The organism is Nocardia carnea NBRC 14403 (assembly GCF_000308515.1).
Classification (GTDB): domain Bacteria; phylum Actinomycetota; class Actinomycetes; order Mycobacteriales; family Mycobacteriaceae; genus Nocardia; species Nocardia carnea.
Genome location: NZ_BAFV01000018.1, coordinates 168,719 through 226,389, shown reverse-complemented (window position 1 = coordinate 226,389; position 57,671 = coordinate 168,719). Strand labels below are relative to the sequence as shown.

45 protein-coding genes and 4 tRNA genes (2 of these 49 running past the window's edge) are annotated in these 57,671 nt (G+C 66.9%); 22 read left to right on the top strand and 27 right to left on the bottom strand.

Annotation, left to right across the window (positions count from 1 at the left end; translation table 11 throughout):
• Positions 1 to 305, bottom strand: partial view of a bifunctional copper resistance protein CopD/cytochrome c oxidase assembly protein gene (locus ON22_RS06405; RefSeq protein WP_033246020.1) — the start only. It extends 1,735 nt beyond the left edge of the window; only the first 305 of its 2,040 coding nucleotides appear in the window; its start codon is at positions 303 to 305; its stop codon lies off the left edge, out of view.
• Positions 306 to 441: 136 nt separating this feature from the next.
• Between ON22_RS06405 and ON22_RS06400 the strand changes: the two genes are divergently transcribed.
• A tRNA-Arg gene (locus ON22_RS06400) sits at positions 442 to 515 on the top strand.
• A 103-nt stretch (positions 516 to 618) separates the two neighbouring features.
• Here ON22_RS06400 and ON22_RS06395 read toward each other — a convergent pair.
• Positions 619 to 1,716: a hypothetical protein gene (locus tag ON22_RS06395; protein WP_156052375.1), complete on the bottom strand. Its 1,098-nt coding sequence runs from the start codon at positions 1,714 to 1,716 to the stop codon at positions 619 to 621.
• Between the two features lie 269 nt (positions 1,717 to 1,985).
• Between ON22_RS06395 and cmrA the strand changes: the two genes are divergently transcribed.
• The 3 genes from cmrA to ON22_RS06380 all read left to right on the top strand — a co-directional run bounded on the left by cmrA (position 1,986) and on the right by ON22_RS06380 (position 3,675).
• On the top strand, positions 1,986 to 2,789 hold the full coding sequence (cmrA, locus tag ON22_RS06390; protein WP_033246018.1) for a mycolate reductase: 804 nt from the start codon (positions 1,986 to 1,988) through the stop codon (positions 2,787 to 2,789).
• An 84-nt stretch (positions 2,790 to 2,873) separates the two neighbouring features.
• Complete coding sequence (gene orn / locus ON22_RS06385) at positions 2,874 to 3,515, top strand: oligoribonuclease (RefSeq protein WP_033246017.1); 642 nt, start codon at positions 2,874 to 2,876, stop codon at positions 3,513 to 3,515.
• Between the two features lie 87 nt (positions 3,516 to 3,602).
• Positions 3,603 to 3,675: transfer RNA gene (locus ON22_RS06380), tRNA-His, on the top strand.
• Between the two features lie 55 nt (positions 3,676 to 3,730).
• Here ON22_RS06380 and ON22_RS06375 read toward each other — a convergent pair.
• The 6 genes from ON22_RS06375 to ON22_RS06350 form a co-directional block, all read right to left on the bottom strand.
• A complete protein-coding gene (locus ON22_RS06375; RefSeq protein WP_033246016.1) occupies positions 3,731 to 4,429 on the bottom strand; it encodes a DUF4389 domain-containing protein in 699 nt (232 codons plus the stop codon).
• Positions 4,430 to 4,595: 166 nt separating this feature from the next.
• Positions 4,596 to 5,663 carry a mechanosensitive ion channel family protein gene (locus ON22_RS06370; protein ID WP_231508697.1) on the bottom strand — a complete coding sequence of 356 codons (1,068 nt, stop codon included), beginning with the start codon at positions 5,661 to 5,663 and terminating at the stop codon, positions 4,596 to 4,598.
• Between the two features lie 91 nt (positions 5,664 to 5,754).
• Positions 5,755 to 6,075: a hypothetical protein gene (locus ON22_RS06365; protein ID WP_033246015.1), complete on the bottom strand. Its 321-nt coding sequence runs from the start codon at positions 6,073 to 6,075 to the stop codon at positions 5,755 to 5,757.
• A 69-nt stretch (positions 6,076 to 6,144) separates the two neighbouring features.
• The gene (locus ON22_RS06360) at positions 6,145 to 6,495 is read right to left on the bottom strand and encodes a hypothetical protein (RefSeq protein ID WP_033246014.1); all 351 of its coding nucleotides are present in this window, start codon (positions 6,493 to 6,495) and stop codon (positions 6,145 to 6,147) included.
• Positions 6,495 to 7,679 (bottom strand): fatty acid desaturase family protein, encoded by a 1,185-nt coding sequence (locus ON22_RS06355; RefSeq protein ID WP_033246013.1) that lies wholly within the window; start codon positions 7,677 to 7,679, stop codon positions 6,495 to 6,497. Before ON22_RS06355 ends, ON22_RS06360 begins: the two co-directional genes overlap by 1 nt.
• Positions 7,680 to 7,739: 60 nt before the next feature.
• Positions 7,740 to 8,795 (bottom strand): ferredoxin reductase, encoded by a 1,056-nt coding sequence (locus ON22_RS06350; RefSeq protein WP_033246012.1) that lies wholly within the window; start codon positions 8,793 to 8,795, stop codon positions 7,740 to 7,742.
• 177 nt (positions 8,796 to 8,972) lie between these two features.
• Here ON22_RS06350 and ON22_RS06345 point away from each other — a divergent pair, with 177 nt between their 5' ends.
• Positions 8,973 to 9,581 (top strand): TetR family transcriptional regulator, encoded by a 609-nt coding sequence (locus tag ON22_RS06345; RefSeq protein ID WP_231508696.1) that lies wholly within the window; start codon positions 8,973 to 8,975, stop codon positions 9,579 to 9,581.
• Between the two features lie 11 nt (positions 9,582 to 9,592).
• Here ON22_RS06345 and ON22_RS06340 read toward each other — a convergent pair whose 3' ends face one another.
• The gene (locus ON22_RS06340) at positions 9,593 to 10,924 is read right to left on the bottom strand and encodes an MFS transporter (RefSeq protein ID WP_033246010.1); all 1,332 of its coding nucleotides are present in this window, start codon (positions 10,922 to 10,924) and stop codon (positions 9,593 to 9,595) included.
• A 431-nt stretch (positions 10,925 to 11,355) separates the two neighbouring features.
• Positions 11,356 to 11,431: transfer RNA gene (locus ON22_RS06335), tRNA-Lys, on the bottom strand.
• Positions 11,432 to 11,738: 307 nt separating this feature from the next.
• Here ON22_RS06335 and ON22_RS06330 point away from each other — a divergent pair.
• On the top strand, positions 11,739 to 12,944 hold the full coding sequence (locus tag ON22_RS06330; RefSeq protein WP_033246009.1) for a L,D-transpeptidase: 1,206 nt from the start codon (positions 11,739 to 11,741) through the stop codon (positions 12,942 to 12,944).
• Positions 12,945 to 13,049: 105 nt separating this feature from the next.
• On the opposite strand, the gene ON22_RS06325 is transcribed toward ON22_RS06330, so the two are convergent.
• The 4 genes from ON22_RS06325 to ON22_RS06310 form a co-directional block, all read right to left on the bottom strand.
• The gene (locus ON22_RS06325) at positions 13,050 to 14,030 is read right to left on the bottom strand and encodes an ABC transporter ATP-binding protein (protein WP_033246008.1); all 981 of its coding nucleotides are present in this window, start codon (positions 14,028 to 14,030) and stop codon (positions 13,050 to 13,052) included.
• A 15-nt stretch (positions 14,031 to 14,045) separates the two neighbouring features.
• Positions 14,046 to 14,894 (bottom strand): ABC transporter permease, encoded by an 849-nt coding sequence (locus ON22_RS06320; protein ID WP_231508695.1) that lies wholly within the window; start codon positions 14,892 to 14,894, stop codon positions 14,046 to 14,048.
• Positions 14,887 to 15,714 (bottom strand): ABC transporter permease, encoded by an 828-nt coding sequence (locus ON22_RS06315; protein ID WP_051157210.1) that lies wholly within the window; start codon positions 15,712 to 15,714, stop codon positions 14,887 to 14,889. Before ON22_RS06315 ends, ON22_RS06320 begins: the two co-directional genes overlap by 8 nt.
• A gap of 104 nt (positions 15,715 to 15,818) precedes the next feature.
• Entirely contained in the window at positions 15,819 to 17,858 is a 2,040-nt protein-coding gene (locus ON22_RS06310; RefSeq protein ID WP_033246007.1) for an NADPH-dependent 2,4-dienoyl-CoA reductase, read from the bottom strand.
• Positions 17,859 to 18,591: 733 nt separating this feature from the next.
• On the opposite strand from ON22_RS06310, the gene ON22_RS06305 reads away from it, so the two are divergent.
• Entirely contained in the window at positions 18,592 to 19,224 is a 633-nt protein-coding gene (locus ON22_RS06305; RefSeq protein ID WP_033246006.1) for a transglycosylase SLT domain-containing protein, read from the top strand.
• 538 nt (positions 19,225 to 19,762) lie between these two features.
• Positions 19,763 to 20,074 carry a hypothetical protein gene (locus ON22_RS06300; protein WP_033246005.1) on the top strand — a complete coding sequence of 104 codons (312 nt, stop codon included), beginning with the start codon at positions 19,763 to 19,765 and terminating at the stop codon, positions 20,072 to 20,074.
• A gap of 120 nt (positions 20,075 to 20,194) precedes the next feature.
• Here ON22_RS06300 and ON22_RS06295 read toward each other — a convergent pair whose 3' ends face one another.
• Positions 20,195 to 22,312: an acyltransferase family protein gene (locus ON22_RS06295; RefSeq protein WP_033246083.1), complete on the bottom strand. Its 2,118-nt coding sequence runs from the start codon at positions 22,310 to 22,312 to the stop codon at positions 20,195 to 20,197.
• Between the two features lie 323 nt (positions 22,313 to 22,635).
• Between ON22_RS06295 and ON22_RS06290 the strand changes: the two genes are divergently transcribed.
• Positions 22,636 to 22,941 carry an excalibur calcium-binding domain-containing protein gene (locus tag ON22_RS06290; RefSeq protein WP_033246004.1) on the top strand — a complete coding sequence of 102 codons (306 nt, stop codon included), beginning with the start codon at positions 22,636 to 22,638 and terminating at the stop codon, positions 22,939 to 22,941.
• A gap of 69 nt (positions 22,942 to 23,010) precedes the next feature.
• Here the strand turns inward: ON22_RS06290 and ON22_RS06285 are convergent, their stop codons facing one another.
• On the bottom strand, positions 23,011 to 23,232 hold the full coding sequence (locus ON22_RS06285; RefSeq protein WP_033246082.1) for a DUF3618 domain-containing protein: 222 nt from the start codon (positions 23,230 to 23,232) through the stop codon (positions 23,011 to 23,013).
• 186 nt (positions 23,233 to 23,418) lie between these two features.
• On the opposite strand from ON22_RS06285, the gene bcp reads away from it, so the two are divergent.
• Positions 23,419 to 23,892 carry a thioredoxin-dependent thiol peroxidase gene (bcp, locus tag ON22_RS06280; RefSeq protein ID WP_033246003.1) on the top strand — a complete coding sequence of 158 codons (474 nt, stop codon included), beginning with the start codon at positions 23,419 to 23,421 and terminating at the stop codon, positions 23,890 to 23,892.
• A gap of 244 nt (positions 23,893 to 24,136) precedes the next feature.
• Here the strand turns inward: bcp and ON22_RS06275 are convergent, their stop codons facing one another.
• Positions 24,137 to 24,919 (bottom strand): TetR/AcrR family transcriptional regulator, encoded by a 783-nt coding sequence (locus tag ON22_RS06275; protein WP_231508694.1) that lies wholly within the window; start codon positions 24,917 to 24,919, stop codon positions 24,137 to 24,139.
• 208 nt (positions 24,920 to 25,127) lie between these two features.
• On the opposite strand from ON22_RS06275, the gene ON22_RS06270 reads away from it, so the two are divergent.
• From ON22_RS06270 to ON22_RS06260, 3 genes are all read left to right on the top strand, one after another.
• Positions 25,128 to 26,075 (top strand): daunorubicin resistance protein DrrA family ABC transporter ATP-binding protein, encoded by a 948-nt coding sequence (locus ON22_RS06270; RefSeq protein ID WP_033246002.1) that lies wholly within the window; start codon positions 25,128 to 25,130, stop codon positions 26,073 to 26,075.
• A 77-nt stretch (positions 26,076 to 26,152) separates the two neighbouring features.
• Positions 26,153 to 26,881, top strand: coding sequence for an ABC transporter permease (locus tag ON22_RS06265; RefSeq protein WP_033246080.1), 729 nt, complete (start codon positions 26,153 to 26,155; stop codon positions 26,879 to 26,881).
• Between the two features lie 228 nt (positions 26,882 to 27,109).
• Positions 27,110 to 27,730 (top strand): TetR/AcrR family transcriptional regulator, encoded by a 621-nt coding sequence (locus ON22_RS06260; RefSeq protein ID WP_081595377.1) that lies wholly within the window; start codon positions 27,110 to 27,112, stop codon positions 27,728 to 27,730.
• Between the two features lie 121 nt (positions 27,731 to 27,851).
• On the opposite strand, the gene acpS is transcribed toward ON22_RS06260, so the two are convergent.
• Together acpS and ON22_RS06250 are read right to left on the bottom strand one after the other, a co-directional pair.
• Positions 27,852 to 28,289 (bottom strand): holo-ACP synthase AcpS, encoded by a 438-nt coding sequence (acpS, locus tag ON22_RS06255; RefSeq protein WP_033246001.1) that lies wholly within the window; start codon positions 28,287 to 28,289, stop codon positions 27,852 to 27,854.
• Between the two features lie 11 nt (positions 28,290 to 28,300).
• Positions 28,301 to 37,642: a type I polyketide synthase gene (locus tag ON22_RS06250; protein ID WP_033246000.1), complete on the bottom strand. Its 9,342-nt coding sequence runs from the start codon at positions 37,640 to 37,642 to the stop codon at positions 28,301 to 28,303.
• Between the two features lie 388 nt (positions 37,643 to 38,030).
• Here ON22_RS06250 and ON22_RS06245 point away from each other — a divergent pair.
• A tRNA-Leu gene (locus ON22_RS06245) sits at positions 38,031 to 38,115 on the top strand.
• A 668-nt stretch (positions 38,116 to 38,783) separates the two neighbouring features.
• On the opposite strand, the gene ON22_RS06240 is transcribed toward ON22_RS06245, so the two are convergent.
• On the bottom strand, positions 38,784 to 39,209 hold the full coding sequence (locus tag ON22_RS06240; RefSeq protein WP_156052374.1) for a hypothetical protein: 426 nt from the start codon (positions 39,207 to 39,209) through the stop codon (positions 38,784 to 38,786).
• Between the two features lie 393 nt (positions 39,210 to 39,602).
• The gene (locus ON22_RS06235) at positions 39,603 to 40,415 is read right to left on the bottom strand and encodes an MBL fold metallo-hydrolase (protein ID WP_033245998.1); all 813 of its coding nucleotides are present in this window, start codon (positions 40,413 to 40,415) and stop codon (positions 39,603 to 39,605) included.
• A 93-nt stretch (positions 40,416 to 40,508) separates the two neighbouring features.
• On the opposite strand from ON22_RS06235, the gene ON22_RS06230 reads away from it, so the two are divergent.
• Entirely contained in the window at positions 40,509 to 41,111 is a 603-nt protein-coding gene (locus ON22_RS06230) for a TetR/AcrR family transcriptional regulator (RefSeq protein ID WP_033245997.1), read from the top strand.
• Positions 41,112 to 41,521: 410 nt separating this feature from the next.
• Here the strand turns inward: ON22_RS06230 and ON22_RS06225 are convergent, their stop codons facing one another.
• Entirely contained in the window at positions 41,522 to 42,319 is a 798-nt protein-coding gene (locus tag ON22_RS06225) for an AraC family transcriptional regulator (RefSeq protein WP_051157208.1), read from the bottom strand.
• Between the two features lie 146 nt (positions 42,320 to 42,465).
• On the opposite strand from ON22_RS06225, the gene ON22_RS06220 reads away from it, so the two are divergent.
• Positions 42,466 to 43,950, top strand: coding sequence for an MFS transporter (locus ON22_RS06220; RefSeq protein WP_081595369.1), 1,485 nt, complete (start codon positions 42,466 to 42,468; stop codon positions 43,948 to 43,950).
• 61 nt (positions 43,951 to 44,011) lie between these two features.
• On the opposite strand, the gene ON22_RS06215 is transcribed toward ON22_RS06220, so the two are convergent.
• Entirely contained in the window at positions 44,012 to 44,905 is an 894-nt protein-coding gene (locus tag ON22_RS06215) for an alpha/beta fold hydrolase (RefSeq protein WP_033246076.1), read from the bottom strand.
• A gap of 308 nt (positions 44,906 to 45,213) precedes the next feature.
• Here ON22_RS06215 and ON22_RS06210 point away from each other — a divergent pair, with 308 nt between their 5' ends.
• Positions 45,214 to 48,111, top strand: a complete 2,898-nt coding sequence (locus ON22_RS06210) for a UPF0182 family protein (RefSeq protein WP_033246075.1) — start codon at positions 45,214 to 45,216, stop codon at positions 48,109 to 48,111.
• Positions 48,112 to 48,256: 145 nt separating this feature from the next.
• Entirely contained in the window at positions 48,257 to 49,168 is a 912-nt protein-coding gene (locus ON22_RS06205) for an alpha/beta fold hydrolase (RefSeq protein ID WP_081595368.1), read from the top strand.
• A 49-nt stretch (positions 49,169 to 49,217) separates the two neighbouring features.
• Here the strand turns inward: ON22_RS06205 and ON22_RS06200 are convergent, their stop codons facing one another.
• Complete coding sequence (locus tag ON22_RS06200) at positions 49,218 to 49,706, bottom strand: GbsR/MarR family transcriptional regulator (RefSeq protein ID WP_051157207.1); 489 nt, start codon at positions 49,704 to 49,706, stop codon at positions 49,218 to 49,220.
• A gap of 91 nt (positions 49,707 to 49,797) precedes the next feature.
• On the opposite strand from ON22_RS06200, the gene ON22_RS06195 reads away from it, so the two are divergent.
• The gene (locus ON22_RS06195; RefSeq protein WP_033245996.1) at positions 49,798 to 50,712 is read left to right on the top strand and encodes an ABC transporter ATP-binding protein; all 915 of its coding nucleotides are present in this window, start codon (positions 49,798 to 49,800) and stop codon (positions 50,710 to 50,712) included.
• Positions 50,709 to 52,379, top strand: coding sequence for an ABC transporter permease (locus ON22_RS06190; protein ID WP_231508692.1), 1,671 nt, complete (start codon positions 50,709 to 50,711; stop codon positions 52,377 to 52,379). Before ON22_RS06195 ends, ON22_RS06190 begins: the two co-directional genes overlap by 4 nt.
• Positions 52,380 to 52,481: 102 nt before the next feature.
• Here the strand turns inward: ON22_RS06190 and ON22_RS06185 are convergent, their stop codons facing one another.
• From ON22_RS06185 to ON22_RS06175, 3 genes are all read right to left on the bottom strand, one after another.
• Complete coding sequence (locus tag ON22_RS06185) at positions 52,482 to 53,924, bottom strand: sodium/glutamate symporter (protein ID WP_033246071.1); 1,443 nt, start codon at positions 53,922 to 53,924, stop codon at positions 52,482 to 52,484.
• A gap of 280 nt (positions 53,925 to 54,204) precedes the next feature.
• Entirely contained in the window at positions 54,205 to 54,999 is a 795-nt protein-coding gene (locus tag ON22_RS06180) for a DUF2705 family protein (protein ID WP_033245995.1), read from the bottom strand.
• Positions 54,989 to 55,888: an ABC transporter ATP-binding protein gene (locus ON22_RS06175; protein WP_033245994.1), complete on the bottom strand. Its 900-nt coding sequence runs from the start codon at positions 55,886 to 55,888 to the stop codon at positions 54,989 to 54,991. Before ON22_RS06175 ends, ON22_RS06180 begins: the two co-directional genes overlap by 11 nt.
• Before the next feature lie 73 nt (positions 55,889 to 55,961).
• Between ON22_RS06175 and ON22_RS06170 the strand changes: the two genes are divergently transcribed.
• Positions 55,962 to 56,441 carry a GbsR/MarR family transcriptional regulator gene (locus ON22_RS06170; RefSeq protein ID WP_033245993.1) on the top strand — a complete coding sequence of 160 codons (480 nt, stop codon included), beginning with the start codon at positions 55,962 to 55,964 and terminating at the stop codon, positions 56,439 to 56,441.
• A 153-nt stretch (positions 56,442 to 56,594) separates the two neighbouring features.
• Positions 56,595 to 57,671 carry the 5' portion of an NADH:flavin oxidoreductase gene (locus ON22_RS06165; RefSeq protein WP_231508691.1) on the top strand. Its footprint extends 102 nt past the window's final position, so the window shows 1,077 of its 1,179 coding nt (coding positions 1-1,077); its start codon is at positions 56,595 to 56,597; its stop codon lies off the right edge, out of view.

Sequence of the window (57,671 nt, the reverse complement as noted above, 5' to 3'; positions counted from 1 at the left end):
TCGAGTAACCCACTGCGCTGCGGCGGAACGAGGAAAGCGGCGAAGAGCAGGGCGCCGACGGTGAGCGCCGCGAACAGATCGGCGAGGGCCCGTACCGCGGGCAGGCCATAGGTGGTGAGCGGGCCGGGATCGGGGATTCCCAGCAGACTGAGCGCCTGGGCCGCCGAGGCGCTCGCCACCAGGATCGCGACCAATGCCGCCAGTGTCCCGGCGACCACCGTCAGCGCGCCCGTCACAGCCGCCGACCCGCCCGGCCGACCGGCCTCGGCGACGGGTTCGACGGCGGGGGCCTGGACTGACGACATAGCTTCGAGAGTAGTTCGGCGGGCCCCGACGGACCCGGCGGGGCCTTTTTTCGGGCACGCCAAAACAAACGATCGGATCGATCGCTACACTTTTCGGCTGGACAGCGCGGCCGTTGTCCGCCATGGTGGAAACACTGCCTCCGTAGCTCAGTTGGATAGAGCAAGGGCCTTCTAATCCCTAGGTCGCAGGTTCGATTCCTGCCGGGGGCGCTCCACCCACCCGACTGAGCTGTTCGGGCCAGTCGGAGTGGGTGTACCCATCTGGGCGCCGCACAAACACGTCAGATCGACCGTAGCGTCAGGCTTTCCGGAGCTACTCGCCACGCACCGGCCCCGGCCGAGAAGCAAGGCGGAGCCCGAACAGCAGGTCGGTATTGCGCACATACTCCGGCTGCTCCTGTCCACGGAGCAGTCCTGTCTGGCGAATCCAGCTCCGGTGCCAGTGGTGTGATTCCGGCAGGGCGATCCCACATCGCGCGGCGGTGTCGCGGAGTCGACCGCCTGCCGCGCCGACGGCACCGGCGAACAATTTCGGCCCACTGTCCGGGTGGGCTTCCCGGTAGGCGCATACCTCTTGCAACAGGGCGCGAGCCGCGGGCGGAATCACCCATACATACACATCGGCGGCCCGGGAGTAACCGATCGGTCCGGTGAAGACGAGCGCGTCGCCCGTCGACGCCACACGCGGTACACAACCCAGCTCCACCGTGGTGGCGCCGGTGAAGAGCATCGTCGCAAGGGCCGCGGCATCGACCGGATCGGCGGTCCGCTCCCGGATCCGTTCGACGGTCGTGGTGTCGAGTCGCCCGGTGGTCAGCCCGGTACCGACCGAGTAGCTGAGGTCGGGTGGCAACTCCAGGCGCATACCGTGCAGCAGGAAGGCTGCCTGGGCGCCGCGCAACCGGACCACAGTGTGCCCCCGCCCGGGACTGCCTGCGACGAAACCGCCGAGATATCGATAGAGCCCGAGAATGTCCAGCCATTCGTCGGTCCGCCCCACCCCGCGGGCGGGCGGAAACCGTCGCGCCGTGGGGCGCGGCCGCAGCACGGTCCGCATCCGTTCGGCCCAGACCACCTCGTTGTGGCCGAACCAGATCGGGTCGGCCCGGCGGTCCAGATCGTGGCGGCAGGGTCGACCGCTGCGCGCGGTGAACCAGCGGCAGGTGGCTTCGAGCCCTTGGGTGTATACGGCATCGACCCGTGCGAATTCCGCCGGTGTCAGGCGCCGGTGGGCGTCGGCACGGAAGGTCGCGACATCGCTGTCGGGTATCCGCGCGAGTAGATCGTCGCCGGTGGTCAAAGACACCCGGAGCCGCGGGCTGTGGCCCGCATCGCGGTATCCCATCTGCCGGGTGCCTGGCTCCGGTGCCCGATACAGCGGAGACCGGCGCACGGTAGGACCGGTGGTCACGGCACCGGCCTTCCGGATGGCCGGTGCGTCCTGGTGCACGTCATCTTTGCCATGCAGAACATTCGATCACCTACGCCGAGCATGAGCCAGCCGATCGACCAGAACTCAACAGCACTTGACAGTTCAGCCGATGAATTTCCGGTTACGCCATACCGGCGGTCCGGGAACGAAAAGCCCGAGAATGCGGATTCACGCCACCGTCCACTCCTCGACGCGGTTGGGACAACCCGCAAAAGTCCATCCCACACATTCTGACCTAGGGTGTGCCAATGGGTTTGCCTTCGCCTACCGCCGACAGCCGCGCCGTCGTGACCGGAGCCTCCTCCGGGATCGGGACGGCACTGGCGACCGAACTCGCCGGACGCGGCTACTCGCTCATCCTGGTGGCACGCCGAGGCGAACTGCTCGACGAACTCGCCGATCGGCTCACCCGCACACACGGCATCACCGCGGAGGTCCGCGCCGTCGATCTGGCCGACCGGGCGCAGCGCGCGCCGCTGAGTGAGGAACTGTCCGGGCGCGATATCTCGATTCTGTGCAACAACGCCGGTATCGCGACCTTCGGTCCGATCACCGGCCTGGATCCGGAGTACGAGCGCGCCCAGCTCGAACTCAACGCGGTCGCGGTACAGGACCTGACCCTGGCGGTGCTGCCGAACATGCTGGCCCGCCGCGCCGGCGGCATCCTGGTCAGCGGTTCGGCTGCCGGAAATATGCCCATCCCGAACAACGCCACGTACGCGGCGAGCAAGGCCTTCGCCAACACTTTCACCGAATCCCTGCGCGGCGAACTGAAAGGTACCGGGGTGCACGTCACACTTTTGGCTCCCGGCCCCGTACGTACCGAAACACCCGACCCCGCCGACGCATCACTCGTCGACCGCATGGTCCCGGATTTCCTCTGGGTTTCTTCCGAGTACACCGCACGGATTTCGATCGATGGCCTGGCCCGCAACAAAACCAGGGTGGTTCCGGGGCTGATCGGTAAAGGAATGAGCACCGCCGGCAACTACGGTCCGCGGGCGCTCACCGCTCCCGTCGCGGGCGCCTTCTACAAGAAGCTCGGCGGGTGACGACCCACCCGCCGGAAGTCGTTCACAGATCGTGACCACCGCGATTGCACCGCATGGACAGCCGGGCTGATTAGGGTGGGACGAGTGTCCGACAAATTAGTGGTGTGGATGGATTGTGAGATGACCGGTCTCGATCTGGTCAACGACAAGCTCATCGAGGTAGCCGCCCTCGTAACCGACAGCGAACTGAACGTCCTCGGTGACGGTGTGGATATCGTGATCCACGCCGACGATGCGGCGCTGGCCGCCATGCCGCAGGTGGTTGCCGATATGCACGCCCGCTCCGGTCTCACCGAGGAGGTCCGCAAATCCGGCGTGACCCTCGCCGAGGCCGAACAGCAGGTACTCGACTACATCAAGCAGTACGCGCCCACCGCGGGCGTGGTCCCGCTCGCCGGTAATTCCATCGCCACCGACCGCGGCTTCCTGGCCCGGGATATGCCGCTGCTCGACCAGCACCTGCATTATCGGATGATCGATGTGAGCTCCATCAAGGAACTGTGCCGGCGCTGGTATCCGCGGATCTACTTCGGCCAGCCGGAGAAGGGCCTGACCCATCGCGCACTGGCCGATATCCGGGAATCGCTCCGGGAGCTCGAGTACTACCGGCGCACGGTATTCGTCCCCGCTCCTGGACCGTCGACGGCGGAGATCACCGCCGTTGCCGCCGAGGTCAGCGCCCGGTCGGCGGAGGAGATCGCGGCCGCAGCCGAAGAGTCGATATAGGCCCAGGTCAACGCCACACCGGAAACCGATTGGCTAACAGCGGGGTGAACGCGCTAGTATCTAGGCCGCCGGTGCAAACCGGCAATGGTGAGTGTAGTTCAGTTGGTAGAGCACCAGGTTGTGATCCTGGCTGTCGCGGGTTCGAGTCCCGTCACTCACCCTGAAAGCCCGAGGGCCCATGGCCCTCGGGCTTTTTCTTTTACGGTGAGTTCCGGTCAGACCTCGGGTTTGGTCGTATCGACTGCCGGCGGCGTCTGCTCACGAGCACCCTGATCCAACCGGAACGGCGGATACTCGTCACGCAGGAGTGACGTGTAGATCTGCACCCGCAACATCCACCGATTGACACCCATCACGAAGTCGAACAGCCCCTGGGAGTATCGGGCGACGAAGAGCAGACCGACGAGTGCCACCAAGGTCAGCACACCGATCAGCGGAAGACCGGCCGCACTGGCCATCTCGTCCGGGTCGTCGGTCACCATCCAGGCCGCTCCGGTCATCGCGCCGATGATCAGGTAGTGCGGGATGGCCAGCAGCCACCACTTCACCAGCACCAGACCGCGATGCAGGGTCGGCGGATAGTCGACGTCCAGATCCGCGGGATAATTGTCGTCGGCCGACAGCGCGAACGGCGGGTACTTGTCCGTTCCGGCCGGAGTCCAGGCGTAGAAGCTCACTCGCCAAGACCACCGGATCACACCGACGCTGTAATCGAACAGCGCCCGCGGATACCGGCCGGTGATCAGGATCGCGAAGAACGCGATGATCGTGACCACGGCATATCCGATATGCAAGAAGAACAGAACTATGTAGTGCGGTATGGCGAGGATCCATTTGACGATCCACATCCAGCGCGACAGCGCGGGATCCAGGTCGCCGCGGATACGGACCGGATAACCGGCGGGAGCAGTCATAGCGATCGGGCTCCTTCGAGAGTGCTGGCCCCGGCCGGCCGAATTTCAGCGCGGCCGTACCTCAATTGTGAGGTACAACACATCGTTTCGCGATGAACACGAAACAAAGACACGCCATCGAGATCAACTCGTGAAGGAGTCGGCGATATGCCCGCCGGAATCGCCGCTACCGGGCAGGCGCGTCGAGCCCGTCCAGTGCCGCCAGGCGGGGCAGTGCACCGGGGTAGTTCTCGTTGAGCCAGCCGATCAATTCCTCGCGCACCGCGCAGCGCAGCGACCATACGGCGTCGGGATCGCGGGCCGTCATGGACGCACGGACTTCGATTCCGGTCGGGGTGCTGTCGGTGACCAGCAGATTCCAGCTGCGCCCGTCCCAATCCGGGTGATCGCTCAGATATTCGTAGAGACGCGCGCGCAGTTCGGCCACCGGCGTGCTGTGGTCCAGATGCAGGAAAACCGTACCGGTCATCTCGTTACCGCCCTTCGACCAGTTCTCGTACGGTTTGCTGTTGAAATACGAGACCGGCATCGTAAGCCGGCGGTCGTCCCAGATCCGCACGGTCAGGAAGGACAACGTGATCTCCTCGACGGTGCCCATCTCACCCTCGACCACGACCGTATCGCCGATCTTGACCGAATCCCCGAAGGCGATCTGCAGCCCCGCCATCAGGTTGCTCAGCGTGGACTGGGCCGCCACACCGGCGATGATGCCGATGATGCCGGCCGAGGCCAGCAACGAGGTGCCCAGGACGCGCAGCCCGGGGAACAACACCAGCATGGCAATCGCGGCGGTCGCGATAGCGAGCACCGTGCTGGAAATCCGCCGGATCAGGGTGAACTGGGTGTTCAGCTGGCGCACCCGGCGCGGATCGCGGGCGCGGCGCGAATAGGTGTTGAGCAGACCGTCGGCGACGGCGTCGGCGATACGCACCACCAGCCATACCGCCGACATGGTGACCATCGTGGCGAGGACACTGAGGATCACGGTGTCCTGCCGCAGGTTCAGGTCGGCCAAGGGGTAGGTCATCCGCAGCGCGGCGAATCCGAGGAACAGTTGCAGCGGCAGTTGCACCCGGCGCAGCAGGCCGGGAATAGGGGTCTTCGGATGGCGGGCCGACCAGTACCGCAGCCCGCGGTCGATGGCCCAGCCGATTGCGATCGTCACGGCCAGCGTGCCCCCTAGCACGATCAACAGCCGTAATACGTTCTCCACAGCGTCCAACTCCTTGCCCATCGCCTACGTTCGAACCCCGGGACAAGGCTACAGTTCGGTAACGGCGATGCACCAAACAGTCACGGGAGGACCACCGGGTTCCGCGCCCGTGTTACTCCGGGGTTCGTCCTTCGGCCGAGTACAGCCGGACCTCGCCGCCCTCCCCCAGGAACGCGTTGACCAGCATCACCCGCTCGGCGCGCAGAACATCGGCATCAGGCGCGTCGGTGGTGATGGATATCTGCGGGATAGCGGCCCAGTTCACCACGTAGCGTTCCGGCGGCCCGGCGTCGTCGGACAACCGCGCGAGCCGGAAGACCGATACCGTCTTCCGTTCCATGAGGCCCCGCACCACCTCGGCGATCCGCTCGGGATCCTCCAGCGCGAAGAGGAATCCGAAGGTCAGCTCCGGGGAGGAAACATAGGCGGGCACGAGACCAGAGGTTAGCCCATAGGTAGCCGCCCGGTGTGAACTATCCCACCGGGCGGCTACCGGGCCTGTTCAGAAACGTTTACCGGGACGGTCGGGGTCCGCGATCTCGGCGTCCACCACGTCGGCATCCACCACATCGGCAGCCGGGGGTGTCACCGTCGGTTTCGTCTCGGAGGTAGCCGGATCACCGGATTCCTCCACTCGCTCGGTGAAATCGCGGCCGGACTCGGCAGCCGAATCGCGGCGGGCCGCGGCGGCGGCCTCGTTCATCTCGATCGCATCGGTGACCCACTCACCGACCTCCCGGGTCACCTCGGCGACGGTGCCGGTGATGATCCCCGCGATATTGCCGATCCGGCGCGCGCCCGAGGAGGTGAGTTCCTGGATCAGATCCTTGTTGGCCTCGAATTTGCCGATCATCACACGCCCGCTCCGGTTGGACTCTGCTGACGCATCACGATAACACCGGGCTCTTCGCGTTTCCGCAGTACAGCGGGCAGGAAGCGGGCGAACCGGGACTGCTGGATCTGCGGCGGCAGGGCCAGCTGGAAGATCTTGGCCCAGACCGAACCGATCTGCTTCCCGAGCGGCCCGGTGTTGTAGGGCAGGCCGAACTTCTCGCACAGGGCACGCACTTCCGGCGCGATCTCCGGATACCGGTTGGCCGGCAGATCCGGGAACAGGTGGTGCTCGATCTGGTGCGACAGGTTCCCGGACAGGATGTGGAACAGCGGGCTACCACTGATATTGGCCGAGCCGAGCATCTGCCGGACATACCATTCGCCGCGGGTCTCGTCAGCGGTCTCCTCTTCGGTGAAGCTCTGCACACCGGACGGGAAATGCCCGCAGAAGATGATCGAGTACGCCCACAGGTTGCGCACCAGATTGGCGGTCACATTACCGGCCAGGGTGGACAAGAACAGCGGCCCGGACAGCAGCGGAAACGCCACATAGTCCTTGAGCACCTGCCGCCCCGACTTACGCAACTGCCCCTCGAGCAGCGGTTTGAGGTCCGCCCAGCTGCGCTTGCCCTTGACGATGTTGTCGGCCTCGAGGTCGTGCAGCATCACGCCCCATTCGAAGAACACCATCAGCAGGAACGCGTACAGCGGATTGCCCAGGTAGTACGGGTGCCAATCCTGATCCTCGTCGATACGCAGCACGCCGTAGCCGATATCCCGGTCGCGCCCATGGATATTGGTGTAGGTGTGATGCATGTAGTTGTGCGAATGCTTCCACTGGTCGGCCGGGCAGACCGTATCCCACTCGAACACCCGCGAATTCAGGTTCGGCTCACGCATCCAGTCGAACTGGCCGTGCATCACGTTGTGGCCGATCTCCATATTGTCCAGGATCTTCGATACGCTCAGCGCGGCGACGCCCGCCAGCCAGAACGGCGGCAGGAAACCCAGATACATCAGCCCGCGCCCGGCGATCTCGAAACCGCGCTGCGCCTTGATGACGTTGTAGATGTATTCGCGGTCGCGCTCGCCCAGATCGCTGACGAGACGGTCGCGCAGTTCGTCGAGCGTCCGGCCGATCTCCTCGACCTGATCGGGCGAGAGGACCAGCGGTCCGTCCTTGGTCTCGGTGAGGATGGTCATCTGTGTTCTCCCCTTCGGTTCGGATATCGGATTCCGGTGTGCGCGGGACGCACCGCGGAATCAGATTTCGATGTCCACGTCGCCGACGGCGGCCTGGACGCAGAGTTGGATCGGCTGGTCGGGGTCGGTTTCCAGGTCACCGGTGCGCAGATTGCGGGTGCAGCCGCTGCGCCGCACCGAGGTGCAGGAGAAGCAGATCCCCATCCGGCAGCCGTATTCCGGGCTGAGCCCGGCCGCTTCGGCCTGCTCGAGCAGCGACGCCCCCGCGTTCTCGGCGGTGACCCCGCTGGCGGAGAAGGTGGTGGCCCCGTGCACTTCGGCGGTGTCCACGGGGATCGCCGTCGCGACGAACTCCTCGGTGTGCAGGCGTTCACTGAGCCCTTCGGCGGTGAAAACATCGCGCACCGATTCCATCAGCGGCGGCGGGCCGCACAGGAATGCCTGCGCCTCGGCGAACCACGGTGCCACCCGGACGAGTTCTTCGTGATCGAACCCGCGACCGTCTCGCTCCGGGTACCGCAGTTCCACGGAGATGTTCGGATGGCCGGCAGCGATGGCGGCGAGTTCGTCCCGATGCGGCACCAGCTCCGGCGACCGCGCGTAATGCAGGAACATCACCTCGCCCGAGTAGTCCTCGTCGGCGAGCGTACGCAGCATCGACAGCACGGGAGTGATCCCGCTGCCGCCGCTGATCAACAGCACCCGGCCCGGCCGCTGCGGCGGTAGATGGAACACCCCGGACGCCGGTTCGAGGTCCAGGACCATTCCCGGCTCGGCATGTTCGTGCAGGTGGCGCGATACGAGGCCGTGCGGGTGCACCCGCATGGTGAGATCGAGCCGGCGGCGCCGGTCGTGCTGGGAGTTCACCGGCGAATAGCAGCGGGTGTGCCGCACACCGTCGATTACGACTCCCAGCTGCACGAACTGGCCGGACAGCAGGCCGTCCCACTGCCGGGTCGGGCGCAGGCTCAGCGACAGCGTGCCCGGCACCGACCGGTCCACGCCGACGATCCGGGCCCGCATATCGCGGACGGTGAGCATCGGGCGCACCAGTTCCAGGTACCGGTCCACCGGGTGCGGGGTGGTCAGGGTCTGTACCAGGTCGAGGAGGGCCATCGGAGTTCTCCGTCCCTGTCTGTCGGTCGCGTCACGAAACTTCGATCAGTTTCGGTGCACGAATGTACACTCAACTAGTGAGCCGGATACCCCGACGGAACTGTCAACCAGGAATCGGTGTGACGCGGACGACAAGATGGAGAAGATCGAATGGTGAACGGCTGTATGCTCACTGAAATGACCGATCAGGGAGCGAGCCGTGTCGAGCGCAAGGAGCGCACCCGGCAGGCCCTGCTCGACGGCACCCTCGCGCTCGCCGCCGAGCGCGGTTTCGGCGCGTTGAGCCTGCGCGAGATCGCCCGCTCCGCCGGTATCGTGCCGACCGCCTTCTACCGGCATTTCGCCTCACTCGAAGACCTCGGCGCCACTCTCGTCGACGAAGGTGTGCAGGCCTTGCGACTGGCCCTGCGGCAGTTGCGCCGGACCCCGGATGCGCGGCTGTCGGAAACCGTGCGCTTCGTCTTCGGCGAGGTCGCCGCCAAACGGGAGCTGTTCGGTTTCCTGATCCGGGAGCAGCGCGGCGGTAGCGCGGCCCTGCGCACGGCGATCGCACTCGAACTGCAACTGATCGTGCGAGAACTCGTGGCCGATCTCTCTCGGGTGCCGGCGCTGGACTCCTGGTCTCCGGACCATCTGGAGGTGGCGGCCGACCTACTGGTCGCGACCGTGACCGACGGTATCGCCGACTACGTCTCCGCCCCACCGCGCGAACAGCAGCCGATCATCGAGCGCACGATCGCGCAGGTCCGGCTCATCGCCCTCGGTATGGGCGTCTGGAAACCCTGACCGCGAGAGTCCTACCCGGTCACTGCGGGCGCAGTTTTCTGCTCACGCTCGGGCGCGGCAACCAGCAGCACCGCGATCAGCCCGGCACCGAGCACCACCAGCAACCCGGCGATACCCGCCCGATCCGCGTCGAAAGCCCAGACGAACAGACCGAACAGGGTCGGCGACAGGAACGAGGCAGCCCGGCCCGTGGTGGTGTAGAGCCCGAACAGCTGACCTTCCCGCCCCGGCGGCGTCAACCGGGTCAGGAAAGAACGCGCGGAGGCCTGCGCGGGACCGACGAACAGCGTCAGGGCCAAGCCGAAGATCCAGAACATCGCGGGCCCGGATACGAGCAGTAGCGCGGTACCGCACACCACCGTGCCGGCCAGCGAGACCACAATCACCCGTTTCGGTCCCACCGAGTCGTCGAACCGGCCGGCCACGATCGCGCCCAGGGCAGCGACGACGTTGGCACCGATACCGAACAGCAGGACATCGGAATCGCTGATCCCGTACACCTGCACAGCCAGGACCGCCCCGAAGGCGAAAACGCCGGCGAGCCCGTCCCGGAAGACCGCGCTGGCGAGCAGGAACCAGATCACCCGGCGGTCCAGCGCCCAGAGTTCGCGCAGATCGCGCCACAGCACCCGGTACGAGCCGAAGAATCCCGCCGTGGCGGCACCCGGGTCGGCGCCGGTGCGGGGCACCTCCGGGACGGCGAAGAACACCGGCAGCGCGAATACCGCGAACCAGACCGCTGCCAAGACCACCACCAGCCGGATGTTCAGCCCGTCCTCGGTGCCGACACCCAGCAGGCCACGTTCGTCGCCGTCGCCGGAGATGAAACCGACGTAGCAGATCAGCAGCAGGACGATGCCACCGAAGTACCCCATTGCCCAGCCGAAACCGGAAACCCGGCCGACGGTGGCCGGTGTGGACACCTGGCGCAGCATGGCGTTGTAGGGCACGGTCGAAAGCTCGAAGAAAACATGGCCGAGTGCCAGCAGCACCAGCCCCAGCCACAGGTAGTGATATTCGTCACGAACGAAGAACATGGCGGCCATCAGGCCGACCACGACCGCGGTCATGATCGCCAGTGAACGTTTGCGATTCGCGGTCGCGTCGAAACGCTGCCCGATGACCGGCGCGGTCAGGGCGACCAGCAAACCGGCGATCCCCAGCGCCCAGCCAAGCCATGCGCTGGCGGAGATATCGCCGGGCAGATCATCGCCCACGCTATCGGTGAGGTAGACGGCGAAAACGAACGTGGCGATCACGGCGTTGAAGGCGGCCGATCCCCAGTCCCAGAGGCCCCAGGCTGCCACCCGCGCCCGCCCGGCCGTGGCCGCCACGGTGCTCATACTGCTCCCGCCGGGCATACGAGCCGGGAACCGGCGTGGTCACGCTCCGCTACCGTCACCGGGCCGGGCTCACTCATGGTGAGCACAGTAATGGATCCCGGCGAACCCGACCCGGGCTCCGAGTAGCGAGCGTCCGGCCACCTTCCGGGATCGAAGGTGATGCAAATCAGTTACGCCCGGCGCGGTGTCCTTGTGGCGGAATCCACATCCGCGTTGTATCGGTAGGCACGTTTGTCGACGGCGAACAGCGGTGAGGCGGTGGTGGTTTTGGCTGATCGCGGAAAGTACGTCCGGAACACCGGTGAGCGGACGCAGGGCCGCGCGCAAGGAAGATCAACGGAATTCGGCAGGCAGTCGGCGCATACAGCGGGAGCTGGGACTTTGCCCGAAAATTGGCGAGTGTCGAACTCGAGGTTCGGAAATTGTGGTGGTGGTGCGCCATCAGGGACTCGAACCCCGAACCCGCTGATTAAGAGTCAGCTGCTCTGCCAATTGAGCTAATGGCGCATGCCCCGTCGTGCGGTGCGGGACAGACATTAACAGGCCCGGGCCGCAGAAGTGAAATCGATACCGAGTCGGCCGGGTGTGAGCCGGACGACGCCGTAACAAACGGCAGGCCGAACCCTATGTGTAGGTGGGCCACCGGAGCCGGAAGCGATGCTCGACGGTTGGGATCACTTCGGCACGGCTGGCAGAATGTTGGACGTGGTCTCGACCGATCCCGCCGCTGCGGTGGGTCGAGGTGAGCAGTAATCGGTCGGATCCGAAGCCATCGGCGCGTAGCGGGTGTGCCGGGACTTGAAACGGGGTTGATATGCGTATAGGTGGTCGGCGCAGGCCGATCGGTTGGGTTTTCGGACCGATGGTCCTGGTCGCCTTACTGGCGATGGTGTTGACCGGATGTTCTTCGTCGGAGGCAGCGGAGGGCACCGTAGCCATCGACCGCAACCCCATCACCGAACTCATCAAGCCCAAACTGGTCGCTCCCGTCAAGGACGGCGATATCGGCGTTTCTCCGGCGACTCCGATGAAGTTCGAGATCAGCGACGGTTTGTTCACCGATGTGACTCTGCTGAATCCGGAGAACCAGCCGGTGGCCGGGAAGCTTTCGGAAGACGGCCGCAGCTGGGCGACCACCGAAGCCCTCGGCTACAGCAAGACCTACCGTCTGCAGGCCAGGTCCATCGGCCTCGGTGGCGCAGCCACCGCCGGTATGAGCTTCACCACCACGGCGCCCGGCAATGTCACCAAGCCGTACCTCACCCCCGGTGAGGGCGAAGTCGTCGGGGTCGGCCAGCCCGTGGCGATCCAGTTCGACGAGAACATCCCCGACCGCAAGGCCGCGCAGGACGCCATCACCATCAGGACCGAACCGCCGGTGGAGGGCGCCTTCTACTGGGTGAACAGCCGCGAGGTCCGGTGGCGGCCCGAACATTTCTGGGCGCCCGGCACCCGGGTGAACATCGATGTGAACGTCTACGGCAAGGATCTCGGCAACGGCCTGTACGGCCAGAACGATATCCACTCGCATTTCGTGGTGGGTGACGCGGTGATCTTCACCGCCGACGACAACACCAAGATGGTGACGGTGGAGCGCAACGGCCAGGTCATCCGCACGATGCCGACATCCATGGGCAAGGCCGACACTCCCACCGACAACGGCATCTACATCATCGCCGACAAGCACGCGGAGATGGTGATGGATTCCTCCACGTACGGGGTCGCGGTGAACTCGGCCGACGGCTATCGCACCGATGTGGAGTGGGCCACCCGGATGTCCTACAGCGGGATCTTTTTCCATTCGGCGCCGTGGTCGCTGGGCGCCCAGGGCAATACGAACACCAGTCACGGTTGTCTGAATCTGAGCCCGGCCGATGCCCAATGGGTGTTCAACAACGCCAAACGCGGCGATCTCGCGATCGTGAAGAACACGGTGGGCGGCACCCTGTCCGGGGTCGACGGTCTGGGTGACTGGAACATCCCGTGGCCGGAATGGAAGGCCGGCAACGCGGAGATGTGAGAACTCGGGCGGAGTGGGTAGCGAAGTGTGACCCGCAGAGCCGTCCCCCATCCATGTACCGCAGCGTCGAGGCGCCGGTCCCCCGGGACCGGCGCCTCGACTGTTTCAGCGAGCGGTTTCGTACAGCCGCCGCACGATGTCCTCGATATCGGGTTCTTCGATGGACAGATCACGAACCTCGGCGCGAGCCGAGACCTCGGCCAGTAGCTGCGCGGCGGTGGTGGTATCGGCGTCGAAGGCGAGCCGCTGCCGCATTCCGTCTGCTTCGCAGCCGAGTAACTGCACCTCGGGTAGATCGCGCAGTGGCGGCGCCGGCATCGTGAGATCGACGATCAGAACCCGCTGTGCACCCACCATCGCGCCCAGGCCGGGCAGCGACCCGTCGTAGGCGAGCCGCCCGTGGTCCACCACCAGTACGCGATCGCAGAGCCGCTCGATATCCCCCATATCGTGTGTGGTGAGCAATAGTGTGGTGCCCCGTTCGAGCCGTTCGGCCCGCAGGAATTCGCGCAGCCGCTGTTTGGACAGGACATCCAGGCCGATGGTCGGCTCGTCGAGCACGATCAGTTCCGGGGAATGCAGCAGCGCCGCCGCGATCTCGGCGCGCATCCGCTGCCCCAGCGACAACTGCCGGACGGGTGTATCGAGGGTGTCCCCCATTTCCAGTTGGTCGACCAGTTCCGCGGTACGAGCCCGGCCGGCCACGGGATCCAAGCGGTGGATGGCGGCCAGGATCGTGAACGATTCGCGCAGCGGCAGGTCCCACCACAGCTGAGAGCGCTGCCCGAACACCACACCGATCCGGCCGGCCAGTTCCCGGCGCCGCCGGATCGGTTCCAGCCCGCAGGTGCGCACCGTGCCGGAAGTGGGCACGAGGATGCCGGCGAGCATCTTGATGGTGGTCGATTTCCCGGCCCCGTTGGCACCGATATAGCCGACCGCCGCGCCCCGTTCGACCCGGAAGCTCATCGCGTCCACCGCCGTGACGACCTCACGCCTGGGCCGCCGCCAGGTGCCGTCGCGCCGGTACCTGACGAACTCTCGCGTCAGTTCCTCGACTTCGATGATCGAATCCGCCCCGGCCATCACCGATCTCCCATCTCATCCACCGCCGCTCTGATAGTGCCGGGTGCCCAGTCGCCACATCACCGCCGCCAGCAGCCACGCCCAGCCCGCCGCCAGCGGTACGCACCAGGCGAGCCAGGACGGTAGCCCGTCCGGACCCGGTAGCCCCAGGACGGCCAGCGTCGGAAAGTAGGCAGTGAAGGCGACCGGTATCGCGACGCAGAACAGGATCCGCAGTGGAGTGGGGAACACCGAGGCGGGCTGGGTTGCCGCGAAGGATCCGCCGTAGGTGAAGCTGTTGGTCAGCTCCGCGCCGTCGATCAGGAAGAACTGGCAGCCCGCGGCCACCACGAACAGGCCCGCGAACAGGACTGCGCCGCTGACGACGGTCAGCGCAAGCAGCACCACCGTGCCCACGGACCATTCGATATCGTTGCGCACCAACCCGGCTGCCAGCACGATCAGGGCGACACCGCCCCGTGCCAGCCGGCGCAGCGAGAAATCGCTGGTGATCAGCTGTAACAGCACCGGCTGCGGGCGCAGATGATAGATATCGAACATCCCGAGCCGGATCAGGGTGGGCAGCTTGTCCAGATGACCGCAGACGAGCTGGGCCGAGGCGAACGCGAGATTGCTGAGCCCGAACAGCAGGAGCGCGGCATCCATATCCAGGCCGCCCAGCACTTTTGCCTGCCGGAAGATCAGCCATACCTCGGCGAATTCCACGAGACCCAGCAGCGTCGCCGCCAGGATTTCGCCGGCGAAGGACAGCCGGTACGAACGCTGCGCCCGGATGCGCGAATTCAGCACCGCGGCGTACGGCGCCCAGCGGGATCCGGCGGGGCCGGGCCGCCGCGGTATGGCGGACAGTGCGGTCTCAACCACCCTGGACCTCCATCTTCTGCCTGCCCGCCGCCAGCAGTACACGCCCCAGCGCGCCCACGGCCAGCAGCCAGAAGATCTGCGTTCCGACCACCTGCACCGCGGCCCAGCCGACGACCCGTCCGGACAGCACATCCACCGGCACCTGCAGCATCGACGGGAAGGGCGTCGCGTTGGCGAATGTCTTCAACCAATCCGGGAAGACGTGCACCGGAACGAAGAGGCCCGCGAGAAAGGGCCCGCAGGTCTGGTAGAGGGTTCGGATACCGCGGGTTTCCACCACCCAGAAACCCACCGTGGTCAACGCGAACAGAGCCAGGCAGGAAATCGCGATCCCCAGCAGGAGGCTCAGGGCACCGAGTAGATAGGACGCCGGCGTACCGGGCAGCATCAGGCCGAAGGTGAGCGAACCGATGAGCAGGCTCGGCACCAGGCGCGGGATCAAGGCGCAGAGGCCTCGTCCGAGATCGGTGGCGAGATTGCTCAGCTGGACATCGACGGGCCGCAGGAAATCGACGACGATATCCCCGGAGCGGATCCGTTCGCCGAGTTCGTGTTCCGCGGACAAGAACTGCAGGCTACCGAGGAGACCCTGCGAGATCCAGACATAGGCGCCGATGCTACCGGCGTCATATCCGGCGAACCCGCCGGTGGCGCCGACGGCCGCGACCATCACCGAGGCGCGAACGAATCCGAATACGGAGTTGGTGAACAGTCCGGCGAACATCGCCAGTTTGTAGTGCCACTGCCGCCGGAACCCGGCCACGAGCAGACGCCAGTAGACGGGCACAGATCCCGTGAGATCGGCCACGGCAGCGAGCACTCTCACCCCACCTCGTCCGGACACAAGGACGAGACCTTACCGCGCAACCCCTTTCGGAAAAAGGGAATTTCGCGATCCGGTTCGAGGCGACCTGCGGTATACGCCTAGAGCACGGCGGCCAATCTCGTGCCCTGGTCGATGGCGCGTTTGGCATCCAGTTCGGCGGCCAGCTGCGCCCCGCCGATCACATGTACGGTCATCGCGGCGGCGGCAAGGTCGGATTCGAGGTCACGGACCGATTCCTGGCCTGCGCAGACGATCACGTTGTCGACCCGGACCACCCGGGGCCGCGCTCGCTGCGGACCGAAGCTGATATGCAACCCGTCGTCGTCGATCCGCTCGTAGTTGACGCCGCCGATCTGCTGCACCCCTTTGGCTTTCAGCGCGGCCCGGTGTACCCAGCCCGTCGTCTTACCCAGCCCTTTGCCGAATGGTGTGTCCTTGCGCTGCAGCAGAACGACCTCACGTGCCGCCGGCCCCGGCCGGGCGGCACGTAATTGACCGCGCAGCTGCTCGTCGTCGGTGTCCACCCCCCATTCCTGTTTCCATTCGTCCGGTTTCAGCGTGGGATGACCTTCCACGGTGAGGTATTCGCTCACATCGAATCCGATTCCGCCCGCCCCGATCACGGCGACCCGCGCCCCGACCGGTTTCTGCTCACGAACCAGTTCCGCGTAGGACAGGACCATCGGATGGTCGATTCCCGGGATATCGGGAAGCCGCGGCCGGACCCCTGTGGCCAGCACCACCTCGTCGTACCCGCCGGTGCGCAATGCGGCGGCGGTGACCTTCGTGTTCAGGTGCACCCGCACCCCGGTCACCTCCAGCCGGCGGGTGAAATAGCGAATGGATTCGTCGAATTCCTCTTTGCCGGGGATACGCCGGGCGATATCGAACTGTCCCCCGATCCGGTCCAGCGCTTCGAACAACTCGACCCGGTGCCCGCGCTCGGCCAGGTTCACCGCGGCCGACAGGCCCGCCGGCCCGGCACCCACCACCGCGATATGTTTCGCGCGCCGGGTGGGCGCCAGCACGAGTTCGGTTTCGTGGCCGGCCCGCGGGTTGAGCAGACAGGACACCGTCTTGCGCTGGAAAGCGTGATCGAGGCAGGCCTGGTTGCAGGCGATACAGGTATTGATCTCGTCGCCCCGGCCCGCTGCCGCCTTGTTCGCCCATTCCGGATCGGCCAGCAGCGGCCGGGCCATGGAGATCAGCTGGGCATCGCCGCGGGTCAGGATCTCCTCGGCGATTTCGGGCATATTGATCCGGTTCGACGCGCACACCGGGATATCCACCGCCGCGGTGATCTTGGCGGTGAATTCGACGAAGGCCGCCCGCGGCACCGAGGTGACGATGGTCGGCACCCGTGCCTCGTGCCAGCCGATATCGGTGTTGAGGACACTGACCCCCGCCGCCTCGAGTTCCTGTGCCAGCTCGACGATTTCGGTGAAATTCTGGCCGTTCTCGACGAGTTCGGCCATCGACAACCGGAAGATGATCAGGAAATCCGGGCCGACGGCGGCACGGGTCCGGCGCACGATCTCCACGGCCAGCCGGCGCCGGTTCACCGCAGACCCACCCCAGCGATCGGTGCGGTGGTTGGTCCGCGGCGCAAGGAACTGGTTGATGAAATAGCCTTCGCCGCCCATGATTTCGACCCCGTCGTAACCGGCGAATCGAGCCAGTTCGGCGCAGCGCACATAATCGTCGATGGTGCGCCGGACCCCGCGGTCCGAGAGCGCGCGCGGCCGGAACGGGTTGATCGGCGCCTTGATCGAGGAGGCGGAAACGCTGCCCGGCACATAGGCGTAGCGCCCCGCGTGCAGGATCTGCAGTGCGATCTTCGCGCCGGCGTCGTGCACGGCGCGGGTGACGGCGCGGTGCCGATAGGCCTCGGTGCGGCTGGTCAGCTTCGCGCCGAACGGCAGCAGCCATCCGGTGCGATTGGGAGCGTAGCCGCCGGTGATGATCAGCCCGACCCCGCCGCGTGCCCGTTCGGCGAAGTAGGCGGCCAGGCGGTTCACATCCCAGGCCCGGTCCTCCAGGCCGGTATGCATCGATCCCATGACCACCCTGTTCCGCAGTGTGGTGCCGCCCAGTTGGAGCGGGCTGAACAACTGCGGGTAACTCGTCGTCGAGTCCATCGCGGGCTCTCTTTCCGATATCCATCCGGACCCCGGCGCGGCGCGGGGCCTGCCGGACCTCATCACACCATTGCGTACGCGGCGATGACCACCCCCCGGCCCCCGCCCGGGCGAGAAACGGCCGTACACCTGCCGAGATGCACGGTTCGGCGCCGGCGGATCCGCCGGTTTTCCCATTACGGAACCGTCACGAGAACCTGAATCCAGGGTGTACCGGCAAAAGTTTTGTGTCGTGCACCACATGACGTTTAAAGACATTCCCCCAGGTCGAGGCGATACCGGAACACGTTCATTTCACCGTTCAAGATCGGCCTCGTTTTTTTCTCAGGTTCCGTTCACCTGCTGTTCACCTGCCGTGACCATTCTGAGATCCGGTCGGAAACGACCTGAGGTTCGACTGCTCCGCGAGATTGTGAACGCCGGGTTGGAAACAACCGGCCGGACCAGCCCGGCACAGCGCCGTAGATGAATACCGACACGGTATGGCGACGGCCGAACCCGAACCACTCTACTCCACCGGGAGGTGGAGATCCGCCGGCGCGGCGGCCCGGGAAACCACCCGGCACCGCGGATGCGCCTTCCGGACCCGAACCGGCCTGCGTTCGGTGTCACACAACAAAACCCGACAACAGCACAGTCATGTTTTCAGGTCGCGACCCACCGGTCGCCACCGAAGATCCGTGCTGCCCGAACCGGGCCGGATCCCGAGACCGATCAAGGACCGAATCCGCTCATGTACAACCACCGTTTCTCCAGCCTGCGCCGTCGCACCAAACGCGAAGCGATGGGCTTTGTGCTCGCCACTGCCGGTGTCGTCGCCGTCACCGCGTCCTCCGCGGTCTCCATGGCCGACAACAGCGCGCCCACCAAGGTCGCGATGGTCGCCGAGCAGAAGCCTGCCGTGGCCGAGGTCGCAGCAGCAGCCCCCGCACCGAAGGTGGAGCCTGCCGCCGCCGCACCGGCCCCGGCTCCCGCACCCGCCCCGGCTCCCGCGCCGGCCCCGGCGCCCGCCCCCGCACCGGCACCGGCTCCCGCCCCGGTCTACCCCAACAACCTCGACGGCTGGATCCGCCAGGCCCTCGACGTCATGCACGCGAACGGCATCCCGGGCAGCTACGAAGGCATCCAGCGCAACATCCTGCGCGAATCCTCGGGTAACCCCGGCGCCATCAACCTCTGGGACTCGAACGCCATCGCGGGCATCCCCTCCAAGGGCCTGCTCCAGGTGATCGACCCCACCTTCGCCGCGTACCACGTAGCCGGCACCCCGTTCGACGTCTGGAACCCGGTCTCGAACATCGTGGCGGCCTGCAACTACGCCGCCCACAAGTACGGCTCGATGGACAACGTCAACAGCGCGTACTGAGTTATTGGCGCCGACTCCGTCGGCGCGGGGTTTTGGCCCCCCTTGGTCCCTGCTGTCAGCACTCGATGCTCGCGGCTGCGCCGCATCGCATCGAGCACTGACAGCAGGGACGGGCCAAAACCTCTCAGGGCCTCGCTGAACTCGGCAGCACCGTTGGTTGCGTCGGGGTTTCGGGGAAGGGCCTTGCTGGACTCGGCACCACCGCGGTTGCGTCGGGGTTCGGGGAGGGGCCTTGTTGAACTAGGTGCCGCCGTTGGTTGCGTTGGGGTTCGGCGAGAGCCTGTTGAACGCGGGACCACCGTTGGTTACGACGGGCGGTCGCGGGGGGCACAACTACAGCTTGGTCATCGGTGTGGGCACATCGTGGACGCAACGGCGCGTACCACTGTCCGCGAGCGTGGCCAGGGGGAACCCCACAATGGCGTGGGTGCGCGGTGTCGTGTGAAAACGCGGCACCGCGCAGTGCTGTCCAGGCACCGCGCAGCGCTGTCCAACGCGGCACTGCGCAGTGCTCTCCGAAGCCCACTTACACTTGTGTATGGCCGATTACGCGCATTCTCCGGCCGCGGAGGCCGGCCGGGCCGCCAAATCGCGGCAGCTGGCCGGATATCTGTGGGACCGGGCGATCACCGGTTCCGAACTACTCGAACTGCCCGACCCGGTGCGGCGCAAGCTGGCGCGCGCGGCGGGGGTCAACCCGCCCAGCACCGCGGAGACCTGGCGGTCGGTGGCCGGGCTCCTGGACGAGAAGGCGGCCTGGGCCGAACGTAACCCCGACCACCCGGCCGCGCGACGACCCCACCGTGAGGAGAAGCTCCTGTGGGTGAAGCCGCCGATAACCCCGTGGTGAGGGGCTTATCGGGGGCTTGTCTGTTGCTCACCACCGGTTCGTGGATGTCCCGCACACCAGCCGGCCGGCGCACCTCACGCCCAGCCGGTGGATGTATCTACCCCAGCCGGTGAGCGCACCTCACCACCAGCCGGTGGCGATACCTATCTGCCGTTCCAGTTCCGGGGCGAGGGTGCGTGCATAGCTGGCGCTGAGATGGTGTTCGTCGTGGTACACCAGCACGTTGCCTTCGACCACCCGGCAGATCTCCGGTCCGCATACCGAATCGGTGAGATCCAGCAGGCGCATATTCGGGAACGCCGCCGCATGGATCAGGGCGGGATTCACCGGTGCCAGCGCCGCCGTACGCGACATACCGCAGGTCGCGCTGTCCCCACCGGCGGCCAGGCAGTCCACGGCGCTGTAGCGCACTCCGGTCGGGCTGCGCAGCCAGGGCGTGTCACGGATGGCGAGCACGTTCAGGTTGCGTTCGGCCAGCGCCGCCCACACATCGAGGTATTCGGCAGGTACCGCGTCGCCTCCGCTGGGCCAGATCGGGGCCGTGGCAGTGGTGAAGACCCAGTCCGGCGGATCGGCGGCCAGGATGTCGACCACCGCGCGGGACCAATCACGGCAATCGGAGATATCCAGACCTCGGTATTGGGCGTCGTCGCGGATATTGAGCGAACAGCCCATCTTCAGGTACACGACCACTTTGATGTCGTGGACTTTCGCCAGTGCGTCCATGGCGGGCATCCAATGCTCGGCATGGGAATTTCCGACCATGGCGATGGTGCGTGAACCGTTGGGATCCCCGTAGGTGCAGGTCGTCACTTCTTTGTTGAACCAGTCGGAGATACAGCCGTCGCGGGTGGGTGCCGGGAGGTCGTTGGAGGCCTCCAGGATCGAGGGCCGCAGCTTCGCCACCGGCACCTCGGCACCGGCGAACAATGCCTCGGCACCCGGATATTCGTTCACCGGTAGCGCCTCGACCGGCTGGGAAGGAGTCCGGGCGACCACTACCTGCCAGGAAACGCAAGCGCCCAGGACCAACACCCCGACCAGGCTCACTGCGACACCGGGGACACGGCGCCGCCAGACCGGGGTCGTCACAGTTGCGCCCGAACGCACTCGTAGTGGTTCCTCGATGAACTTGTTGGTGATCACGGCGAGAATCAGCGAGGCCCCGATGACCAGCAGCCCGCCGTCTAGTCCCGCATGCGGTTTCCCGGCCTGCACCAGGTAGTAGATGAGCAGTGGCCAGTGCCACAGATACAGGGAATACGCGATGGCGCCGAGTTCGACCATCGGCCGGGTCGCGAGCAGCCGGTTGACGATCGGCTGCTGCCCGCTCTCCGTGCGGATCCCGGCGATGATCAACGCGACCGCGGCGCCGACCGGGAACAATGCGGCCGGCCCCGGGAACTGGCGGGCGCCGTCGAACAGCAGACCGCAAACCAGCACGGCGACGAGGCCACCGACCGCGAGCAAGGCCGCCAGGGACCGCCCGATCCGGCCGGCCCCGAGCCGCAGCCACGGTAGCGCCGCGGCCAGCAGGGCGCCGGTCAGCAACTCCCAGGCGCGGGCGGCGCTGTCGTAATAGGTCCACTCCTGCGACACCGTCATCCAGACGGTGGCGTAGACGAACGAGGCGGCACCCAGCAGCACAGACAGCGCCACGATCGCGGGCCGCACCGCACCCGGCGAGCCGAAGCGCCGGCACACCCACGCGACCAGTCCCAGCAGCACAACAATGGCCACATAGAACTGTCCCTGGACCGCCATCGACCACAGATGCTGCAGCGGACTCACCGAGGGATCGGCGGCCAGATAACTCTCCGCAGCCTGCGCGAGGTACCAATTCTGGTAGTAGAGGGCCGAGGCCATCGTCTGCCCCGACATATCGCCCCAGGTCGAGTACGGCTTGGTCGCAATGGTGGCGACGCCCACCGCGGCGAGCACGACCATGAGGGCGGGCAGCAGCCGCCGTGCCGTACGCGTGGCGACCTGCCGCGCGTCGACCACGCCGGTGCGTTCCACCCGCCGCAGCAACATTCCGGTGAAGAAGAACCCGGACAGGACCAGGAAGATATCGACGCCGCCGGAAACCTTGCCGTACCAGACGTGGAAGGCGACTACCAGGGCGATCGCGATACCGCGGAGACCATCGAGGTCGAGCCGGTAATCGGCCGAACGGGCGGGGGTACCGGGCTGCGCTGCCGGAGATGGCTCGGCTGCGTCACGGTCTTTGATTCGCAACAACTGCTCTCTCCGACCTATCGACTTATCCGCCGGGCCCTGTGGGGATCGATTGACAGCAGCGAAGAGCGAGCCTCGGACATAGCATGCATCCCTATCACAATGTGTGGTCTCCAGCGAATTCCGCCGCTGTTCGGGCGGGCTTCGCGACCGCGGCGCACCTCGTCGCGGCAACCGGGGAGTACCCAGCCCCGGCCGCGATTTCTCCATGTCTTATCCAGGCCATACGAGTTGACAATCGAGGCGGGCCTCACAACAGTGGTAGCCGCGCGTTCTCCGTTCGGACGCATGATCCACCCCCCCCAGCAGACATAGAGGAATTCATGAACGTACGCCAGCTCTATGTCAGCGCCGCCGCCGCGGGGCTGACTCTCCTGGCCGCTCCCGTTGTGGGCGCCGGTTCCGCACAGGCCCTCCCTCCGTTGGCGGGCACCGGCTCCTCTACGGTGGACGCCCTGCTCGGTGCCACCGGTTCGGCGCAGCTGGCGCAGACCGGTTCCGCCGGTGGCGCCTTCAAGAACTGTGACGAAGCGCGCGCCGCGGGTCGGGCGCCGATCTTCCGCGGTGAGCCCGGGTTCGCCCCGCACCTGGATCCGGACGGCGACGGGTTCGCTTGCCCCACCGTCTGATTCGATCCCACTGCGCACAAACGCCCGGTGACGGAGTTTTCCGTCACCGGGCGTTGTCGTCTGCGGTGTTCAGCGCAGGATCTTGAACAGCACCGCACCCGCGAGCAGCACGCCCGCACCGATCAGGCTGTACTTCACCTTGGGCTCGCTCATCTTGGCCAGCGCCAGCTGTTTGGTGCCCTCGGCGATCCGCTGCGGATCGGCCCGCACCGCGATCTCGTCCAGGGTGCCGGCCAACCGCTCCCGCGCGGCCTCGATCTCCTGTTCGATCCGCTCGGTTTCCTTTGCCACCTTCACGCCTCCTGTACCTGGTCTGCCGCGTCCACCGGCGGCCGATGATCACCCCTGGGTCGCGGTTTGTCACCGCGGCGCGCCAGGGTTCGCGCACGAGTGTATCCGGGGTCACCGCGACCGCTGTCCGCTCGACGCCCACCGAGTCCGGGTCCGCGAGTCACAGGGTTCGGTTACGGTGCGAGTGTGACCGAAAACCATCGACTCTCCCCGGGCGATCCGGCACCCGATTTCACTCTTCTCGACGCGGACGGCAACGAGGTATCGCTGGCCGATTACCGCGGCCGCAAAGTCGTGGTGTATTTCTACCCCGCTGCGAGCACGCCCGGCTGCACCAAGCAGGCGTGCGATTTCCGGGACAATCTCGGTGAATTGAACGAAGCAGGCCTGGCGGTGATCGGGATCTCCCCCGACAAACCGGCCAAACTCGCCAAATTCCGGGATGCCGAACGGCTCAACTTTCCGCTGCTGTCCGATCCCGAACGCAAGGTCCTCACCGAATGGGGCGCGTTCGGCGAGAAGACCATGTACGGCAAGAAGGTGACCGGCGTCATCCGGTCGACCTTCCTCGTCGACGCCGAAGGCAGAATCGAAGTCGCCCAGTACAACGTGCGTGCCACGGGCCACGTCGCCAAACTACGCCGCGACCTTTCGGTGTAGCCGCGGACACGGCGCAGCATCCGCCGGCGCCCATCCGGCGCCGGCAGTGAGCGCCCGCCGCCGACCCGTCACGGCCGGGTCCGCATCGGGCAGCACCGACCTTGCGACGACCGTGCGTTCGATCGAACCCGCCGGAGGCTGCCGCATCCAGGACGCCGCGAAACCGGTGCCCAGCCCGGACCGGATCGCGCTTGCTTTCGGTTCATCGATGAGGGCGATCCGGCGGGGACGTGTTCCCGGGCGATCAGTCGTAGGACTCGACCAGGCGCTCGTAGCCGTCGAGCAGCAGCTCCAGACTGCGTTCGAAGAACAGATCCTCCCAGTTTTCTCCGTCCTGTTCGAATGCCTGAGCTCGCACGACGGCCGTGACGGCGGGGAAACGTTCGGGGTCGATCACGCGTTCGAGAATGTCCCAATCACCCTCGGATTCCGGGTTACCCGGGTCGATTTCGGCGACCAAACGGGCCCGGCCGATCACAAACAGCGTCAGGTTCACCACCAGCTGCAATTTGATCGGTTCCGGCACCCGCGTCTGCCCGAGCGCCGACAGGCCCGCCTCCAGCCATGCCATGTTGTTCGGTCCCAGCGGCGGTGCCGTCATCCGCACACTGAGCCAGCCCGCATGCTTGGCGATCAGCCGGTACTCCGCCCACGCCCATTCGTGTAGCACCGCCCGCCACGGGGTGCCGGGCGCAGTCTCCGGAGGTGTCCCCAGCACCCGGTCCAGTGCAATCTCCACCAGGGTGGCTTTGCTGTCGACATAGCGGTACAGCGACATCGCGGTGAACCCGAGGCGCTCGGCGACCTTGTTCATCGACAGTGCGGCGAACCCCTCCTCGTCGGCGAGTTCGATCGCGGCGTCCACGATCTGCTCCAGGCTCAGCCCGCGACGGGGCCCCCGAGTTCCGGCCGGCGCCAGGCCCCACATGAGCTCGATCGATTTCGGGAGCGGCCGTTCGGTATCCGCCGCGGCCGCTGTCCCTTCGGGGACGGCCGTGGCCGGTCCATTGTCCGCTGCGCTCGGCATCGATCTGGATTCCTTCCGTCGGTTTCCGCGACCGGGTTCGCGGTGGTCGGCAGGCCGGCCGGACAGCGGCCGGCCCTCTGGCGCCCTCCCCTTCCTACCACCGCGTTCCCCGCCGTCCTTGCGCCCCGCTTCAAACTGTGTACTCTCTAATCAGAATATATGCCATATACAGTTTATCCGGCATACAGTTCTACGAACGGAGCCCACTATGACCGCCCCACCTGCCATTTCCCTCGCCGGCCTCGGCAAATCCTTCGGCGACCACCGGGTCCTCGCCGGTATCGACCTCGATATCGCGCCCGGAACGGTGTTCTCCCTCCTCGGCCCCAACGGCGCCGGGAAAACCACGATGGTGCGCATCCTGGCGACCCTGACCGGTCCGGACGACGGAACCGCCCGGGTCGCCGGATACGACGTAGCGCACGAACCGGACCGAGTCCGAGCCGCCATCGGCGTCACCGGCCAGTACGCCGCACTGGACAAAGTGCTCACCGGCACCGAGAACCTGCACATGGTCGGCCGGCTACTGCATCTGAGCCGGTCGGAAGTCCGCCGGCGCACCACCGAGCTCGTGGAACGCTTCGATCTCGTGGCAGCCGCCGGACGGCCCGCGAGCACCTACTCCGGCGGTATGCGCCGCCGCCTCGACCTCGCCATGAGCCTGATGGGGCGCCCGGAGGTGGTCTTCCTCGACGAACCCACCACGGGGCTGGACCCGCGTAGCCGCCGCGAACTCTGGCAGGTCATCCGGGAACTGGTCGACGACGGCGTGACGGTTTTCCTCACCACCCAGTACCTGGAGGAAGCCGATCAACTGGCCGACCGGATCGCGGTCCTGTACGACGGCCGCATCGTCGCGGACGGAACCCCGGCCGAACTCAAACAACTCACCCCCGGCGGCCATATCGTCTTCCGCTTCGCCGACCGCGCGAACCTGGCCGCCGCGGCGCGCGTGACCGGTTTCCCGGAAACCGATCCGGACGAACTCACCCTGCAGGTCCCGTCCGACGGGCAGGTCACCCATCTCAAACATCTGCTGGACGAGTTCGCCGCACTCGATATCACCGTCGAACGGCTCAGCGTGCACACCCCGGATCTCGACGATGTCTTCTTCGCACTGACCAGCCGTCCCGCCGAAGCCGTACCGGCCGCATAGCGACCCGCGCGCTTTCCCACTCACAGAAAGCCACTGACGTGACCACCCTCACCCACGCCGCACAGGATGCGGCAACAATGACGGCCCGCAATCTCCGTCATACGATGCGCAGTCCCGACGCGCTGATCAGCACCCTCGCGCTGCCGATCATGATCCTGCTCATGTTCGTCTACGTCTTCGGCGGGGCGATGGATGTCGGCGGCGCCTTCGTCGATTACGTGGTGCCCGGGATCGTGCTGATGTGCGCCTGTTTCGGCGCCTCGACCACGGCGATCAGTGTTTCGGTCGATATCGCCGAAGGTATCGTCGACCGCTTCCGCACCATGGCGATCAGCCGCTCGTCGTTCCTCACCGGACACATCACCGAAAGTCTGCTGCGCAATATCCTGGCCACCGCGGTGGTGGTGATCGTCGCCCTGGCCATCGGTTTCCGGCCGACCGCCGATCCGCTGCGCTGGCTCGCCGCCGCGGCACTCCTGGCACTGGTGGTGGTGGCGCTCTCCTGGATGTCGGCGTGCTTCGGGTTGCTCGCCAGTAGTCCGGAGGCCGCCAACGGATTCACCATCTTCGCGATGTTCATTCCCTACGTCAGCAGCGCCTTCGTTCCGCCGGAGACCATGCCGGACTGGCTGCGCGGTTTCGCCGAACACCAGCCGGTGACACCGGTCATCGAAACCCTGCGCGGCCTGCTCGTCGGGACCCCGATCGGCAACAGCGCGGTACTCGCGGTCGTCTGGTGGGGCTCCATCGCCGTGGTGTGCTACGGCATCGCCCTGGTTCTCTTCCACCGCAAGACCCGCAACTGAGCCGGACTCCCGGCCGATCCGGCGCCCGCGAGGCGTGTTGCGGGCCCCGGATCGGTGGTGTGCCGGTGGTGAGACATGACAGACTCGCCGTCACATTCCGTACTCTCCCACCACCACCTTCGACCTACCGCTAGCCTGGGACATGTGAACGTACGTACGGAGGCCACAGTGAAACGGCGTCCGGACCCTGCGCTGGAATTGGAACTGCAGGACGATCCGCAGGAACTCATGCCGCGGCGGCGTCCGACCCAGGAGCGCAGTAAGCGGAAGTTCGACGCGCTGCTGCAGTCATCCCGGGAACTTCTGGTCGAGGTGGGTTTCGAATCGTTCACCTGTGAAGAGGTCGCCGCCCGGGCCGAAGTGCCGATCGGAACGCTGTACCAGTTCTTCGCCAACAAGTACGTCATCGTCTGCGAACTGAACCGGCAGGACCTGGTCGCGGTATCGCAGGAACTGGCCGATTTCCACGGCGAGATCCCGTCGCTGGACTGGTTGCGGCATATGAACCAGTTCGTCGATCATCTGGCGAGCCTGTGGATGACCGACCCGTCCCGCCGCGAGGTGTGGCTGGCCATGCAGTCCACCCCGTCCACCCGGGCCACCGGCGCCATCCACGAAAAGGAATTCGCCGAGGTCGTCTCGCAGATGCTGCGGCCGCTCACCCCGCGCACTCCCCGCGCCCGGCGCACCATGATGGCCGAGGTGCTGGTGCACGTGGTGTATTCGATGATGAATTTCTCGGTACAGGACGAACAGAGCCATGCCGACGCGGTCGCCGAACTCAAACGGCTGATGGTCGCCTATCTTTTGGTCGCGGAGAAAGAATCCCGCACCGCCAGTCAGGGCTGAATCACCCGCACTCGACGTATTCGGCCCGCCCGCGGACCGGCGCTCTCCAGCGGTCGACCGCCGACACGAAAGGCCCGGAGTGACGGACACTCCGGGCCTTTCGTTGTTCCGGTGACGGCGCTCAGTTCTCCGGCGAGCGGCCTTCGATCAGGTCGGCCAGCTCACCCGGGTCCTCCAGCACCACCATGGCGGCCGCCGTGTCCCCGTCGTGGGTGAGCGATAGGTGTACCCGCACCCGTGGCAGGAATTCCGCGGCCAGGCCGTGCAGTTTGATGCTCGGCCTGCCCCAGGCGTCGTTCACCACTTCGATCAGCGGGTACGGGTTGTCGCCGATCTGCGGGCGGCGGGCGAAGCGGGAGGAGGCCCAGGCTTTGAGCACGGCCTCCTTCGCCGCCCACCGCGCCGCGTAACTGCGGGCCGGGTCGGTGGCCTTGCTCTGGCAGTAACGCCGCTCACCGGCGGTGAAACTTTCCCGGAGCATGGTGGTTCCGGCCCGTTCCAGTTGTTCGGTGAACTCGGAGATGGTTACCAAGTCCAAGCCGATTCCGAGGATCGTCACAGTGGCGCAGCCTACGGGGTACCGGCCGCGGCGGCATCGGTATCGCCGCCGACGAACCGGCCGGTCTCGCAACCGGCGCCGTCGACCTGGTAGATCCCGTCCCCGAGTCGAGCGGTCTCGGACAGCAGCATCTCGGCTTCCAGGCCGCGAACCTGTGCGGCCGGGGTGCCGTCGCCACCGAACCGCCGGTCGGCCGGCCGCTCGTAGAGCGCGGCCCCGCCGCACATCGCCTCGACGATGCGCTGGCGGCCGGCCAGCTGCCGTTCCTGCGCCCGGCGCTGGTACTCGTCGCGCCGGGCCGGTTCGATCGCCTGCACGAACGCCTGCGGATGCACCACCGCGAGCAGGCCGGAGACATGCCCGAAGCCGAGCGAGGTCACCAGGCCGGCCTTGAGCGGGAACCGGTCGCCGAACCGCAGCGCCTCGCGCAACCACACCAGATGCGAGTATTCGCGCATCTTGTCGTCCACACAGTCGAGGCTGCGGTTGGGCGGCAGCACACCGTTTTCCAGCACCTGGCACAGGCCGATGAGCTGGAAGGCGGCCGCACCGCCCTTGGCGTGCCCGGTGAGGCTCTTCTGCGAGACCACGAACAGCGGGGCGCCGTCGGAGCGGCCGATCGCCGCGGCCAGCCGCTCGTGCAGTTCGGATTCGTTGGGATCGTTGGCCGCTGTGGAGGTGTCGTGCTTGGAGATCACCGCGATATCGTCCGGGCCGACACCGAGTTTGCGCAGTTCGGCGGCGAAACGGGATTCCCGCCCGCCCCGGCCCGCACCGAGCGCGCCGAGTCCGGGCGCCGGAATGGAGGTGTGCACGCCGTCGGCGAAGGACTGCGCGTAGGCCACCACACCGAGCACCGGCAGACCCATTTCGAGTGCGACATCACCGCGGGCCAGCAGTACCGTGCCACCGCCCTGCGATTCCACGAACCCGCCGCGGCGGCGGTCGTTGGCGCGGGAGAAGTAGCGGTCGCTGATGCCCTTGGCGCTCATGGCCGCCGAATCCGCAGTCGCGGACATATCACCGAACCCGACGATGCCCTCGATACCGAGATCGTCGAAACCACCGGCCACGACCACCTCGGCCTTACCGAGCTTGATCTTGTCGACGCCCTCTTCGACCGATACCGCGGCCGTGGCGCACGCCGCCACCGGATGCACCATGGCGCCGTAACTGCCCACATAGGACTGCACCACGTGCGCCAGCGCCACATTCGGCAGCGCTTCCTGCAGGATATCGTTCGGCCGCGGTTCGCCGAGCAGATTGTCGATGTAGAGCGAGCGCATCGAGGACATCCCGCCCATACCGGTGCCCTGGGTGTTGGCCACCAGGCTGGGATGCACCCAGCTCATCAGTTCGGACGGATCGAAGCCGGACCCGACGAACGCGTCGACGGTGCAGGCGATATTCCACAGGGCGACCCGGTCGATCGAGGACGCCATATCGGCGGAGATACCCCACACCGTGGGATCCCAGCCGGTCGGGATCTGGCCACCGACGGTGCGCGAGAGTTTCGCGCGCCGCGGCACCCGGATCTCGGTGCCTGCCTTACGGGTCACCGTCCAGTCACCGGAGCCGGCGATCGGGGTGATCACCGTATGCTCCGGCGCGGCCTCATGGAATGCCCGCGCCTCGGCTTCGCTGCCGACGGTGAACGACAGATCCTGGTCGAGGAACACCGAGGTCATCAGCGGGCTGCTGTTGTCGACCATGGCGGCGTCGTCGGCGTACCGCCGGATTCCACAGCGTTCGACGACGGCATCGTGATACCGCTCGGCCAGTTCGGCCTCCGGTACGTAGTCACCGGATTCGGTGTCGTACCAGCCCGGTTTCGGCTCGTTCTCCCAGACCACCATGCCGGTCGTCCAGGCCAGCTCCAGGACGCCGGCCGCCGACAGTTCGTCGGAGACCTCCATCTCGAAGCGGGTGCGCGCGGAACCGTAGGGTCCGAGTTCGCCGGCGCCGACGATCACGACCATATCGGTGAGATCGGTGGTCACCGTGCCCCATTCGGGAACCGGCAGCGCGGAGGTCAGGGTCGGCGGTGCGGGCAGCGCGGATATCCGCAAGGCGTCCGATTCCTCGGTCACCTCACCCGCCTCGGCATCCGCGGCCTCCTGCGCCTGCCGTGCCAGTTCGGGCAGATCGAGCTTCGCCTCGGCCAGCCCACCGGTGAGGTCGATCTGCTGCGGACCCGATTCGGTCACCGAACGCGCCTCGCCGGTGGCCCATTTCAGCAGTTCGTCGGCAATCTCGCCCGTCGACCAGGTCCGCACACCGGCCTTTTCCACGGCCTCGACCATGGGGTCGTTATGGCCCATCAGCCCGGTACCGCGGACCCAGCCGATCAGCGCATGCACCAGGGTGACCCGGGCCGCCCAGGTCTTCTCCGCCCGCCATTTCGCGACCACGGCATCGAGTGCGGCCTTGGCCTCACCATAGGCACCGTCGCCACCGAACAGGCCACGGTTGGGCGAACCGGGCAGCACCACATGCAGTTTCGCGTCGACATCGTGATCGGCGCCCAGCTTGGACAGCCCACCGATCAGCCGCTCGACCGACCACAGCAGGACCCGCATCTCCATTTCGGCGCGCGCGCCGGCATCGGAGAGGTCACCGGCCACCCGCGGCGCCGCGAACGGCAGCAGCAGAGTCGGGGTGAACGCGTCCTTGGTTTTGACCTTCGCGCCACCGGCATTGTCGACCTGTTCGGTGCCGACCCAGTCGATCAGTGCGTCGATATCGGTGTAGGAGGCCATATTCGCCGGGACCACCCACAGAGCCGCGCCCTGGCGGGCGTTCGCGCGGTAGAGGTCGCGGTAGAAACCGAGCCGGTGGTCGTCGAGGCGGGAGGTCGTGACGATCACGGTCGCGCCGCCGCCGAGCAGGCGACCGGCCGCCGCGGCGGCGATGGAACCCTTGCTGGCGCCGGTGACCACGGCGATCTCGCCGGTCCATTCGCCCGCGCCGGCCTCGTCCCGGGCCGCGGTGGCGATCCGCTCGTAGTGGCCGGCCAGTACCGAACGGGCCTCGTGCACGGCCCGCTGCCGCCACCAGTCGGCTTGCGCGGCAACGGCTTCACCGGCACCGCGGAATCCGTCCACCGGCTGCTGCGCGGTTTCCGCGTCGTCCCCCGGCCACAACCGGGCCAGGTCTTCGCGGGCAGTGGCCCACCGGTCGTCGATGAGCACCGCCTTGCGGGCGTCGAAGGCCGGGGCGACCAGTCGCGGCCAGTCCGACCCCAGTTCCGCCGAAACCAGATCGACCAGGCCGTCTTCGGTGGTTTCCACCGCGGAGACCTGCTCGTCCAGGCCGAGCTGCTCCAGCACCAGGCGGGCGGCCGAGGCCAGCACACCGTCCTTACCGGTGATCTGTTCGGTGAATTCGCCGAGCGCGGCGGCGTCCACGGTGCCGCCGGCGGATCCACCGGCCGCGGGCAGCGCGACAGAGACCCCGCGGCGTGCCGCCACGGCCTGGACGGCCGCGTCGACGGCGGCGTCCACGGACGCACCGTCGCTGAGCGTCCCGGAAACGAGACCGCCCAGGTCACCGCCGCGCACACTGGCGCCTTCGCGGGTCCCCAGCGAAACCTCGGCGGTGATATGGCTGGCCCAGCCGTCACCGAGTTCCCAGACCTTCTTCACGCGTTCGGCGATCGCGGCCGGACGTTTACCGGACGGCCCGAACACCTTGCGGAGGTGATCGCCGATGGCATCGCTGAGCACCGAGCCGAACGGCTTGTAGGTGCGGGCCAGCCGTTCGACGGTCGCGGAGAGCGCACCCATATCGGCGTCGGCGGCGCCGTCGATCGCACCGAGCGACAGCTCGGAGCCCAGGTCGACCAGCAGCTGGTTACGACGTGAGGACACACCGTCGCACAGACCCTCGATGGTGTCGACGGGGCCGATCTGGTCGAGGCGGAGTTTGGTCCACAGCGCGATCAGCACCCTGGTCGCATCCGCCGCGGTGAAGGCGATATCGTCCGGCCGCGGTCCACCGGTGGCCGCCGGCGCGGGGGCGGCAGGTGCGGCAGCCGGGGCAGCAGCCGCGGCGGGCGCCTCGGCGACCTCCTCGACCGGCTCGTCCACGGGCGCCGGATCGGTATCGGTCGAGTACACGACCGCCGCCTCACGCTCGATATTGAGGACTTCCACGGTGGCGGTGGTGAAATCGGGCAGTTTCAGCGTCTGGCTCGCCAGGTTGGCCACGGTCGGAGTGGCACCCAGGCCGACCTCCACGAACCGCTCCACACCGAGCTCGCCGAACAGCAGATCCTGGGTTTCGATCCACCGGACCGGGCTGGCGAACTGCCAGGCCAGCAGTTCGATCAGCACCACGCGGCACAGTTCGCTGGGCCGCTGCGACCAGGAGTCGAAGTCCGCGAGCACAGCTGCCAGCGGCTCCGACGGCACCAGATCGGCGATCTCGGCGACGAACTCGCGTTCCAGCGAGAACGGCCGCGGTACCAGGTTCGGGATATACCGCCCGACCAGGACCTCCGGATGCAGTTCCGCCGGCAGCAGCTGTTCGAGCTTGCCACGGAATTCCGGCACACCCTTGCGCAGCACGGTCGAATGGAACGGCACATCGATACCGGGAACGAGGATGAACGCGCGTTTACCGCCGAATTCCTCACGACGCCGCTCGATCTCGGCTTCCAGCGCATCCAGACCGGCCACGGTGCCCGCGATGGCGTACTGCGAACCGCGCAGGTTCAGGTTCACCACCTCGAGGAATTCCCCGGCCGCCGCGCCGACACCGGCGACGAAATCGATCACCTCGTCGTCGGGAAGCCCGATCTGCGAGGGCCGGATGGCCGCCATCCGATAGTCACTGCGCCCCTGCGCATCCCGCGGCACCAGCTCGTGCATGGCCGACCCGCGCTGGAACACGACCTCGAGCACGGCCTCCAGCGGCAGCACTCCCGCGACCGCGGCGAGCGCGTTGTATTCACCGACCGAATGCCCGGCCAGCAGCGAACCCTCCACGAAGGCACCGGCTTCCCGCAGCTCCGCGACCTGCGCGACACCGAGGGTGGCCATCGCGACCTGTGTGAACTGGGTCAGGTGCAGCACGCCGTCCGGGTGCCGGTGCTCGACGCCGCGGGCCTTCAGATAGGTCGGGTTGTCACGCACCACCGCCAGGATGGAGAAGCCGAGCGCTTCCCGGGTGTGCTTGTCCGCGCGATCCCAGATCGCCTTGGCGGCCTTGGACCGGGTTCGGGCATCGAGGCCCATCCCCTTGCTCTGGATGCCCTGCCCGGGGAACGCGTACACGGTGTTCGGCGCGGCGGTGCGTCCGGTCGCGGTCATCACCAGATCCCCGCTGGCCCGGCAGGAAACCTCGATGATCTCGGCGCCGGCGTCGACGGCGACCCGCTCGACCCGCACGTCGATCTCCGCGCCCGGCCGCACCATCCCGAGGAACCGGGTGGTCCACGCGGTGAGCGTGCGCGCCGGGACCGAGGCCTGCGGATCCACCGCGGACACCGCGTGCTGGGCGGCGGCCGACAGCCACATACCGTGCACGATCGGACTGCCCAGACCGGCCAGTTTCGCGGCCGCGTCGCTGGTGTGGATCGGGTTGTGATCGCCGGAGACCGCGGCGAAGGCGGCCATACTGCGCGGCGCGACCATGGTCACGTCCCGGCGGCGGCGCCGCGGGGTTTCGCCGGCCTCGGCGCTCACGGTGCCCGCGGCCCGCGGCGGATCGGTCAGCTCACCGGCGCCGCTGCGGCCGCGGATGGCGAACCGTTCGGCGAGCCGGGCCAGCGGCACCACATCCAGGCCCTGGTCCCGCATCTCGCCGACGGTGACGTTCACCTCGACCACGCGGCCGAGGTCGGTGTCGACAACGGTCCCGGATTCGGCGCGCACCACGAGAATGCTGGTGACGTCGGGGAGTTCGCGCAGCAGTTCGACCTGATGGTCCAGATGCACCAGGTCCAGCATGCCCTCGATCACGCTGGCACCGGATTCGGTACGGGACGCGCCCAGTACCGCGAACACCGCCGGCCAGCATGCGCCGACCAGAACGTCGGGCACGGTGCGGCCGAGGGTGCTCAGGTTCGCCGGCAGTCCGGCCCCGGTGACCCCGGCGTGGTCGGCGATCAGGTCCGGCGTCCACGCCAGATTGATATGCGCGATATTGCCCTTCACTTCGGGCAGCGTCTGCCCGGCAGCGACGGCCAGCAGGGCCGACATGGCGGCGTCGGCATCGGTTTCGGACACCACCGGCGCCCCGCCGTTGTACACCGATACCGGCACGGTGATCCGGATTCGGACACTGTGCCCGGCGGCGAGCGGAACGGACAGCTCCACATACGAATGTTCGGCCTCGGGCCCCTCGGTTTCCACGAGCGTGGCACCGGTCGGCGGATGCACCGCACCCTTCTCGTCCACGGTCCACTCGTGCAGATCGCCCAGCCGGTGCACCGGGTTCATCGTCGCCCGGCCCGACCAGTGCATATCGGGTGCCGCGAGCACCACATCGATCGGCCCGCCGGTCACCGCGGCGACCCGGCGCGCGTCGACGGCCGCGGGGACGACCCCGTCCCGGACCAGTGAGTAGGCGGCGTCCTGCTCGAACCGGTCCAGCAGTTCACCGACCGGCTCGTCGACCCGGGTGATCCCGGCTACCGCGACGGTGCCCGGGATAACGCACACCTGATCGGCCGAATACCGCGGATCATGGGCCTGCCACAGCGAATCCGAACGCCACCAGCGCCGCACATCCTGGTCCACCACGGGGACGAAGTTCACCGGCTTACCGGGCGTCTTGCACAGCGCGATGAAGAACGGCACATCGGCCGGATGCAGCAGGGTCTGCCCGGACGCCGGATACTGCTCCGCCAGCCGCGCGAGCGCGGCGGCCGGGTTCTCCAGATCCTCGTCACGGAACAGGGAGTCGATCTCACCGCGATCGGCCGGCGCCAGCCGCGCCTCGGCCCGCCGCAGCATCTCCGCGAACCGGTCGCGCCAGCTGATATCCAGCCACACCGAGCGGGTGGAGGCGGTGATCGCGTCACCGAGATCGCTTCCGCAGTCGAAATCCGCGCGGCATTCCTGCCCTACCGCCAGCTCCACATACCGCTCGAGCCAGGCGAGGTAGGTCATGGCCGCGACATCACCGAAGTACGGTTTCGCGGTCGCGTCCAGGGCGGCGACGATCTCCGCGCGCCGCTGCGCCACCGCGTCCGCGTCACCGGCGACCTCGTCGAGCAACCGACCGGTCCGCGAGGCGGCATTGTCGATCTCGTGGATATCGGCGCCGAGCTGGCTGCGGCCCGAAGCCATCCCGCCACTGGCGGTTCCGGCGCCGACCCAATCCGGGGTGCCGGGGGTGTCCACCAGCAGCTGCTTCACCTCGGGCGCGGTGGTCGCCTCGAGGGTCGCCATGGCCGCGGTGCCCACCAGCACACCGTCCAGCGGCATCGCCGGATAGCCGTGTGCCGCCGACCAGGCGCCGGTCAGGTACTCGGTGGCCCGCTCCGGGGTTCCGATACCGCCGCCGACGCACACCACGACATTCTCGTGTGTCCGCAGTTCGGCATAGGTTCCGAGCAGGAGATCGTCGAGATCCTCCCAGGAGTGGTGCCCACCGGCCTTACCACCCTCGATATGCATGATCACCGGGTAGCCGGGCACCTCGCCGGCGATCCGCAGCACCGAGCGGATCTGCGCGACAGTGCCAGGTTTGAACGCGACGTGGCTGATCCCCACCTCGGTCAGTTCTTCGATCAGCGCGACGGCTTCCTCGAGCTCCGGGATACCGGCGGTGACGATCACACCGTCGAACGGAGCGCCCGCCGCGCGTGCCTTCTGAACCAGGCGCTTACCGCCCAGCTGCAGTTTCCACAGGTAGGGGTCCAGGAACAGCGAATTGAACTGCACCTGCCGGCCCGGGTGCAGCAGTTCCTTCAGTTCTTCGACACGGTCGGCGAAGATCTGCTCGGTCACCTGACCGCCACCGGCCAGTTCGGCCCAGTGCCCGGCATTGGCGGCCGCCGCAACGATCTTCGCGTCCACCGTGGTCGGCGTCATACCGGCCAGCAGGATCGGCGAACGTCCGGTGAGCCGAGTGAACGCGGTCTCCACCACGATCCGCCCGTTCGGCAGCCGAACCGGCTTCGGCGCGAAAGCCGTCCAGGGCTGCGCCACCTCCGGCGTCGCGCCCGGGGTGAGCAGATTGCGCTGCCCGGCGCGGGTCGCCACCGCGACCATGCCGACACCGCTGCCCTTGAGCGCACTACCGCTGACCCGCGACAGCAGATCTCCCGGGCCGAGGTCCAGGATCCACTCCGCGCCCGCGTTCACCATCTCGTCGACCGTCTCGACCCAGTCGACCGGTTCCACCAAGATATCGCGCGCCATCTGCCCGGCCAGCTCGGTATCGAGCCCGCACTGCGCGGCCCAGCCGGAGACCAGATCGACGGTGTCGCCCAGCGCCGGATGGTGGAAAGCCACATCCACCTCCAGGTCCTCGAACACCGGCGCGAACACCGCGCCACCGCGCTGTTTCGCGGCCCGCTCGCGGTCCTGTTCGGCGTTCAGCTGCTCGCACCGCTGCCGCACCCGCTGCAGCGCTTCCGGGGTACCCGAGAGCACCACCCGGCGACGCCCGTTACGGATCGACAGCACCGCCGCGGACTGCGGATCGGCGCCCTCGAACACCTCGTCGAGAACGGCCCGCAGCTCATCGGGGTCGATATTGGATACCGCGACCATCGAGGAGCGCTCTCCCACCGGCATCAGCCCGCGCCGGCGCGCGACCAGCCCCGCCGCCGCGCCGACGAGCTGGCCGATGGCCAGCATTTCCGCGTCGCGGCGGCCACAGGTTTTGACCGCGGTCGCAGCCAACAGGCCTTGGGAATGGCCCACGATCGAGACCGGCGCGAACTCCGCCGGGTCCAGCCCTTGTAAGCGGAGGGCGCGCAGCGCGGCGAGCTGGGTCAGCAGCACGCCCGGCATGGAGACCGCCGCCGAACGCAGCACCCGCTCCGACGGTGCGTCCGAGGTCTCGGTCTCGTCGTCGGCGAGGTCGTCCTCGAGCATCCAGGCCACCGGGTCGAAACCGACGGGGCGCACCGTGAGCAGCTGATCGGCCACCGGCTCGAGCAGCGCGGCGGCCTCGTTGACCAGCGCGGTCAGGTCGGGCTCCAGGGCCGCGTCGCGGGCGATTTCGGACAGTTCCCCCAGCCAGCTGGCCCCTTGCCCGCCGAAGGCCAGGGCGTAGGGGGTGCCTGCGCGCAGCTGGTCCAGCAGCGGCGTGCGATTCGTCTCGGAGACAGTCCGGCCCGCGGTCGCGTTCACCCGATATCCGGAACCGGACGCGGTGCTCTCGTTAATCGTCAAGACGCTTCGACTTTCTCTCGTGGCGACAGGTCTGCGGAGACTTCCCCGGCTCCCCGGCCGCGCGCGGGAATCCCACGCTCGACGGCCTGATATCAGCGAGGATTCCACAAAATCATGAGGGAACCCTCACGTTTGCCGCCCTGCGCGTCACTTACCCATCGGTATTCATGCACAGACGTACCAGAATGCTGCGAAACATGATCCTCCCTCATGTTTGAACCCGCAGGTGAGGGTGCGTCCTTATCGCACCGAAACATGAGCACCCCTCATATTGGCGGTTATCCAATCGTTATAATCCCAGGTGGGGTTACCGGTCAGTACGAAACCCCGGCCCGCGTCTTCGCGATCACGCTCCGGCCCGGTAGAGTTTGGACGGTCGTACCATCACGCGCGAGTGGCGGAATTGGCAGACGCGCCAGATTTAGGTTCTGGTGTCCACGGACGTGGGGGTTCAAGTCCCCCCTCGCGCACCACTCCGGCACGAATTTCCGTCATTTATGACAGAAATTCGTGCTCGGGCCCCCTCGAACACACCGTTTCCGCCCGCTTTCCTGTCATAAATGACGGTTGAGGTGTTGGAGACACCTCTCTTCCACTCCGTGCCGCGTGCGCGAGTGCCCATCCCACGTGCACCGCGCCTCAGGAGCGCGCGACCAGCAACTTCCACGGTGCTCCCGTTGCCGGCCCGACTGTGTAGACACCGCACCCAGACCTTGGCACCGCCGGCTCACGAGGAGCGCTTCTCCGGTGTTGGCTCCTGATCAGCGATCACGCCCGGACCGACCCTGCCGGGCAGCAACTCATGACACACGGCCACCGACGTGCACGCATTACCGGTGGCACACCAGCCGAAATTCAGGTTTCCTGGTAACAGGGAAATCCATGGAGGTTGTGACTGGCGAGCTCGGTCTGGGTGGGTGTATGTGGCATTCGTGGTCGATGCCTACGCTCGCCAGATCATCGGATGGTGCACGTCGACATCGATGATCACGGCCTCGAGTCTCCGGACTCGCCAGAGCGATTGGGAGGGGGGAGCTTCACCGGGACCGTCGGTCACACGAATGCGGCCACAGCGATACCCGCTTTCCAGGGCACGGGCCAGATGCGCGATGGATCAGTCGGGAGCCACCGGTTCCGGAGGTCAGGCCCCCTTGCCGTAGCGCACCCGCAGCACGAAACCATAGATCAAGGTACCGCCGCCGGCGACGGCAAGCGGTGCAGCCCAGTACATCTTGCTCTGGTCGCTTTCCTGTTCCGCTTTGACGTCGTCGTAGGAAAGTTCGGTCCTCGACTCGCCCTTGATCTCTACGCAGGTGTCGCCGCGCTCCATTTTGGTGCTGTTGCAGGTGGGCCCTGCCTCGGGGTCGGCCGTGTAACCGATCATGAAAAGGATTCCGCCGAAGAGGAGTGCAATGCCGCCCAGCGGGCGAAGCCACGAACCGCGAGATGCCAGCTTTCTTGCCTTCTCGGCCTGATCCGGCCCTGTATTGCCCTGGTTCGGCCCTGCCGCATTACCCGGGTCCGGGCGCTGCCACGCGGCATCGTTGGGTGGCTGAATGTAGTTCACGGTGTCCCCCACTTCCCCTGCTGATATATCGCCTGCTCGATATCGAGGGTCAGCTTATGAAACCCAAAGGGGTCCGGCAAATTCGAAGTTCTTCAGAGGCGGGTTCTCGACCCTGCGACCCACGCTACTTCCACCGTGCACCACCGCAAACCAGCGCTTGATCCTCTCGATCAACATCACCTACCGTTCGATGTGATCGAACACACCGAATCGGTAAATCTGCCGCGCTGAGGGGTACAAGCCCCCCTCGCGCACAGATTCACGTCAGATGTGGCGCATGTGCGTGCCGTGTGCCTGGCGGCCACGGCGGGCCCGGAACTGTCGGGCAGTGGCCAGTAGTGGTCGTCCCGATTCGATGGCACTTCCTCAGCCTGCTGCGCGGGCGAGCCGTTCTTACTCGGCTGGTACCGCAGAGTTTCCGGTCGTGTGGCCTAGGTCCAGCCATTCCCCGACGGACAGCACGTGCGCGCGGCGTCCGGCGTGCGTGCGGAACTCGTTCTCCGGGTCGGAGACCTCGACGTACCCTGCGATCTTGTCCGGCTGTTCCGCCTCGTAGTGCATCGGCACTGCGTACCGGGCGTCGAAGATCTCCGCGGCCGCAGCGGCCTGCCTCGGGTCCATCGCGGCGGGCAGCGGGCTCGGCGGCTGCAGGTGCGGCGCGTCGACCACCGCGCCGTTGGCGGGCAGGAATGCCACGTCGAATGGGCTGAACCGGCGCGCTATGAGCCACCAGTAGCCGTGGAACATCGTGTCGCCGCCGTGGAAGACCCGCTGCCCGTCGGCTTGCACCACCCAGTTCAGCTGCGGATCGCCGAGCCCGTCGACGGCGGGGACCGCGGTGACACGGAACGGCCCGACTTCGCGGGTGGACCAGGCATCCACCACCTCGGCTGCCAGCCGGTGCAGGGCCAGTTCACGCTCGGCCGACAGTGTCGTCACGTTGTCCACGTCGTCGCCGTGACCGGGTGCAGGCCGCAGCACCGGCGCCCCGGGCGCCAGCACATCGGCGAGCGCCGCCGCGTCGGTGTGATCCCGGTGCAGGTGGGTGACCAGCGCGGCGGTGACCGCCCCGCTCGGCATCGCCAGCCTCTCGCCGGACTTCCATTCTGTGAACAGCGGGGAGAGGTCTCGCACGTAGTCGATCACCAGCCGCTCGCCGCCCGCCTCGATTTCCAGTCCGGCCCAGCCCAGTCGTCGCATCCGCATCTCGTACTCCTTCGTCCCGGTTGGTCATCACGAAGTTTAGAGTACGTTCGTTCCCTAAATCAATAGAGAACGCCCGTACGCTATCCTTGTCGCATGTCACCGCGACGCTCAGCGGCCGAAGCGCAGGCCACCAGGGGCAGGATCCTCGGCCGTGCCGCCGAGATCGCCTCCGAGGAAGGGCTGGACGGCATTACCATCGGCCGGCTCGCCGAGGACCTGGAGATGAGCAAGACCGGGGTGCACAAGCACTTCGGCACCAAGGAAACGCTGCAGATTTCCACGCTGGACAAGGCGTTCGTGGATTTTTGGCACCGGGTGGTCGACCCCGCACTGGCCGAGCCGCCGGGTCTGCGGCGGCTGCGCGCGGTGTGCGCCAACTCCGTGGGCTATCTGGAAGCGCCGCTACTGCCCGGTGGCTGCCTGATGACCGCGGCACTCACCGAGTACGACAGCCGCCCCGGCCGGGTCCGCGACGCGGTGGCCGAGGTGTGGTCGCGCTGGCGGGGTCAGCTGCGGGCGGACCTGACCACGGCGGTGGAGAACGGCGAGCTACCCGCCGGGTTCGACATCGACCAGGCGCTGTTCGAGATCATCGCCGCCGGGCTGGCGCTGAACGCGGCGATGCAGCTCGAGCACGAACGGGCGGCTGTGGGCCGGGCCCGCCGCGCGATAGAGCGGGCCTTGGCCCAATCCTGACTTCCTCCGGCCGAGCACGCCGACCTGAATGCCCCGGCAGTGGAGATTATCGGCTCGCTCGGCGAGGTTGCCGGCCGGATCGCGGCGGTACTCGGAGTCTCCGGATGTGCACGCGGTCTGCGTCGAATTTCACTTCGACGCAGGCTGGGCCGTCGTTGGACGTCGTCGATGATCCCGTGGATTGCGCCTGATGCGTGCCAGGCCACGGTGGGCCCCTACCCGCCGGGCGGCAATACACGGCCCAGCCGAGGCCGGAGTTCCCCTCCGGATCCGGCCCCACCGCTCGGCGGCGATACGAGTCGAAGCACAGTAGTTCGCGAACCGGTGGGCGGCCGTCGGACGAGGCCGGGATTCGTCGACGGGTGCTCGCGTGCGCCGGGCGGCAACGCCCAGCAGTACCGGCGCTCAGCTCAGCTGAACTCGGACCGGAACCGATTCCCGGGATCGCAAGGGGTCTGGAGGTAGCGCCCGGGCGTGGTACCGACGGTCCGGCGGAAGGCTGCGAGAAACGCGCTGGCACTCGTGTATCCCACGGCATGCGCGGCCTGGGACACCGTGCGGCCTTCGGCGAGGAGCGGCAGGGCGGCGCGCAGCCGCATATGGGTGCGCCAACGGTCGAAACTCATACCTGTGTCCCGAACGAAGAGCCTGGTCAGAGTCCGTCGGCTCACTCCGATGGAATGCGCGTGTGCTTCGAGACTCCGGGCGTCCGCTGGGTCGGCGAGCAGGGTGTCGGCCACGGCGCGTACCCGTTCGTCCACGGGCTCCGGCACGTCGATCGGCAGAGCCGGTACGGGGTGCAGTAGGTCCAGCACGACCGCCTCGGCGCGCAGTCGCGCATCCGCGGCGAGATCCCGGCGAGTCAGATGGGTGATCAGGTGGGCAAGAAGTGTGTCGATGCCGACCGCGGTGGGCTCGGCCCAGTCCAGCGCGCATCGCGCCGGGTCGAGATAGAGGCTGCACAACACCGCGTCACGGGTGGCGCCGGTCCGGTGCACTACTCCTGCCGGCAACCACAACGCCCGGGTCGGCGGCAGCACCCAATACGCGTCGCCGACGGCAACACCGAGTACCCCGCGACGCGTCCACGCCAATTGATGGTGGGTGTGACTGTGGGCGGCGATCCACTCGCCGGATGTCAGCTGGAATTGCCCGACCATGATCACTCCCCCGCCGGGCGGGTCGAAGGCTTGGACGGGGTCGAGCATGACGACAGCCTATGTCCTCAACGCGATACTATCCGGCCTCGCCACGTATTGTGGCCATCCTCTGCCGGCGCATAGCGTCGATGAGTGCTGAAAAACCTTTCATATCACCGTATTCGGTGCGTACCTGCAAAGGCTGGGCATCGGCTATGTCGTCGGTGATCGCTTCCGCCGGCGCCGGGCGACGCCGCGCGGCGCTGGTAGTGCTGTGTTTCGTCCAGTTCATGCTGGTCCTGGACGACACCGTGGTCAGTGTTGCCCTCCCCAGCATCCGCGACGAGCTGGGCTTCAGCGGCCCGGGGCTGGTCTGGGTGGTCAACGCCTACTTCCTCGCCTTCGGTGGATTGCTGTTACCGGCCGGGCGCGCGGCCGACCTGCTGGGCCGCCGCCGCATCTTCCTTCTAGGAGTGGCGCTGTTCGGTGCAGCCAGTCTGGCGTGTGGGCTCGCCCAGCAGCCATGGCAACTGGTGCTCGGACGGTTCGTTCAGGGGGCGGGCGCGGCCATGGCAAGTCCCGCCGCGCTGTCGTTGATCACCCTGTTGTTCCCGGGCGCCGCGGAACGTACGCGGGCACTGGGTATCTGGGGCGGGATCGCCGCCCTGGGTGGCACAGCGGGCTTGGTGATCTCCGGCCTGCTGACCGACCTTGCTTCTTGGCGTCTGATCTTCCTCATCAACTTGCCGGTCGCGGCGGCGGCCCTCGTGCTGCTGCCGCGCCTGACCCCGGAAAGCCGCGCACGCCATCGGACAGGTCTGGACATACCCGGGGCCGTTCTGGGCACCGGCGCCGTACTGTCCCTGGTCTTCGGTCTGCTGCATGCCGGTGAAACGAACTGGACAGACCCCACCGTCATTGCTGCCCTGCTGACAGCTGCAGTGTTGACCGCCACATTCCTGACGGTGGAATCGAAAGTGGCCCAGCCATTGGTACCGAAGGCGTTCCTCGCCGACCGGACGCGTTCGGTCGCCAACGCAGCAACTCTGCTGTTCTCGGTGGCCTTCTTCTCTATGGCCTTCCTGCTGATGATCCACTTGCAGACCGTCCTCGGATACAGCCCGTTGCAGGCCGGTCTTGCCTATCTGCCCTACGGCGCCGGAATCCTCGCGGGAATGCAGCTGTGCCCGCACCTGAGCACGCGGCTCGGGATGCGGTGGGCGCTGCCCCTGTCCTTCCTGATCAGTTCGGCCGGGCTGCTGATGCTGTCCGGTGTGGCGGCGGGCGATCCGTACACCACGGGCGTGCTGCCGGGCATGCTCGTCACCAGTCTGGGATGCGGGCTGACCTTGCCACTCCTGGCGGCTGCCGCGGTCACCGGCACCACGCCGGAGAACGCCGGACTGGGCTCTGCGTTGTTCAGCTCCGTGCAACAGATCGGTGGCGCCATCGGGGTGGCGGTACTGGTCACTGTGGCCGAACGGCACAGTGGCACCGCAGCCGGACCTCCTCGAGCTCAGGGCTTTTCCTTCGCGCTGATGATCGCCGCCGCCATCCTCTTCCTCGGAGCGGTCCTCCTCGCCGCCCTGTTCCGAACTCACCGCTCGACCGAACCATCCGCCGCCACCCCTACCGACCGGATATCGACAGGAGGCCAGAACCGACCGTCGGCCCAGCACCCACCGGCGATCGGCACATAGACCGGGCGGCGCGGGGATCGGACTGCTGCAGATTCAGAGCGAAGGCATCCGGTCCGCCGCGCTAGCCCGAGGGGGAATCCCACTGGGCAAGGGCTGTACGCAGGGTCGCGACGAGCGGAAGTGGCTGGTCCATCATCGGGTGGTGCCCGGCTTCGGCCAAGTCGACAACTGTCGCGGAAGGTTCGAACAATCCCGCTATCTCCCGTGCCCGCTTACGGTCCACCAACCCGAGCTCGCAGCGAATGTAGAGCACAGGGACCTCCGCAGCCCGCAGTGAACCGAGGGGCGGGATCCGCCCTTGTTCGAGACGCTTACGCAGCATCTCGGGATCGAACTTCCAGACCCAACCCTCGGGGGTGTTCCGCACCGATTCCTCGGCCACATGCCGCGCCACATACGGGAGCAGGACGGCCTGTTCGGGCATCGTACGGAATCGGTCGCAGATCGCGTCCTCGGTCGGGTAGACCTTCTGATTCCGGCGGAGCTGCCCGGCGACGGCTTCCGCGGACGGCTCACGAAACGGCGAATCGATGATGATCAGACCCGCGACCGACTCCGGATGCCGCGCCCCCACCACAGCGGAGACCCTTCCGCCCATACTGTGCCCGACGATATACGGCCGCCCGGCGATCCCCCCGGCCTCCGCCGCGGCCATCACCTCGTCGGCCCAACCGTCGACCGGGTAACGCGATCGCACACCGCTGTCACCGTGGCCGGACAGATCCGGAGCCACCACACGATAGGTCGTCGCCAGCAGTGGAGCGATATGGTCCCACCAGCCCGAATGCGCCGACCCGCCGTGCACCAGGACCACACCGGGGGTTCCGGCGCGGCCCCAGCAACGCAGATGAATCGCTGTCCCGTCGACCTCGACCTCACGATGTTCGGGCAACTCCGCGATGGCCTCGGCAAACCATCCCGGAGCCGCAACAACCTGCTCCGTCGTCACAGCCATCGCCATCTCCTTCACCGCAGCCAACCCCCACGGACCATATCGCCACAGGCTGCGCCCGATCACCGGCGCCGGTGCAGGGAGCCGGCGTCTGCAGCGGCGGGACGTCGACAGCCTGCAGCCGAGGGAGTCACCGGGCTTCGCGATCACGGCGACCTCCGGGTACCGAACCGTACTTCCGTGAAGTACGGTTCAGCATTCTGTCGGCGTCCCCGGTTCGATCCCGCGGCCGGCAGCGTCGGTAGTATCGGAGCTACGGCCGATACCGGCCGCCCACCCATCAGGCGAGCGCAGCCACGGGAGTGTGGGAGATGAGCGCACACGAGGGTTCGACCCTGCCGCGGTTGCCCCGCGGTGCGCGACGGCTGCTGATCGTCTCTGCCGGGCTCCTCCTGTTCCTTATCGTCATCGCGCGACTGGTCGGTGTCTATACCAGCTGGTTGTGGTTCGGTGAGGTCGGTTTCCGCGAAGTCTGGCGCACCGTGCTGTTCACCCGCCTGTCGCTGTTCGTCGTGATCACGGTGCTTGTGGGGGGCGTCCTGTTCACGGCGATATGGCTCGCGTTCCGTTATCGTCCGCTGGTCGCCCTCCCGCGGGCCGAGGATTACCTGCTGCCCTATCGCACCATGGTGCTGCGGCGGCCCTTGTGGTTCGCTCTGGGTATCGCCGGTGGAATCGGGGTGATCTGCGGGCTCATCGGACAGTCGCGGTGGATGACCGTACAACTGTTCCTGCACGGCGGATCGTTCGGTCTGCGCGATCCCGAGTTCGGGCACGATATCGGTTTCTACGTCTTCGACCTGCCGTTCTACCGGCTCGTGGTGACCTGGCTGCTCGTGGTGATCTTCCTCGGTTTCCTCGCCGGTCTGGCAACGCACTATCTGTTCGGTGGCCTGCGGCTCTCCGGTGGGCGCCCGGGACTGAGCCACCCCGCCCGCGTCCAGCTGGTGGTGTTCGCCGGGCTCTTCGTCCTGGTGAAGGCCATCGCCTACTGGCTCGACCGGTACACGCTGCTCGCCGGCGACAGCCAGGAACCCACGTTCACCGGCGCCGGATACACCGATATCAACGCGGTGCTACCCGCCAAGCTCATCCTGTTCGCGATCGCCTTGATCTGCGCCGCGGCCTTCTTCTCCGCTGTGGTGGTCCGGGATCTGCGAATTCCCGCGTTGGCCGCCGCGATGCTGTTGTTGTCGTCGATCCTGGTGGGCGGGGTCTGGCCGCTGGCCGTGGAACAACTCTCGGTCCGCCCGAACGCCGCCGATAAGCAACGTGTCTACATCGAGCGGAATATCGCGGCGACCCGGCAGGCGTACGGGATCGGCGGCGACCGCGTCGAGTACCAGCCTTACCCGGGTATCGGCACCCGGCCGCCGCCGGAGGTTCCTGCGGACGCGACGACCCTCGCGAATGTCCGCCTGCTGGACCCGAATGTACTTTCGCGAACCTTTACGCAGCAGCAGCAACTGAAAAATTTCTACAGTTTCCCGGAGAACCTGGATCTGGACCGCTACCGCATCGACGGCCAACAGCGTGACTATGTGGTTGCGGCGCGGGAACTGACCCCGGAGGCGCTGAGCGGTAACCAGCGGCATTGGGTCAACCGGCACACCGTCTACACCCATGGCAACGGCTTCGTCGCCGCCCCGGCCAACCGCGTGAACGCCGCGGTCCGCGATGCGGCCGGCGATACCGAGAGCAGCAACAGCGGCTACCCGATCTACACGGTCAGTGATATCGCCACGGGCGCGACCGGTGACCAGCTGATTCCCGTCGACCAGCCGCGGATCTATTTCGGCGAGGTGATCGCCGCGGCCGACCCTGATTACGCCATCGTCGGCGGCGGTACCGATCCGCGCGAATACGACACCGACAGCACGAAATACACCTACACCGGCGCCGGTGGTGTCCCGATCGGGAACTGGTTCAACCGCCTGGCCTTCGCCACCGCCTACGCCGAACGCAACATCATCTTCTCCGGTGCGATCGGCCCCGATTCGAAGATCATCTTCAATCGGGACCCGCGGCACCGCGTGGAGCTGGTCGCCCCCTGGCTGACCACCGACAACAACCCGTACCCGGCGGTGGTGGACGGCCGGATCGTCTGGATCGTCGACGCGTACACCACGATCGACGGCTACCCCTACGCCAAAACCAGTTCGCTGGAAGCCCTCGCCCACGCCGGCGTCCCCGCCGCCGGTCCGTCCGAGGAGATCTCCTACGCACGCAACTCGATCAAAGCCACCGTCGACGCCTATGACGGCACGGTGAACCTCTATCAGGTCGATCACGACGATCCCGTGCTCGAGGCGTGGATGAGTGTTTTCCCCGGAACCGTCGAACCCGAGGAATCGATCAGCGAGGAGCTGCGGGCACATTTCCGCTATCCGGAGGATCTGTTCAGTATCCAGCGCGAGTTGCTCGCCAAGTATCATGTGAACGAGCCGCGAGAGTTCTTCACCACCAACGCTTTCTGGTCGGTGCCCAGTGATCCGACCGTCGACGCCAACCCACATCAGCCCCCGTTCTATGTCCTGATGGGTGATCCGCAGACCGCGCAGCCGTCGTTCCGGCTGACCAGCGCGATGGTCGGTTTCAACCGGGAGTTCCTGTCCGCCTATATATCGGTCGGTTCCGACCCCGGCGACTACGGCCGTTTCACCATCCTGCAACTCCCCACCGACACCCTCACCCAGGGCCCGCAGCAGATCCAGAACTCGATGATCTCCGATACCCGGGTAGCGTCCGAACGCACACTGCTGGAACGTTCGAACCGTATCCAGTACGGCAATCTGCTCACCCTGCCGATCGCCGAGGGCGGCATCCTCTACGTCGAGCCGCTGTTCACCGAACGGATCTCGACCACGCCGAACGGGTCGACCTTCCCGCAGCTCGCCCGGGTCCTCGTCAGCTACCGCGATCCCGCAACAGCCGGCGTCCGCGTCGGCTACGCCCCCACTCTCGCCGAGGCACTGGACCAGGTATTCGGCGCCGAAACCGGAAATCTCGCCACCGCCCCCGGTGGCAGCGCGGCCGAACCCCCGCCTCCCGGCCGGCCACCACCGGGGCCGCCGCCGGCGATCACCCCACCCGAGCAGGCGCCACCCCCGCTGGACGAGGCGTCGATCGCCGAACTCAATGCCCAGATCGAGGCCATCCGCGACGCTCTCGACCGGATCCAGCAGCAGCTGAACGGCCCGGGTGGATGAGGGCCCGGCCCGGTTCCGGGGCTCGACGGTTGCACTGACAGCCGTCTATCCGGCATCTTGGTGGGAGGAGAGCCGGGAAGCCTGGTCGGCGCACCCGGCCCGGACGTGGGCCGGGATCGCAGCCGACGAAAGACGATCTTCGCTGATGAACGCTCCCGGATCCCGCCCCTCCCTGTTCGCGCGCAGTTCCCGCCCCCCGATGGTTTCTGCATATGTCAACGCACCCAGCGGTGACGTGATCCGTTTGTGGTGCACGGATCGACTGGACGACTGGTCCACGCCCCACCGGCAGTCGACGGTTGCGACCTCGGCCGGGCCCACGCGCGTCACAGCTCTCGGACATGCACCCGGGCCGGTGGTAGTAGTGGTCCCGGGAACGAATATGAACACCGCGGCCTCGCTACCTTTTCTGGCTCAGCTGGCGACACGGCACCGGGTGATCGTTGTGGACGTACCGGGCCAGCCCGGGCTCAGCGCGGCACAGCGGCCGCGCAGAGACCGAATGGCCTGGTACGGGCAATGGCTCGACGAGGTGCTGGAGCAGACCATCCCCGATACGGCCGTGCTGCTCGGGCATTCGCTGGGCGGCGCGATCGCCCTGGCCTGCGCCTCACCGCGCGTCGCCGGCCGGGTACTGATAGCACCGGCGGGTCTCGTTCGCCTGTCGGTGCGGCCGCGCCTGCTCGTGGCGACCCTGGCCTGGCTCGCCACTCCGTCACGTAATCGCACAGCCCGTCTCCTGCAACTGATGTCGGGCCCGGGGCGAACTGTCGCACCACATCTGGTGGAGTGGATGACCCTGGTCGCCCGCTACTGCCGATCCACGCTGGCGCCGGCGCCACTGGCTCCCGAATTGCTCGGGCGCTGCCGGTCGGCGCCCTGTGTGGTGGCCACCGGCTCCCACGACATCTTCCTGCCACCCGGCCGTCTGGAATCCACCGTTCGTGACCGGCTCGGAACCGAACTGCGCATACTTCCGGAGTGCGGGCATCTGGCCCTCGACGACGACCCGGCCGGCGTGGTGGGTCTGGTCGACGACCTCACCGGACGCCTCTGATGCCTACTGCGTCGGTGCGCAGAGGTCGAGACCGCCCGGGGTTTGCGGATCAGTCGGGAAACATCTCGCGGCGGTGCTTCTGCCAGCGGCCCATCATCTCGGGAAGTTCGGCACGCATGAAGCGGTAGTACTCCAGCGTCTCGCGGACCCGGCGGCCGCCGGGACGTGCGGCGTCGAGCAGTTCGACACCGTCGCTGAGGAACCGCAGGGCCCGGTCGAGCGATTCCTGACGCCGGCTGGTGATCGCGTACCAGACATCCTCGTCGTAGACCCGATAGGTGTCGGCGCGCTCCCCGGGCTCGCGTTCCCGGCCGAGCAACCCGGCTTGGACGAGGTAGCGGACAGCGCCCGAGATCGCGGCGGGGCTGACCTGGAGCCCGGTCGAGAGTTCTTGGGCGGTGTAGCGGTCGGCATCGTCTGCGAGGACGTAGGCGAAGACCCGGGCCGCCATCCGCGGTGTGCCCGTGTCCGCGAGCAACAACGCGAATTGCTCGACGAACCGCAGGACCGCCTGTTCCTGCTGGTCCTGCTCGTCCACACAGACCTCCTCTACCCCTATCGACACATGCAGTTACATCATAGCCTTCAAACTATTCACACATTTGTGAAAGAAATGTACGCTGAAAGGTATGAATACCGCCGTCGCAATCTCCGGGTTGCGCAAGACTTTTGGCCGCACCACCGCGCTCGACGGCCTGGACCTCGACGTTCGGCGAGGTGAGGTCCACGGCTTCCTCGGCCCGAACGGCGCCGGGAAGACCACGACCATCCGGGTCCTACTCGGACTCCTACGCCCCGACGGCGGCTCGGTCGAACTACTCGGCGGGAATCCCTGGCGGGACGCGGTCGCGTTGCACCGCCGCCTGGCCTACGTCCCCGGCGATGTGGAACTGTGGCCGAATCTCACCGGCGGAGAGGCGATCGACGTATTCGCCCGGCTGCGCGGCGCGGTGAACACGACCCGTCGCGAAGAGCTGATCGAACGGTTCGACCTGGACCCGACGAAGAAGGCCCGCACCTACTCCAAGGGCAACCGGCAGAAGGTCGCCCTGATCGCGGCACTGGCCTCGGACGCGGATCTGTTCCTGCTCGACGAACCCACCGCCGGACTCGACCCCCTGATGGAGGTCGTGTTCCAGGAGGTGGTCGCCGACGTGAAGACCCGGGGCGGCACGGTCCTGCTCTCCAGCCATATCCTGGCGCAGGTCGAGAAACTCGCCGACCGGGTGAGCATCATCCGCAGCGGCCGGGTCGTGCAGACCGGCACCCTCACCGAGCTCCGGCATCTGACCCGCACCACGGTCGAAGCGGTGACCGAACGCCCCATCGAGGACCTGAGTGCACTGGCCGGCGTCCACAATGTGATCACCGAGGACAGCCGGATCCGTTTCGATGTCGACGCCGACGCACTCGACCCCGCGATCGCCGCGATCAGCCGCGCCGGTATCCGCGCGCTCACCAGCCACCCGCCCACACTCGAAGAGCTCATGCTGCGTCATTACGGCGACGAACTCGCCGCCGCGGGCAACGGAGCAGACGAATGACCACCACGGCACTACATTCCGGCACACCTGCCGCAGCGCCGATCGATCCGCAGCAGACCACGTGGCGCGCCGCCCTGGCCGGTATCGGCACGCTGATACGGCTCGATCTGCGCCGGGACCGGATCAAACTCCCGGCGTGGGTTCTGGGTATCGCGCTGATGAGCGTCTACTACGCCTCGGCCCTGCAACAGGTGTACACAACCCCCGAAGACCTGCGGGCGGTCAGTCAGTTCAGTGAGGGAGTCGTCGGCGCGCTGATCTCGGGTCCCGGATACGGCCTGACCGACCCCACCATCGAATCGGTGATCGTCGCCGTCTACGGCCTGTACTACCTGCTGCTCGCCGCTCTGATGAATATCCTGCTCATCTCCCGGCACACCCGCGTCGAAGAACAGACCGGACGTGCCGAACTCGTCCGCGCCAATGCCGTCGGACGCCACGCCCAGCTCACCGCCGCACTCGTCATCGCGGTTATCGCGAACCTCGCGGTGACACTGCTGATCGCCGGTTCGTTCGCCGCGGCCGGACTCGGCACCTCCGACGCCTTGCTGTTCGGTGCCAGTGTCGGTGCGGCGGGTCTGGTCTTCGCCGCAATCACCGCGGTCACGGTGCAGATCACCGAATACTCCCGCGCCGCATCCGGACTCGCGGGTCTGGCACTGGGCATCGCCTATGTCATCCGCGCCGCCGGCGATGCCGTCCGCGAAGGCGGCAGCGCCCTGTCGTGGCTGTCCCCGCTGGCCTGGTCGCAGCAGACCCGCGCCTACGCCGACGGCCGCTGGTGGCCGCTGCTGCTTTCGGTCGCGCTGGTTCTGGTGGTCACCGCGGCGGCCTACTTCCTCTCCTCGCGCCGCGATCTCGGTGCCGGGCTGGTACCGCCACGTCCCGGCCACCGGGAGGCCCCGGGCTGGCTGGCCACACCGGTGGCGCTGGCGGCCCGACTACAGCGGGCCGGGCTCATCGGCTGGGCCTGCGCTCTGGTTGCCAGTGGAGCGCTCTACGGCGGAATCGGCAACACCATCGTCGATTCTTTCGATGACCTTCCCGACCAGGTCATCGACGTCATGGGCGGCGACGCGAGCCGTATGCTCGACGGTTATCTCGGCACCATGGCCTTCTTCGACGCACTGCTGGTCACGGTTTTCGCAATCCTCGCCGTGCAATCCCTGCGCACGGAGGAAACTGCCGGCCGCACCGAACCGGTGCTCGCCACCGCGACCGGCCGGGTCGCCTGGTTCGCCGGATACATCGGTGTCGCGGCGCTCGGCGTGCTTGCCCTACTCGCCACGACAGGCCTCGCCCTCGGAACTGCGCTGGCGCTGTCGGTCGGCGACGCCGGCTACGTCGTCGACGGTCTCCTATCCCACCTCGTATTCGCGCCCGCGGTGTTGCTGGTCCTGGCGATCGCCGCCCTGCTCTACGGCGTCTTCCCGCAGGCGATCGGCGCCACCTGGGCACTGTTCGGGTTCGCCCTGATTCTCGGCTTCTTCGGCCCGATCATGAATCTGCCGCAGTGGGTCCACGACCTGTCCCCGTTCCAGCACATCGCCCGCATCCCGATGGAAGAGCTCCGCTGGCCGGCGTTGATCGTGCTGACCGTTCTGGCGGCCGTATCCGCCGCCGTCGGCGCCTATCGTTTCCGGGAGCGCGACCTGGACACCCCCTGACCATCGGCGGCCGCCGGGGCTACGAGCGCGTTTCGCTGCCCCGGCCCGGAAACAGTCCGTCCCGGCGCGTGTTCCGCGCCGGGACAGGTCAGGCCACCTTTGTCAGGGTGCGACTGTGACCGGTTCCTCGGCAGCAGCGCCGGTTGGGCGTTTGCCGAAGTACAACAGCCCGGCGGCGAGCGCGCCGACGAACAGCGCAAGCATGCCTGCGAACAGCCAGCCGACGCCGAAGTTGGCGATGATGGGAATCGCCCCGGCAGTGACGAGACCGCCTCCGAAGAACGGTTCCATGATCAGCTGTTTGTACCCGAACGCCTGATACGCCGGGGTCTTCAGGTCCGGGTCGACCACCCGCAGCAGGATCAGTCCGGTGGAGGTCACCCCCATGGCCTGCCCGACATCGGCGATCCCGCGTTCGAACCAGAAATCCGGCAGCATCCGGCGCGCCAGGAAAATGAACGCACCGCCCGTCCAGACCAGTCCGGTGACAGCCAGCAGGATGAACGGTCCCATATTCGCCGCGATCGCCGTCAGCGACAAGGTGCCCAGGGCGGCGATGACCAGTACATCGAGGCTGAAGCCCTGCAGTCGCTCGATCATCTGCACATCCACGATCTCCTCGCGGTCGAACGCCTGAATCAAGCCCTGCACGATGATCCCGCCGATCATGGCGATCGGGAACAACGGCACGTGGGCGAACAATTCGAAGCTGTCGGCCCACAGCTTGGACTCCACCCACTGCACCCCGGTCAGCATCAGCCAACCGATGAGCACCGCCACCGCGAGCAACCCGAAATGCAGTGTCAACGGCTCGATAGAGGAGGGATTCACCGTCAGCGTGCCCGCGGAACGACGCCGCTCCTTCTCCACCAGACCCGCACGCTCGGCAACCGAAGGTTCCGCGTCCACGCGCAATTCGGTGGTCTTACCGGTGCGGACACCCCAGTTGATCAACGCGATCCCGCAGATGATGCCGGACAGAACGCCCACCGTTGCCAGGCCCAGCGCCAGATCCTGCCCCTCGGGGAAACCGAATTCCTCGAACGTGCCTGCCATACCCGCGGCGGTGCCGTGTCCACCCTCGAAACCGATTTCGATCAGGGTTCCCGCCATCGCAGGCAGCCCGAACACCGGACCGAGCACCAGAATCGCCAGCAGCAGACCGAACACGTACTGACCGCTGGCCACTGTCATACCGAAAGCGATCTGCGGCCCGGCCACCCGAAACGCCTTTCGCGGCGACGGCAGCTTATGTCCCATCAACAGGCCGGCGAACACCAGCGAGATCAGCAGCCCCGGCAGGGTTTTCCACACCTCGATGATCTCCGGGGTCAGCAACCCCGATTCGGCGAACCGGTCGGTGCCGAACAGCCCGGCGATCCGGCCGAAGACATCCGGCCCGATCATCAGGGCCAGCGCCCCGCCGATGATCGAACTGGGAATGAACAACTTCTGCGCCAATCGCCATTTGACTCTGATGATCTTGGCGATCAGCATCAGCACACCCAGCAACAACAGTGCGAAACCAATTGCATTCGGAGACATATCCACCTGCTTCCGTCATAGCGACACCGAACACATCCCGCAGCGCGTGCCTATGGGTGTGATGATGAGCGAAGCGTGCCGTTGTTTGACGGTACAATAGAGATTGGTCCGGCGATTTGTAAACCCTTCCTGCTGACGGAGGTACCGACCCCGCGAACGAGGCCCACCCACCACTCGACCTGCCCGCTTCCGGCCCGACTCCACCAAAGCGACTTCAACCCAAACGCATACACGGAAAACCCGCGGCCGACAGGCGGCCGCGGGGATCCGGAAACGCAGGTCAGGACCGCAGGTCACGCCGGTTGAACCGGAGGAACCCCAGGCATACCAGGGCGGCACTCACCGCCAACAGGATGGCCGCATCGGCCCACTGCATCCCGTTGCGCAGCGGCTCGCCACCGATGTAGTAGTGGAACGGCGAGAAATATTTCAGCCAGTCCGCACCGATCACCCCGGCGAGGTTGCCCGCGATGTAGGTGAGCACCCCGATGCCCACCGAGATACCCAGTACCGGACCGCGTTTGCCGAGCGCGGCCCCCAATCCGACACCCAGCGCGCCGAAGGCGATCCCGAGCAGCGCCAACTGCACGCACTGGGCGGCGAGTTCGGCGATCCCGATCGATTCCAGCTCGGCACCGGACCGGATCGCCAGCATGCCGGCGAACACGAGGGCCGCGATGGCGACGGCGCCGGTGACCAGCCCGGCGAACCGCTCCACGGCCAGCCTGGTCCGGCCGACCGGATGGGCCAGCAATAGGTCGAGATAGCCGGTTTCCTCGTCCCCGGCAACAGCACGGGCACCGAAGGTGACCCCGAACGCCATCACGAGCAACGGCAGCAGGAGACCGAAAACCGTCGATCCCAGATACCCTGCGGCCGAGCCGATATCCTCCATCCGCAACGCTTCACGCATCGCTTCGGGGTAGTTCTGGACGGTTTCGGCCAACCCGCTGCTACCACCGACCTGCGGATAGAACGCGGCGTACATCAGGCCGACTACCGCGGTGCCGATCGACCACGCCGCCAGGGCGCGGCGGTTGTCAGCAAGGGTCCGGGTGTAGATATCAGGCAGCATCGGCTTCTCCGGTGTAGTAGCTGTGGAACAGATCCTCGAGGGCGGGTTCGGTGACCAACAGGCCCGCGACATGGTGACCGGCCAGGGCGCGAAGTAGCGCGTCCGGGCTGCCGGTGACCTGACAGCGCAGGGTCGAACCCACGATCCGTACATCGGCGACCCCGGACAGACCGGTGAATGCGGCCGTGTCGACGGGCCCGGTGAAGGTGACTTCGACATCACGGACGGCGTCGGCGCGCAAACCGGCGACAGTGTCGAGAGCGACCAGGCGGCCCTCACGGATGATGGCCACGCGATCGGCGACCGCTTCGACCTCGCTCATGATGTGACTGGACATGAACACCGTCTGCCCGCCCGCGGCGGCCTCGACGACCATATCGAGGAAGATCTGCTGCGCCAAGGGATCCAAGCCAGAGGTGGGTTCGTCGAGGATGAGCAGTTCGGGCTCGTGCATGAATGCCTGCACCAGCCCGACCTTCTGCCGGTTACCCTTCGACAGCGCCGAGATCTGCTTGCTCTGATCCAGCTCCAGCCGCTCACACAGGGCGTCGATCCGTTCGGCGCCCGCTCCCCCACGCAAGGCGGCGAGGAAGCGCAGTGTCGCCCCGACCTTCTGCCGTCCGGGTGCGACGAAATCCCCGGCGAGATAGCCGATCCGCTCGTGTAATGCCACCGCGTCGGCGCGGGGATCCAGGCCGAGTACACGGGCGCTGCCGCCGGTCGGGCGAATGAGGTCCAGCAGCAGGCGGATGGTCGTGGATTTTCCGGCGCCGTTGGGGCCCAGATAGCCGAACACCTCGCCTTGTTCGACCGACAGTGACAGTTCGACCAGACCTCGGGACGAGCCGTAGGTCTTCGTGAGCCCGTTCAGCTCGATTGCTTTCACCATGAGGCAGAAATTATCGAACTTTCAGAGATTTGTAAACACTCAGAGTATTCGAAGCTCTGATACCTTCGGGGGTATGGGAACGAACGAGCGATTGCGGGAAGCCGCGGAGAAGCTGGCACTGACACTCTCGGCCGGCGGCGGGATGCAGCGATCGACCGCACGCGTACTGACAGCGCTGCTCTACACCGAACAGGACACGATGACCGCCGCCGACCTGTGCGCGGAACTGTCGATCAGCTCCGGCGCGGTATCGACCGCCATCAAACATCTGATGCCGGTCGGCCTGATCGAACGGGTCCCCGCGCCGGGCAGCCGCCGCGACCACTACCGTTTCCGCGCCGGCGCCTGGGCTGCACTGATGTCACAGCAGAACACGATGCTGGCCACCATGCGCGATTCGGCGCAGGAAGGCATCGACGCCACCGGCCCGGACACCGTCACCGCGCGGCGTCTGCACGAAATGCAGGACTTCTACACCTTCATGCTCAACGAACTCGTCCCCCTGATCGAGCGATGGCGCGAGCAATACGCTGCCGACCACCCCCCGAGTTGACCCCCGGGCGATCCCGGAAACGCAGCGAACGATGCCCTGGTCAGGACGGCCCGGCCGCGTTCCCGATGCACTCCCCTGCCGGTGTGTTGCCGAACACTTCCAGTGAGCGAGAACAAGCAGTCCGGCGCTGCCGGGCGACCATACGCTGACAGCGTGGAAGGCATTCAGGAAAGCTCCGGGACCCCGACGACCGATCACCATGCCGCACTCTTCCGGCCGCTGACCGTCCGTTCACTCGACCTGGCGAACCGTATCGTCATGTCGCCGATGACTCGATCGGCTTCTCCGGGCGGAATCCCGGGCGCCGATGTCGCCCACTACTACCGGCGCCGCGCGGCCGGCGGGACGGGACTGATCATCACCGAGGGGGTCGCCATCGACCATCCGGCCGCCGTCGACAATCGGCGCGTACCCCGCATGTACGGCGAGGACGCGCTGGCCGGATGGCGGACCGTGGTCGAGGAGGTGCACGCGGCGGGGGGCCGGATCATTCCGCAGCTGTGGCATGTGGGTCCGCTGTGGGGCGCGATGAGCCGGACCGTCGACCCGGCCATCACGCCGATGCGGCCGTCCGGGCGGTGGGGTACCGCCGGGACCACGTCCTATTCCGACGAGTACGTCGCACGCGCCGCGCACCCCACCAGGCCGATGACCGACAGCGATCTCGCCGAGATCATCTCCGCCTATGTACGCGCGGCGGTCACCGCCACCGAACTCGGTTTCGACGGTATCGCCCTGCACGGCGGCCACGGCTACCTGCTGGATTCGTTTCTCTGGCACGACACCAATACGCGCGACGACCAGTGGGGTGGCGACCTCGCGGCGCGCAGCCGGTTCCCCGCCGCGGTGGTCGCGGCCATCCGCGAAGCCGTGGGCGCCGATATGCCCATATTCTTCCGTTTCTCCCAGCACAAACAGCAGGACTACACCGCCCGGATCGCCGAGACTCCCGACGAGTTGCAAGTGGTACTCGGCGCACTCGCCGATGCCGGTGTGGACGTTTTCGACGCCAGTATCCGGCGCTTCGACGTCCCGGCGTTCGAGGGCAGCGAGCTGTCGCTGGCCGGCTGGGCCAAGAAGCTCACCGGCGCGCATGCCATGGCCGTCGGCAGCGTCGGGCTCGGGAAACCGTTGCGCGACAGCCGCGCCGCGGGCGCTGCGGCGGTCGTCGACAATATCGCGGAGGTCGACCGCCGGATCGAGTCCGGCGAGTTCGACCTGATCGCCGCC

What these genes read in the sequence shown, in the direction of transcription:
- ON22_RS06235 (WP_033245998.1), bottom strand. Translation starts at nt 40,415, where the DNA reads ATGCGGATGCGACGACTGGGCTGGGCCGGACTGGAAATCGAGGCGGGC.
- ON22_RS06265 (WP_033246080.1), top strand. Translation starts at nt 26,153, where the DNA reads ATGACGGCCCGCAATCTCCGTCATACGATGCGCAGTCCCGACGCGCTG.
- ON22_RS06220 (WP_081595369.1), top strand. Translation starts at nt 42,466, where the DNA reads ATGTCGTCGGTGATCGCTTCCGCCGGCGCCGGGCGACGCCGCGCGGCG.
- ON22_RS06310 (WP_033246007.1), bottom strand. Translation starts at nt 17,858, where the DNA reads ATGGACTCGACGACGAGTTACCCGCAGTTGTTCAGCCCGCTCCAACTG.
- ON22_RS06210 (WP_033246075.1), top strand. Translation starts at nt 45,214, where the DNA reads ATGAGCGCACACGAGGGTTCGACCCTGCCGCGGTTGCCCCGCGGTGCG.
- ON22_RS06205 (WP_081595368.1), top strand. Translation starts at nt 48,257, where the DNA reads ATGAACGCTCCCGGATCCCGCCCCTCCCTGTTCGCGCGCAGTTCCCGC.
- ON22_RS06195 (WP_033245996.1), top strand. Translation starts at nt 49,798, where the DNA reads ATGAATACCGCCGTCGCAATCTCCGGGTTGCGCAAGACTTTTGGCCGC.
- ON22_RS06275 (WP_231508694.1), bottom strand. Translation starts at nt 24,919, where the DNA reads ATGCCGAGCGCAGCGGACAATGGACCGGCCACGGCCGTCCCCGAAGGG.
- ON22_RS06305 (WP_033246006.1), top strand. Translation starts at nt 18,592, where the DNA reads ATGTACAACCACCGTTTCTCCAGCCTGCGCCGTCGCACCAAACGCGAA.
- ON22_RS06300 (WP_033246005.1), top strand. Translation starts at nt 19,763, where the DNA reads ATGGCCGATTACGCGCATTCTCCGGCCGCGGAGGCCGGCCGGGCCGCC.
- ON22_RS06215 (WP_033246076.1), bottom strand. Translation starts at nt 44,905, where the DNA reads ATGGCTGTGACGACGGAGCAGGTTGTTGCGGCTCCGGGATGGTTTGCC.
- ON22_RS06175 (WP_033245994.1), bottom strand. Translation starts at nt 55,888, where the DNA reads ATGGTGAAAGCAATCGAGCTGAACGGGCTCACGAAGACCTACGGCTCG.
- ON22_RS06325 (WP_033246008.1), bottom strand. Translation starts at nt 14,030, where the DNA reads ATGGCCGGGGCGGATTCGATCATCGAAGTCGAGGAACTGACGCGAGAG.
- ON22_RS06350 (WP_033246012.1), bottom strand. Translation starts at nt 8,795, where the DNA reads ATGGCCCTCCTCGACCTGGTACAGACCCTGACCACCCCGCACCCGGTG.
- ON22_RS06180 (WP_033245995.1), bottom strand. Translation starts at nt 54,999, where the DNA reads ATGCTGCCTGATATCTACACCCGGACCCTTGCTGACAACCGCCGCGCC.
- ON22_RS06230 (WP_033245997.1), top strand. Translation starts at nt 40,509, where the DNA reads ATGTCACCGCGACGCTCAGCGGCCGAAGCGCAGGCCACCAGGGGCAGG.
- ON22_RS06375 (WP_033246016.1), bottom strand. Translation starts at nt 4,429, where the DNA reads ATGACTGCTCCCGCCGGTTATCCGGTCCGTATCCGCGGCGACCTGGAT.
- ON22_RS06190 (WP_231508692.1), top strand. Translation starts at nt 50,709, where the DNA reads ATGACCACCACGGCACTACATTCCGGCACACCTGCCGCAGCGCCGATC.
- ON22_RS06290 (WP_033246004.1), top strand. Translation starts at nt 22,636, where the DNA reads ATGAACGTACGCCAGCTCTATGTCAGCGCCGCCGCCGCGGGGCTGACT.
- ON22_RS06370 (WP_231508697.1), bottom strand. Translation starts at nt 5,663, where the DNA reads ATGGGCAAGGAGTTGGACGCTGTGGAGAACGTATTACGGCTGTTGATC.
- ON22_RS06225 (WP_051157208.1), bottom strand. Translation starts at nt 42,319, where the DNA reads ATGCTCGACCCCGTCCAAGCCTTCGACCCGCCCGGCGGGGGAGTGATC.
- ON22_RS06345 (WP_231508696.1), top strand. Translation starts at nt 8,973, where the DNA reads ATGACCGATCAGGGAGCGAGCCGTGTCGAGCGCAAGGAGCGCACCCGG.
- ON22_RS06355 (WP_033246013.1), bottom strand. Translation starts at nt 7,679, where the DNA reads ATGACCATCCTCACCGAGACCAAGGACGGACCGCTGGTCCTCTCGCCC.
- ON22_RS06330 (WP_033246009.1), top strand. Translation starts at nt 11,739, where the DNA reads ATGCGTATAGGTGGTCGGCGCAGGCCGATCGGTTGGGTTTTCGGACCG.
- cmrA (WP_033246018.1), top strand. Translation starts at nt 1,986, where the DNA reads ATGGGTTTGCCTTCGCCTACCGCCGACAGCCGCGCCGTCGTGACCGGA.
- ON22_RS06360 (WP_033246014.1), bottom strand. Translation starts at nt 6,495, where the DNA reads ATGATCGGCAAATTCGAGGCCAACAAGGATCTGATCCAGGAACTCACC.
- ON22_RS06340 (WP_033246010.1), bottom strand. Translation starts at nt 10,924, where the DNA reads ATGAGCACCGTGGCGGCCACGGCCGGGCGGGCGCGGGTGGCAGCCTGG.
- ON22_RS06170 (WP_033245993.1), top strand. Translation starts at nt 55,962, where the DNA reads ATGGGAACGAACGAGCGATTGCGGGAAGCCGCGGAGAAGCTGGCACTG.
- ON22_RS06185 (WP_033246071.1), bottom strand. Translation starts at nt 53,924, where the DNA reads ATGTCTCCGAATGCAATTGGTTTCGCACTGTTGTTGCTGGGTGTGCTG.
- ON22_RS06260 (WP_081595377.1), top strand. Translation starts at nt 27,110, where the DNA reads ATGCCGCGGCGGCGTCCGACCCAGGAGCGCAGTAAGCGGAAGTTCGAC.
- ON22_RS06270 (WP_033246002.1), top strand. Translation starts at nt 25,128, where the DNA reads ATGACCGCCCCACCTGCCATTTCCCTCGCCGGCCTCGGCAAATCCTTC.